This window comes from Hydrogenophaga sp., assembly GCF_030651625.1.
In the GTDB taxonomy this organism is placed as follows: Bacteria; Pseudomonadota; Gammaproteobacteria; order Burkholderiales; family Burkholderiaceae_C; genus Hydrogenophaga.
Genome location: NZ_JAUSCF010000018.1, coordinates 1 through 56672 on the forward strand (window position 1 = coordinate 1; position 56672 = coordinate 56672).

At 64.3% G+C, this 56672-nt stretch carries 53 protein-coding genes and 1 pseudogene (1 of these 54 running past the window's edge); 25 read left to right on the forward strand and 29 right to left on the reverse strand.

Annotation, left to right across the window (positions count from 1 at the left end; genetic code table 11):
• Positions 1–139: pseudogene (locus Q7V46_RS06675) on the forward strand (glutamate dehydrogenase); the annotation flags it as partial.
• 627 nt (positions 140–766) lie between these two features.
• Here the strand turns inward: Q7V46_RS06675 and Q7V46_RS06680 are convergent.
• Entirely contained in the window at positions 767–1171 is a 405-nt protein-coding gene (locus Q7V46_RS06680) for an HIT family protein (protein ID WP_304912745.1), read from the reverse strand.
• A gap of 96 nt (positions 1172–1267) precedes the next feature.
• On the opposite strand from Q7V46_RS06680, the gene Q7V46_RS06685 reads away from it, so the two are divergent.
• The 10 genes from Q7V46_RS06685 (at position 1268) to Q7V46_RS06730 (ending at position 12977) form a co-directional block, all read left to right on the forward strand.
• Complete coding sequence (locus Q7V46_RS06685; protein ID WP_304912746.1) at positions 1268–2137, forward strand: alpha/beta hydrolase; 870 nt, start codon at positions 1268–1270, stop codon at positions 2135–2137.
• 73 nt (positions 2138–2210) lie between these two features.
• Positions 2211–3473, forward strand: coding sequence for a Bcr/CflA family efflux MFS transporter (locus Q7V46_RS06690; protein ID WP_304912747.1), 1263 nt, complete (start codon positions 2211–2213; stop codon positions 3471–3473).
• Entirely contained in the window at positions 3470–4537 is a 1068-nt protein-coding gene (gene miaA / locus Q7V46_RS06695) for a tRNA (adenosine(37)-N6)-dimethylallyltransferase MiaA (RefSeq protein WP_370690294.1), read from the forward strand. The genes Q7V46_RS06690 and miaA overlap by 4 nt, the downstream gene beginning before the upstream one ends.
• A 129-nt stretch (positions 4538–4666) precedes the next feature.
• Complete coding sequence (locus Q7V46_RS06700) at positions 4667–5338, forward strand: ABC transporter ATP-binding protein (protein ID WP_304912748.1); 672 nt, start codon at positions 4667–4669, stop codon at positions 5336–5338.
• A 229-nt stretch (positions 5339–5567) separates the two neighbouring features.
• Positions 5568–7043 carry a glucose-6-phosphate dehydrogenase gene (gene zwf, locus Q7V46_RS06705; RefSeq protein ID WP_304912749.1) on the forward strand — a complete coding sequence of 492 codons (1476 nt, stop codon included), beginning with the start codon at positions 5568–5570 and terminating at the stop codon, positions 7041–7043.
• 186 nt (positions 7044–7229) lie between these two features.
• Entirely contained in the window at positions 7230–7931 is a 702-nt protein-coding gene (gene pgl / locus Q7V46_RS06710; RefSeq protein ID WP_304912750.1) for a 6-phosphogluconolactonase, read from the forward strand.
• 115 nt (positions 7932–8046) lie between these two features.
• Positions 8047–9882, forward strand: a complete 1836-nt coding sequence (edd, locus tag Q7V46_RS06715; protein ID WP_304912751.1) for a phosphogluconate dehydratase — start codon at positions 8047–8049, stop codon at positions 9880–9882.
• 57 nt (positions 9883–9939) lie between these two features.
• Complete coding sequence (eda, locus tag Q7V46_RS06720; RefSeq protein ID WP_304912752.1) at positions 9940–10578, forward strand: bifunctional 4-hydroxy-2-oxoglutarate aldolase/2-dehydro-3-deoxy-phosphogluconate aldolase; 639 nt, start codon at positions 9940–9942, stop codon at positions 10576–10578.
• A gap of 156 nt (positions 10579–10734) precedes the next feature.
• On the forward strand, positions 10735–12327 hold the full coding sequence (gene pgi, locus Q7V46_RS06725) for a glucose-6-phosphate isomerase (protein WP_304912753.1): 1593 nt from the start codon (positions 10735–10737) through the stop codon (positions 12325–12327).
• Between the two features lie 281 nt (positions 12328–12608).
• On the forward strand, positions 12609–12977 hold the full coding sequence (locus tag Q7V46_RS06730; RefSeq protein ID WP_304912754.1) for a methylglyoxal synthase: 369 nt from the start codon (positions 12609–12611) through the stop codon (positions 12975–12977).
• Between the two features lie 115 nt (positions 12978–13092).
• Here Q7V46_RS06730 and Q7V46_RS06735 read toward each other — a convergent pair whose 3' ends face one another.
• Complete coding sequence (locus tag Q7V46_RS06735; protein WP_304912755.1) at positions 13093–15045, reverse strand: GspE/PulE family protein; 1953 nt, start codon at positions 15043–15045, stop codon at positions 13093–13095.
• Between the two features lie 149 nt (positions 15046–15194).
• Here Q7V46_RS06735 and Q7V46_RS06740 point away from each other — a divergent pair, with 149 nt between their 5' ends.
• Positions 15195–17024 carry a gamma-glutamyltransferase family protein gene (locus tag Q7V46_RS06740; protein ID WP_304912756.1) on the forward strand — a complete coding sequence of 610 codons (1830 nt, stop codon included), beginning with the start codon at positions 15195–15197 and terminating at the stop codon, positions 17022–17024.
• Between the two features lie 562 nt (positions 17025–17586).
• Here Q7V46_RS06740 and Q7V46_RS06745 read toward each other — a convergent pair.
• Entirely contained in the window at positions 17587–19233 is a 1647-nt protein-coding gene (locus Q7V46_RS06745) for an acyl-CoA synthetase (protein WP_304912757.1), read from the reverse strand.
• Positions 19234–19298: 65 nt separating this feature from the next.
• Here Q7V46_RS06745 and dnaG point away from each other — a divergent pair, with 65 nt between their 5' ends.
• Both dnaG and rpoD read left to right on the forward strand, forming a co-directional pair.
• Complete coding sequence (gene dnaG, locus Q7V46_RS06750; protein WP_304912758.1) at positions 19299–21329, forward strand: DNA primase; 2031 nt, start codon at positions 19299–19301, stop codon at positions 21327–21329.
• Between the two features lie 290 nt (positions 21330–21619).
• Positions 21620–23956, forward strand: a complete 2337-nt coding sequence (gene rpoD / locus Q7V46_RS06755; protein ID WP_304912759.1) for an RNA polymerase sigma factor RpoD — start codon at positions 21620–21622, stop codon at positions 23954–23956.
• Positions 23957–24243: 287 nt separating this feature from the next.
• Here the strand turns inward: rpoD and Q7V46_RS06760 are convergent, their stop codons facing one another.
• Both Q7V46_RS06760 and Q7V46_RS06765 read right to left on the reverse strand, forming a co-directional pair.
• Positions 24244–25092 carry a class III extradiol dioxygenase family protein gene (locus tag Q7V46_RS06760; protein WP_304912760.1) on the reverse strand — a complete coding sequence of 283 codons (849 nt, stop codon included), beginning with the start codon at positions 25090–25092 and terminating at the stop codon, positions 24244–24246.
• Between the two features lie 145 nt (positions 25093–25237).
• A complete protein-coding gene (locus Q7V46_RS06765) occupies positions 25238–25582 on the reverse strand; it encodes a protocatechuate 4,5-dioxygenase subunit alpha (protein ID WP_304912761.1) in 345 nt (114 codons plus the stop codon).
• Positions 25583–25660: 78 nt separating this feature from the next.
• Between Q7V46_RS06765 and Q7V46_RS06770 the strand changes: the two genes are divergently transcribed.
• A complete protein-coding gene (locus tag Q7V46_RS06770; RefSeq protein WP_304912762.1) occupies positions 25661–26599 on the forward strand; it encodes a LysR family transcriptional regulator in 939 nt (312 codons plus the stop codon).
• 3 nt (positions 26600–26602) lie between these two features.
• On the opposite strand, the gene Q7V46_RS06775 is transcribed toward Q7V46_RS06770, so the two are convergent.
• The gene (locus tag Q7V46_RS06775; RefSeq protein WP_304912763.1) at positions 26603–27538 is read right to left on the reverse strand and encodes a helix-turn-helix domain-containing protein; all 936 of its coding nucleotides are present in this window, start codon (positions 27536–27538) and stop codon (positions 26603–26605) included.
• A 111-nt stretch (positions 27539–27649) separates the two neighbouring features.
• Here Q7V46_RS06775 and Q7V46_RS06780 point away from each other — a divergent pair, with 111 nt between their 5' ends.
• The 3 genes from Q7V46_RS06780 (at position 27650) to Q7V46_RS06790 (ending at position 30470) form a co-directional block, all read left to right on the forward strand.
• Entirely contained in the window at positions 27650–28837 is a 1188-nt protein-coding gene (locus Q7V46_RS06780; RefSeq protein ID WP_304912764.1) for a cytochrome P450, read from the forward strand.
• Positions 28838–28902: 65 nt separating this feature from the next.
• Positions 28903–29226, forward strand: coding sequence for a 2Fe-2S iron-sulfur cluster-binding protein (locus Q7V46_RS06785; protein ID WP_304912765.1), 324 nt, complete (start codon positions 28903–28905; stop codon positions 29224–29226).
• Positions 29223–30470 (forward strand): NAD(P)/FAD-dependent oxidoreductase, encoded by a 1248-nt coding sequence (locus Q7V46_RS06790; RefSeq protein ID WP_304912766.1) that lies wholly within the window; start codon positions 29223–29225, stop codon positions 30468–30470. Before Q7V46_RS06785 ends, Q7V46_RS06790 begins: the two co-directional genes overlap by 4 nt.
• A gap of 15 nt (positions 30471–30485) precedes the next feature.
• Here Q7V46_RS06790 and Q7V46_RS06795 read toward each other — a convergent pair whose 3' ends face one another.
• The 7 genes from Q7V46_RS06795 to Q7V46_RS06825 all read right to left on the reverse strand — a co-directional run bounded on the left by Q7V46_RS06795 (position 30486) and on the right by Q7V46_RS06825 (position 36787).
• Positions 30486–30911 (reverse strand): PPC domain-containing DNA-binding protein, encoded by a 426-nt coding sequence (locus Q7V46_RS06795; protein ID WP_304912767.1) that lies wholly within the window; start codon positions 30909–30911, stop codon positions 30486–30488.
• A gap of 57 nt (positions 30912–30968) precedes the next feature.
• The gene (gene arsA, locus Q7V46_RS06800; RefSeq protein ID WP_304912768.1) at positions 30969–32801 is read right to left on the reverse strand and encodes an arsenical pump-driving ATPase; all 1833 of its coding nucleotides are present in this window, start codon (positions 32799–32801) and stop codon (positions 30969–30971) included.
• A gap of 68 nt (positions 32802–32869) precedes the next feature.
• Positions 32870–34237 carry a HAMP domain-containing sensor histidine kinase gene (locus Q7V46_RS06805; RefSeq protein ID WP_304912769.1) on the reverse strand — a complete coding sequence of 456 codons (1368 nt, stop codon included), beginning with the start codon at positions 34235–34237 and terminating at the stop codon, positions 32870–32872.
• Between the two features lie 8 nt (positions 34238–34245).
• Positions 34246–34941 (reverse strand): response regulator transcription factor, encoded by a 696-nt coding sequence (locus tag Q7V46_RS06810; RefSeq protein ID WP_304912770.1) that lies wholly within the window; start codon positions 34939–34941, stop codon positions 34246–34248.
• Positions 34942–34950: 9 nt separating this feature from the next.
• Positions 34951–35262 carry a hypothetical protein gene (locus tag Q7V46_RS06815; protein ID WP_304912771.1) on the reverse strand — a complete coding sequence of 104 codons (312 nt, stop codon included), beginning with the start codon at positions 35260–35262 and terminating at the stop codon, positions 34951–34953.
• Positions 35263–35273: 11 nt separating this feature from the next.
• The gene (locus tag Q7V46_RS06820) at positions 35274–35747 is read right to left on the reverse strand and encodes a Spy/CpxP family protein refolding chaperone (protein WP_304912772.1); all 474 of its coding nucleotides are present in this window, start codon (positions 35745–35747) and stop codon (positions 35274–35276) included.
• A gap of 101 nt (positions 35748–35848) precedes the next feature.
• Positions 35849–36787 carry a LysR family transcriptional regulator gene (locus Q7V46_RS06825; protein ID WP_304912773.1) on the reverse strand — a complete coding sequence of 313 codons (939 nt, stop codon included), beginning with the start codon at positions 36785–36787 and terminating at the stop codon, positions 35849–35851.
• Between the two features lie 95 nt (positions 36788–36882).
• On the opposite strand from Q7V46_RS06825, the gene uraD reads away from it, so the two are divergent.
• The 4 genes from uraD to Q7V46_RS06845 are packed head-to-tail and all read left to right on the forward strand — an operon-like array spanning position 36883 to position 39314.
• Positions 36883–37470: a 2-oxo-4-hydroxy-4-carboxy-5-ureidoimidazoline decarboxylase gene (gene uraD / locus Q7V46_RS06830; protein WP_304912774.1), complete on the forward strand. Its 588-nt coding sequence runs from the start codon at positions 36883–36885 to the stop codon at positions 37468–37470.
• Positions 37467–38450 (forward strand): tripartite tricarboxylate transporter substrate binding protein, encoded by a 984-nt coding sequence (locus tag Q7V46_RS06835; protein WP_304912775.1) that lies wholly within the window; start codon positions 37467–37469, stop codon positions 38448–38450. Before uraD ends, Q7V46_RS06835 begins: the two co-directional genes overlap by 4 nt.
• Positions 38450–38818 carry a hydroxyisourate hydrolase gene (locus tag Q7V46_RS06840; RefSeq protein WP_304912776.1) on the forward strand — a complete coding sequence of 123 codons (369 nt, stop codon included), beginning with the start codon at positions 38450–38452 and terminating at the stop codon, positions 38816–38818. The genes Q7V46_RS06835 and Q7V46_RS06840 overlap by 1 nt, the downstream gene beginning before the upstream one ends.
• Positions 38819–38873: 55 nt before the next feature.
• The gene (locus Q7V46_RS06845; RefSeq protein WP_304912777.1) at positions 38874–39314 is read left to right on the forward strand and encodes a lysozyme inhibitor LprI family protein; all 441 of its coding nucleotides are present in this window, start codon (positions 38874–38876) and stop codon (positions 39312–39314) included.
• 30 nt (positions 39315–39344) lie between these two features.
• Here Q7V46_RS06845 and Q7V46_RS06850 read toward each other — a convergent pair whose 3' ends face one another.
• The 8 genes from Q7V46_RS06850 to Q7V46_RS06885 form a co-directional block, all read right to left on the reverse strand.
• Positions 39345–40349 carry an aldo/keto reductase gene (locus Q7V46_RS06850; protein WP_304912778.1) on the reverse strand — a complete coding sequence of 335 codons (1005 nt, stop codon included), beginning with the start codon at positions 40347–40349 and terminating at the stop codon, positions 39345–39347.
• A gap of 160 nt (positions 40350–40509) precedes the next feature.
• The gene (locus tag Q7V46_RS06855; protein WP_304912779.1) at positions 40510–41460 is read right to left on the reverse strand and encodes a Gfo/Idh/MocA family oxidoreductase; all 951 of its coding nucleotides are present in this window, start codon (positions 41458–41460) and stop codon (positions 40510–40512) included.
• 120 nt (positions 41461–41580) lie between these two features.
• Positions 41581–42435, reverse strand: a complete 855-nt coding sequence (locus Q7V46_RS06860) for a class III extradiol dioxygenase subunit beta (RefSeq protein ID WP_304912780.1) — start codon at positions 42433–42435, stop codon at positions 41581–41583.
• Between the two features lie 143 nt (positions 42436–42578).
• A complete protein-coding gene (gene ligA, locus Q7V46_RS06865; protein ID WP_304912781.1) occupies positions 42579–43004 on the reverse strand; it encodes a protocatechuate 4,5-dioxygenase subunit alpha in 426 nt (141 codons plus the stop codon).
• Positions 43005–43125: 121 nt separating this feature from the next.
• Positions 43126–44070 carry an amidohydrolase family protein gene (locus tag Q7V46_RS06870; RefSeq protein WP_304912782.1) on the reverse strand — a complete coding sequence of 315 codons (945 nt, stop codon included), beginning with the start codon at positions 44068–44070 and terminating at the stop codon, positions 43126–43128.
• Between the two features lie 104 nt (positions 44071–44174).
• Positions 44175–44858, reverse strand: a complete 684-nt coding sequence (ligK, locus tag Q7V46_RS06875) for a 4-carboxy-4-hydroxy-2-oxoadipate aldolase/oxaloacetate decarboxylase (protein WP_304912783.1) — start codon at positions 44856–44858, stop codon at positions 44175–44177.
• A gap of 107 nt (positions 44859–44965) precedes the next feature.
• Entirely contained in the window at positions 44966–46000 is a 1035-nt protein-coding gene (locus Q7V46_RS06880; protein WP_304912784.1) for an amidohydrolase family protein, read from the reverse strand.
• A gap of 29 nt (positions 46001–46029) precedes the next feature.
• Positions 46030–46743: a substrate-binding domain-containing protein gene (locus Q7V46_RS06885; RefSeq protein WP_370690296.1), complete on the reverse strand. Its 714-nt coding sequence runs from the start codon at positions 46741–46743 to the stop codon at positions 46030–46032.
• An 83-nt stretch (positions 46744–46826) separates the two neighbouring features.
• On the opposite strand from Q7V46_RS06885, the gene Q7V46_RS06890 reads away from it, so the two are divergent.
• Entirely contained in the window at positions 46827–47720 is an 894-nt protein-coding gene (locus tag Q7V46_RS06890; protein WP_304912786.1) for a LysR substrate-binding domain-containing protein, read from the forward strand.
• A 24-nt stretch (positions 47721–47744) separates the two neighbouring features.
• Here Q7V46_RS06890 and Q7V46_RS06895 read toward each other — a convergent pair whose 3' ends face one another.
• The 8 genes from Q7V46_RS06895 to Q7V46_RS06930 all read right to left on the reverse strand — a co-directional run bounded on the left by Q7V46_RS06895 (position 47745) and on the right by Q7V46_RS06930 (position 55295).
• Complete coding sequence (locus tag Q7V46_RS06895; RefSeq protein WP_304912787.1) at positions 47745–48698, reverse strand: AEC family transporter; 954 nt, start codon at positions 48696–48698, stop codon at positions 47745–47747.
• Positions 48699–48711: 13 nt separating this feature from the next.
• Positions 48712–49632: an NAD(P)-dependent oxidoreductase gene (locus Q7V46_RS06900; protein WP_304912788.1), complete on the reverse strand. Its 921-nt coding sequence runs from the start codon at positions 49630–49632 to the stop codon at positions 48712–48714.
• 22 nt (positions 49633–49654) lie between these two features.
• Positions 49655–50650, reverse strand: coding sequence for a Bug family tripartite tricarboxylate transporter substrate binding protein (locus Q7V46_RS06905; protein WP_370690295.1), 996 nt, complete (start codon positions 50648–50650; stop codon positions 49655–49657).
• A 93-nt stretch (positions 50651–50743) separates the two neighbouring features.
• The gene (locus tag Q7V46_RS06910) at positions 50744–52060 is read right to left on the reverse strand and encodes a TRAP transporter large permease (protein WP_304912789.1); all 1317 of its coding nucleotides are present in this window, start codon (positions 52058–52060) and stop codon (positions 50744–50746) included.
• Positions 52061–52159: 99 nt separating this feature from the next.
• Positions 52160–52708, reverse strand: coding sequence for a TRAP transporter small permease (locus Q7V46_RS06915; RefSeq protein ID WP_304912790.1), 549 nt, complete (start codon positions 52706–52708; stop codon positions 52160–52162).
• A gap of 276 nt (positions 52709–52984) precedes the next feature.
• On the reverse strand, positions 52985–54031 hold the full coding sequence (locus Q7V46_RS06920) for a TRAP transporter substrate-binding protein (protein ID WP_304912791.1): 1047 nt from the start codon (positions 54029–54031) through the stop codon (positions 52985–52987).
• A gap of 250 nt (positions 54032–54281) precedes the next feature.
• Positions 54282–55007 carry a hypothetical protein gene (locus Q7V46_RS06925; RefSeq protein ID WP_304912792.1) on the reverse strand — a complete coding sequence of 242 codons (726 nt, stop codon included), beginning with the start codon at positions 55005–55007 and terminating at the stop codon, positions 54282–54284.
• A 36-nt stretch (positions 55008–55043) separates the two neighbouring features.
• Positions 55044–55295: a hypothetical protein gene (locus Q7V46_RS06930; protein WP_304912793.1), complete on the reverse strand. Its 252-nt coding sequence runs from the start codon at positions 55293–55295 to the stop codon at positions 55044–55046.
• Between Q7V46_RS06930 and Q7V46_RS06935 the strand changes: the two genes are divergently transcribed.
• Positions 55294–55560 carry a hypothetical protein gene (locus Q7V46_RS06935; RefSeq protein WP_304912794.1) on the forward strand — a complete coding sequence of 89 codons (267 nt, stop codon included), beginning with the start codon at positions 55294–55296 and terminating at the stop codon, positions 55558–55560. The two genes, Q7V46_RS06930 and Q7V46_RS06935, sit on opposite strands and share 2 nt — an antisense overlap.
• Before the next feature lie 182 nt (positions 55561–55742).
• Positions 55743–56672: the 5' portion of a 5-methyltetrahydropteroyltriglutamate--homocysteine S-methyltransferase gene (locus Q7V46_RS06940; RefSeq protein WP_304912795.1), read on the forward strand. It continues 201 nt past the right edge of the window; only the first 930 of its 1131 coding nucleotides appear in the window; the start codon lies at positions 55743–55745; the stop codon falls past the right edge of the window.

Below are 56672 nucleotides of genomic sequence, written 5' to 3' on the forward strand. Positions count from 1 at the left end.
CAGCATCATGGTGGGCATCCATGAAGCCTGCCTGGTACACGGACGCCGAGCAGACGGCACGGTCAGCTATGTGGATGGCGCCAACATTGCAGGGTTTGTGAAAGTGGCGGATGCCATGCTGGCGCAAGGCATCATCTAGAGACCACCCCCCTGCGCCGCTTTGCGGCTTCCCCCCTCTCTGGCGCCTTCGGCTTGGAGGGGGGACGGCACCTTGGACCGGCGGAGCCGGGTCTTCGGTGCCCCTGGATGAAGCCATCTCGTTCGGTGCGGTTCTCACTCCGGGAGCGCTCTCGCAGCTGCTTGTCGCTCTCTTTCACCAGGCGCTGGAAGGAGCGAAGCCACGCTCACCAAGCGGCAGTCCGATCCCGACCCCGCTTTCCGGCGTCATGCGCTGGCGAGTAGCACAGGGCCGGGCGGATCAGGGCTGCGCAGGTCCGAAGGCCGCGAAGCGGCCAAGTTTGCGCAGACCCCGCCCGGCCCGAGCAACGCAGTGCGCCCGTAGCGCAGCGAAGGGACGGCGCATCCGGCTCACCTTTCTTTGGCCTACGTTTGGTGTTTGCGTAACTTTGCTGCGCAAAGTGAGCAAACCCCGCGCGGTACGCGCCTTTGGCGAAGCAAAGAAAGGTAGGTCGGCCGCCGGGCCGAGACCCGGCCAAACCAAGCTTCAGGAGAAAGCAGCAAATGAGCGCCACACACCCCTCGCCATTGGCAGTAAGGGGCACTGAGTCGATGCGGTTCACACTCCACTGCGCCGCACGCCCGCCAGTCAAATGTGGATGCGCTCAGCCAGCGCCTGCAATTCGCCCAAAGGCGGGTCCTTGCGAGGCCAGACAAGCCCGACGCCATCATCGGCATGCCTCGGCAGCACATGCACGTGCACATGGGGCACGGTCTGCCAGCCGTCGGGTTTGTTGGTCTGCAGCAAGGTCAGGCCGCTGGGCTGGAATTCGGCTTGCACCGCTTTGGCGATGCGGGTGGCCACGGCGAACAGGTGGGCGGCTTCGGCCTCTTCCAGCTCCATCACCGTTTCCACCTGGCGTTTGGTGGCCACCAGCACATGGCCGGGGTTGACCTGGCCGGCGTCCATGAAGGCGATCACCTGATCGTCTTCAAACACGATGGCGGCGGGGATTTCGCGCCGAAGGATGCGGGTAAAAACGCTGTCGGTCATCATCAAGCCTTCATGAATGCGGCAAACGGCCGCTGCGCTACGGAACCTGTCATTCTGAACTGAACTTTCACCCCTGCGCCCGCCTCCATCTCACCCATGAAACGACTGATTGCTGCCTTGCTGGCCACCCTTGCCCTGCTCGCGGGTTGCGCGACGCTGGACGAAAAGCAGCGGCAGTGGATTTTTCAGCCATCAGACCGCAGCTGGCACGGCGGCACGCTTGCGGCCGAAGGCATGACCGACGTCTGGATCGACTTCGTTTCGAAGGAATCCGGCCAACCCGTCCAGTTGCACGGGCTCTGGACGAAAAACGCCAACTTCGACGCCCGGCCGGATGCGCCGATCCTGCTGTACCTGCATGGCGCGCGTTTCAATGTGACCGGGTCGGCTTTCCGGGTGCGGCGCATGGAGGAGCTTGGCTTCTCGGTGCTGGCGATCGACTACCGGGGATTTGGCAAGAGCACCAACCAGTTGCCCTCGGAGTCCATGGCGGTGGAAGACGCACAGGCGGCCTGGGAATGGCTGGGGCAGCAGCATCCCGAGCGGCCTCGCTACATCTTCGGGCATTCCCTCGGCGGCGCCATCGCCATCGAGCTGGCGGCCCGGGTCGACGACGAGTCCGGCACGCTGGTGGAAGGCACCTTCACTTCGATTGCCGATGTGGTCGGCACCACCAAGTGGGGCTGGCTGCCGTTCTCGCTGCTGATCACCCAGCGCTTCGAGGCGGTGCGCCGCGTGCCCGACATTGGCTCCCCCTTCCTTGTCGTGCACGGCGGCAACGACCGGCTGATTCAGCCCGAACTGGGTCGGCGTCTGTATGAGGCCGCCAGCGGACCGAAGGCTTTTGTACTGGTCGAGGGGGGCTCCCACCACAACACGAACTCGGTGGGGCAGACGCAGTACCGGGAGGCGCTGGCCAGCCTGTTTGGTTGGCAGGACTTCAGCGATCACACCGCGTTGCGCTGAGGCCGCCACAGAGGCCCGGCGGGTGGCCCCCAGGGACGGGTATGCCGGGGCGGCATCTGCTACCCTCGACCGGATGTCCGTTGCCTCTCCATCGCCGATGTCGCCGGGCCTGATCGTGCTCGTGCTTTCGCTGCTGCTCGGTCTGCAGCCTGTCACCACCGACCTCTACCTCCCCGCCCTGCCCGCCCTCACGCAGGGCTTTGGCGCGCCCATGTCACAGGCCCAGTTGACGCTGACCGCGCTGCTGCTGGCTTTCGGCATGTCGCAAATGGTGTGGGGGCCTGTGTCTGACCGGTTCGGGCGTCGCCCCGTGCTGCTGGTGGGCATGTCGCTTTACGTGATCGCCTCGGTGGGCAGCACGTTTTCGGCTTCCATGGAACAACTGGTGCTGTGGCGCACGCTGCAGGGTGTGGCCATGGGCGCGGGCGTGATGTGTGCGCGCGCCATCGTGCGCGACCTGTACACCCCGGTGGAAGGCGCCCGCGTCATGTCCAAAGGGTTGACCGGCCTGGGCGTGATTGCCTGCGCCAGCGCACCAATGGGCGGGCTCATATCGGAGTACCTGGGCTGGCGCATGGCCTTGCTGGCCGTGGCGGTGTTCGGTGCCGGCACGCTGCTCGTGCTGGCCCTGCGCTTTGAAGAAACCCTGAAGCACAAGAACCCCCAGGCCTTGCAGCCGGTCACGCTGGTGCGCACCTGGTGGCAGATCGTGCAACATCCCACGTTCTGGGCTTACACGCTGCTGTCGACCGCGTCTTACACGGGCCTGTTCACCTTCCTGGCCGCATCGCCGTTCGTGTTCATCCAGGTGCTCGGCCTGTCGAAGCCGGCTTTCGGGATCGTGATGTTCAGCATGTCCCTGAGCTACATCGTGGGCACCTTCATCTGCCGCCGGTTGCTGCCGCTGCTTGGTGTACGGCGCACCGTGGCGCTGGCTGGCGTCTGCACGCTCACAGCCGGAACGCTCATGGGAGGGCTGGCCCTGGCAGGCATTCAGAACATGGTCGCCATCATGCTGCCGTTCTACCTGTTCATGCTGGCCCACGGGGTGCATCAGCCTTGTGGACAGAGCGGCGCGGTCGGCCCGTTCCCCCAGGCTGCGGGGGCTGCATCGGCGCTGAGCGGTTTCCTGATGATGGTCGCGGCCTTCTTCATGGGCGGCTGGCTGGGCCGTAGCCTGGCCAGTGTGGCAGAAGGCGGCGGCACAGTGCTGCCGCTGACCAACGGCCTGTGGTTCTGGAGCGTGATGATCGCGTTCTTTGCATGGACACTGGTGCAAAGGTACGGTGAGCCAAAGGCGCCTCCAGTTCGCCTCCATGCCGGCTCAACCCCATGACATCGAGCGACCCGCCTGATCCAGCGGTTTCTGCGAACCCGGCTCGGCGGGGCGCAGGTGCTGCCCCCTTGGCCGTGTCGCACCAGGCGAGGCCGGCATGCAGCGTGCTTGGACTCGCCGGCCCCACCGCCAGCGGCAAGAGCGCCGCCTCCATGGCCATTGCGCAGCGCTGGCCGGTGGAGATCATCAGCGTCGACTCGGCCCTGGTGTTTCGTGGCATGGACATCGGCACCGCCAAACCTTCCCCGCAGGAACGCGCACTCGTACCACACCACCTGATCGACATCACCGATCCGCTTCAGGCCTACAGCGCGGCCGACTTCGTGCGCGACACCACCCGGCTCGTTGGTGAGATCCAGGCACGCGGCCGCACCCCGTTGCTGGTGGGCGGCACCATGCTGTATTTCAAGGCACTGATGCACGGGCTGGACGACATGCCACGCGCCGATGCTGAGGTGCGGACCCGCATTGATGCGCGTGCCCAGGCGCTGGGCTGGCCTGCGTTGCATGCCGAACTGGCAAAGGTCGACCCGGCCACCGCTGCGCGGCTGTTTCCCAACGACTCACAACGCATCCAGCGCGCACTGGAAGTGTTCGAGGTCTCGGGCCAGCCCATTTCATCTTTCCAGACCGGGGGTGCGGCGCGGGCGGGCCCGATGCCACCGGCGCACCTGCTGTCGCTGGAGCCCGAAGACCGCGCCTGGCTGCACGCACGCATTGCACAGCGCTTTGACGCCATGCTGGCCAGTGGGTTTGTTGACGAGGTGCGCCGTTTGCGCGCACGCGGCGACCTGCACCCCGACCTGCCTTCCATGCGCTGCGTGGGCTATCGGCAGGTCTGGGAAGCGCTGGATGCTGCTGGCGATCAACTGTCCGATGCACAGCTTGCCGAGTTGCGCGATCGCGGCATTTTTGCGACGCGCCAGCTGGCCAAACGCCAGCTCACGTGGCTGCGCTCCATGCCCGAACGCCAGGTCATTCCCTGCGACGCGCCGGACGCGCTGGCGCGCGTGCTGCAATCGGTGCAGGCGCTGCTCGGTGCGCCGGCCCCGTCCTGCGGATAGGTCAATCCATACCATGCCGAAACGTTTCCTCCAACGTCTGCCACCTGCCTTCCGCTCCCCTTGCGCACTGGGCCACCTGGCGTGGTGGGTGGTGCTGCTCGTGGTGTTCCTGCTCTGGGGGCACAAGGCATGACACAACCCAGCCTGCTGGTGCAGAACCTGCACAAACGCTACGGCGACACCCCGGTTTTCAGCCGCGTCAACTTGCGGGTGGAGCCAGGCGAATTCATTGCCATCGTCGGCGAATCGGGTGTGGGCAAATCCAGCCTGCTCAACTGCCTGGCCGCGCTGGACGACTGGAGCGATGGCACGATCACCCACAACGGCCTCGACCTCGGTGGACTCACCGAAACCCAACGTGCCCACTGGCGACGCGAACAGCTCGGCTTCGTTTTCCAGGCGTTTCACGTGTTGCCGCACCTGGACGTGGCGCAGAACGTGGGTCTCCCATTGCTTCTGCTCACGCGACCGGACCCAGCGCGCGTGGCGCAGATGCTCGAGGCGGTGGGGCTCGGCGGACTCGGCGAACGTCTGCCGGCTCAGCTATCGGGCGGTCAGCTGCAGCGCGTGGCGATCGCCCGCGCCCTGGTGCATCGCCCCAGCCTGCTGCTGGCCGACGAGCCCACCGGCAACCTCGACCCCTCCACCGCCCGGCAGGTGATGAGCGTGCTGCAGCAACAGGCGCAGGACAGCGGCGCCGCGTTGATTCTGGTGACGCATTCGGAGGCTGCGGCTGCGCGGGCACATCGCGTGCTCCACCTCACGTCAGAAGGCCTTCTGGCGTCACAGACACCGGCCTGACCCGCGTCACGGCACCGCGCCAAGCCACTTCACCGGCATCTGGATCAGGACACGGACCGGTATTGACGCACTTCAGAGGGCCAGGATCCGATACAGCGACTGATCGGCAAAATTTCAGCAGCTCGAATGCGTGGGCCCTGCCGGTCAAGTCCAACAGGTCTTGCAAATTGAAACCCGCATGTAACTTGATTACATTAAACTTTCGATTTCCAGTAACTCATTCTGAGACATGACGCCCTCCACTGCCCCAGCGCCTTCCACCCTGCCCCTCGACCTGGTGATCTTCGGCGGAGCAGGCGATCTTTCCGTGCGCAAGCTGTTGCCCGCGTTGTACATGGCCCACCTGCACAACAACCTGCCGGCGCAGACGCGCATTCATGCACTGGGTCGGCAACCCTGGGACCGCACCGCCTTTCTGGCCTTCATCGAAGACAAGGTGCCTGGCTTCATCGACGCCACGGCGCGCACCGAGACCACCTGGCAAGGCTTTCTACAAAGACTGAACTACGTGAGCCTGGATGCCACGCGGGCCGGCGACTTCACCTCGCTGGGTGAAGCCCTGCAGGCGGGTTCTGACCGCGTTTACTACCTGGCTACGGCGCCCAGTCTGTTCACCACCATCTGCGAGCACCTGGCAGGCGCATCGCTCATTGATGTGCGCTCGCGCGTGGTGCTGGAGAAGCCGCTGGGCCATGACCTGGCCTCCGCAAAAGAAATCAACGACTCGGTCGGCCGCCATTTTCTTGAGTCACAAATCTTTCGCATCGACCACTACCTGGGAAAAGAAACGGTGCAGAACCTCATGGTGCTGCGCTTTGGCAATACCATTTTTGAGCCTCTGTGGCGCAGTCCCTATATCAAGAGTGTGCAGATCACGGTGGCCGAATCGGTGGGGGTGGGCAGCCGCGCAGGCTTTTACGACAGCACCGGCGCGCTGCGCGACATGGTGCAGAACCACCTGCTGCAACTGCTGTGCATCGTGGCCATGGAGCCCCCCGTGTCGCTGGACCCGGATGCGGTGCGCGATGAAAAGCTGAAGGTTCTGCGTTCGCTGCGCCCCATGACCGTGGCGCACGTGGCGCGTGACACGGTGCGCGGCCAGTACAGCGCCGGCGCCTCCGGTGGCGACAAGGCCCGGGGCTACCTGCAGGAAGACAACATCCCGCCAGACAGCACCACCGAAACCTTTGTGGCCCTGCGGGCCCACATCAACAACTGGCGCTGGGCCAATGTACCCATCCTCCTGCGCACCGGCAAACGCATGGCAGAGCGGCGCAGCGAGATCGTCATCGAGTTCGCCGATCTGCCCTACACCATCTTCCCGGACGCACCGCGTCAGCCGGTCAACCGCCTGATGATCCGCCTGCAGCCCGAAGAACATGTGCAGCTGCAGATGATGGCCAAGGAGCCCGGCAGCGGCATGCGGCTGCGTCCGGTGAATCTGAACCTGGACCTCGAGCTGGCCTTTTCCGAACGGCGTGCCGAAGCCTACGAGCGCCTGCTGATGGACGTGATCAAGGGCCGGCTCACACACTTCATGCGGCGCGACGAACTCGAAGCGGCCTGGACCTGGGTCGAACCGATTCTGGACGGATGGAAACAGCTCAATGAGAAGCCCAAGGCATACACGGCCGGCACCTGGGGTCCAGCCGCTTCATCGGCCTTGATGGCCAGAGAAGGCTCTGCGTGGGTGGAAGAGTCTTGAGCATGCTCCGACTGTGTCCCTCACCCCAACCCTCTCCCCAAAGGGGCGAGGGTGCAAGACAGGCCGGCGCGATGGGCGGTTGCTTGCTCCATCGCCACTCCGGCTGTTGCGCCCTCGCCCCTTTGGGGAGAGGGCTGGGGTGAGGGGCTGCCCGCTTGCCCGCACCTCAAAAAGCAGAAACCCCACATGAGCACCCCACAGTTGACTGAACACCCCAACGCCACCCCCCAAGCCATCGCAGCACACATCGCTGCTGCTCTGCGCTCTGCCATCGCCGCGCGCGGTCAGGCCAGCCTCGCGGTCTCGGGCGGCAAGTCCCCCATCCCCATGTTCGAAGCGCTGCGCGAACAAGACCTGGACTGGGCCAAGGTCAGCGTGATCCTGGTCGATGAGCGCGTTGTCCCGCGCGACCACGCCGACAGCAACACCGCCCTGGTTGCCCGCCACCTGCTGCAGGGCGCGGCGGCGGCGGCCCGCTTTATCCCCTTCTTCCGCGAACTGCCGGCGGCGCTGACAGAACAGGTGCTTGACGCCCTTGCCGCTCATGCCAACGAGCGCATCGCCCACCTGCCCTGGCCGCTGGACGTGGCGGTGCTCGGCATGGGCGAAGACGCGCACACCGCCTCGCTGTTTCCAGGCGCACCGGGCGTTGCCCACGCCCTGCAATCCTCCGAGCGGCTGGCCTGGGTCGCACCCAGAACCGCACCCCACGCACGCCTCACGCTCACCCTGCCCAGCCTGCTGGCCGCACGTGAACTGTTGCTCTCCATCGCTGGCGAGAACAAACTCGCCGTCTACCGCCGAGCCGCCCAAAAAGCGGACGAAGCACACCCGATCTCGCTGGTGATCAACCAGACCCAGACCCCCTTGAGCGTCTGGATGACATGACCACCCCGGTCAATTGCTCGCGGCGCGCAGCCGCACCCCCCACACGGGGGCAACACCTGCGGCCTGGCAAAGCCAGTTCCGCGGTATTTCTGAACAAACTCCCTGAGGGACCAAGATGTCACAGATCAACCCCGCCATCGAACGTGTGACCCGGCGCATCGAAGAACGCAGCGCCACCACCCGCGCCACGTACCTGGCCAGCGTAAAGGCACAACGCAAATCCGGCACGCAACGCAGCGGCATGGGCTGTGCCAACATGGCCCACACCACCGCCGCACTGCCCGCCAACGACAAGCTCAAGATCCATGCCGAACGTGCGCCGCACGTGGGCATAGTCACTGCGTACAACGACATGCTCTCGGCCCACCAACCCTACGAGCAATACCCTGAGCAACTGCGCCAGCACGCCCACGCACTGGGTGTCACCACACAGGTGGCCGGCGGCGTGCCCGCCATGTGCGACGGCGTGACCCAGGGTGCTGCGGGCATGGAGCTCTCGCTGTTCTCTCGCGACGTGATCGCGCTGTCCACGGCGGTGGCACTGTCGCACAACGTCTTCGACGCGGCACTGTTCCTCGGTATCTGCGACAAGATCGTGCCCGGCCTTTTCATGGGTGCGGCGCAGTTTGGTCATTTGAGCGCAGTGTTCGTGCCCGCCGGGCCCATGACCAGCGGCCTGTCGAACGACGCCAAGGCCAAGGTGCGCCAGCAGTACGCCCAGGGTCTGGTGGACCGCGATGCGCTGCTCGAATCCGAAGCCCAGGCCTACCACAGTCCCGGTACCTGCACCTTTTATGGCACCGCCAACAGCAACCAGATGCTGATGGAGATCATGGGTCTGCACCTGCCCGGCGCATCCTTCGTGAACCCGGGCACCCCGCTGCGTGACGCCCTCACCCAGGCCGCCATGCAGCGCGCCGTGACCAACACCGGGCGCCACGCTGGTTCGGCAGATGCCTCTGCGATCTGTCTCGCCGACATACTGAGCGTCAACACCATCGTCAACGGCATCATCGGCCTGTTGGCCACCGGCGGTTCCACCAATCACACCCTGCATCTGGTGGCCATGGCGCGCGCAGCGGGCGTGCTGATCGACTGGGACGACTTCGCCGAACTCTCGCATGTGGTGCCCCTTCTGGCCCGCGTCTACCCCAACGGCAGCGCCGACGTGAACCACTTCCACGCCGCCGGCGGCATGGGTTTCCTCATGCAGGAACTGCTGGACAATGGCCTGCTGCACGGCAACGTGATGACCGTGATGGGTGCCGGCCTCCAGGCCTACACCCATGAGCCCTGGCTGGATGGCGAAAAGCTGGCCTGGCGCCCGGTGCCTGCGCAGAGCGGCGACAACAGCGTGCTGCGTCCGGTGAGCGACCCCTTCAGTGTCGACGGCGGCCTGCGCCTGCTCAAGGGCAACCTTGGTCGCAGCGTGGTCAAGGTGTCGGCCGTGAAGCCCGAGCACCGGGTGGTTCGCGCCCAGGCCGTGGTGGTGAGCGACCAGCAGGACCTGCTGGCCCTGTTCAACGCCGGGCAACTGGACAAAGACCTGATCGCCGTGGTGCGCTACCAGGGACCGCGCGCCAACGGCATGCCAGAACTGCACAAGCTCACGCCACCGCTGGCCGTGCTGCAGGACAAAGGCTTCAGGGTGGCGCTGGTCACCGACGGCCGCATGTCTGGCGCCTCGGGCAAGGTGCCCGCCGCCATCCACCTGAGCCCGGAAGCGTTGGCCGACGGCCCGATTGCCAAGGTGCAGGACGGCGACTGGATCACACTGGATTGCGAGCGCGGCGTGCTGGAGCTGGAGGTGGACGCTGCCACCCTGGCCGCACGCAGCGTGACCCACCCCGATCTCACCCACAACGCCCATGGCACCGGCCGTGAGCTGTTTGGTCTGTTCCGCGCGCACGCGAGCACCGCGGAATCGGGTGCCTCGCCGCTGCTGGGCTGATCACTCCGCGCGCTTTCTCCACGCGAGTCCGTCTGCGATACAGAACACCAAAGCACCATGACCACCACCTGCTTCACCCGCCCCTCCTTCACTTCCCGCGTCGTGCCCGTCATCGTGCTGACCGACCCGGCCCATGCCGTGCCCTTGGCCAATGCCCTGCTCGAAGGCGGTATCGACGTGATGGAGATCACCTTGCGTTCCGGTGCCGCACTCGCGGCCATCGAAGCCGTGGCCAAGGCCGTGCCGCAAATGCACACCGGCGCTGGCACCGTGACCCGCGTCACCGAGGTGCAGCAGGTCATCGACGCTGGTGCCACCTTCGCCCTCTCGCCCGGCGCCTCCGACGCACTGGTCGAGACCGTCAAGACTGCCAGGCTGCCTTTCATCCCAGGCGTGATGACGCCCGGCGAAGTGATGCACCGGCGCGAGCAGGGCTTCAGCCTCATGAAGCTGTTCCCGGCCCAGCAGGCAGGTGGCCTGGGCATGCTCAAGGCACTGGGTGCACCCATTCCCGATGTGAAGTTCTGCCCAACCGGCGGCGTGAGCCCGGAGAACCTGAAGGACTTTCTGAAACTGCCCAACGTGGCCATGGCCGGCGGCAGCTGGCTCACCCCGGCCGACGCACTCGCCCGTGGCGACTGGGCGCTCATCACGCGACTGGCACGCGAAGCCACCGCACTGGCCAACGGTCTGTGACGCTTTTGAACCGGGTTCATACCCTTCACCTGGGACAATCTGCTCCGGACATGCATTTGCGCAGGCAGCGCCTGTGCAAAGATGGAAGCTTGTGAATTCAACTGCCCAACCCGCCCTCTGACCGGTACAGGGCGCAACCCAGCCCCACGCTCATTCATGACCGACCTGCACACCTCGCCGCTCAACCTTCCCGCCTGGTCCCAACTGGCCTTGCTGGCCAACGCCCCGCAACCTCACTTGCGCAAGGTGTTGCACACAGACAGTCTGCGCGCCCAACGCATGACCCACACAGTCGCCGGCATCACGCTGGACGCCAGCCGGCAGCGCGTGTCCCCGGCAATCGAAGCCGCCCTGGTCGACCTGGCCGAACAGGCGCAAGTGGGCGCCCAGCGCGACGCCATGTTCCGGGGCGATGCCATCAACCTCACCGAAGACCGCCCGGTGCTGCACGTGGCCTTGCGTGGCGACCCGATGCACACCGGCCCCTGGGGTAGCGAGGTGCAGACCGATGTCCAGCGCGAACTGGCCCGCGTGTGCGAGTTCGCCGAAGCCCTTTCAGCAGGCTCTGTGAAAGGTTATGCCGGCGACACCATCACCGACGTGGTCAACATCGGTATCGGCGGGTCCGACCTGGGGCCGCGCATGGCATCCGACGCGCTCGCGCATCTGGCCGACCCTGCAGTTCCAGGCATTCGTGTGCACTACGTTTCCAACCCCGACGCCTGGGCACTTTGGAGCGCGCTGCGCGGACTGGATGCCGGGCGAACCCTGCTGGTGGTGTCGAGCAAGACCTTCACCACACAGGAAACCCTTACCAACGCCGCCAGTGCCCAGCGCTGGCTCACCGACAGCGGCTGCCCTGCCGACCAGTTGAGCAAGCACCTGGTCGCCATCACGGCCAGCCCTGCGCAATCGGCCAGGCTCGGCTACCCTGCTGAGCGCACCTTCCTGTTCTGGGACTGGGTCGGCGGGCGCTACTCGGTCTGGTCGGCGCTTGGCCTGCCGCTGGCCATCGCCATCGGACCGCAGAATTTTCGCGATTTCCTCGCTGGCGCGCGCGAAATGGACGAACACTTCTGCACCGCCCCGCTGGCACAGAACCTGCCAGTGCAGATGGCCCTGCACGGTATCTGGAACCGCAATTTTTTACAGATGCCCACGCAACTGATCGTGCCCTACGCCTCACGGCTGGTGCGCTTCACCCCGTTTGTTCAGCAGATGGACATGGAGTCCAACGGCAAACGCACCCACATCGATGGCAGTGCGACCGGCATTGACACCGGTCCCATCGTCTGGGGCGGTCTGGGCATCGACGGGCAACATGCCTACTTCCAGCTCATTCACCAAGGCCGGCACGCCGTGCCGGTGGACTTCATCGGCGTGCAGAGCGAAGACACACCCCTGCCCCTGGCCGCCACTCATCACGGTGTGGTCAACCTCAACCTTCGTGCCCAGGCACAGGCCATGGCCGAAGGCCGCAGCCAGGAAGACACGCACCAGCTTTTGATCCAGAGCGGTTTGAGCGAAGCACAGGCCACGGCCATGGCCGGCCACCGCAGCTTTGAAGGCAACATTCCCAGCAGCATCCTCTGGCTCGACCGGCTCGATCCCCAGCGCCTGGGTGCACTGATGGCCCTGTACGAACACAAGGTGTTCACCCAGGCAGCGATCTGGCGCATCAACGCTTACGACCAGTGGGGCGTGGAACTGGGCAAGACCATGGCCAAAGCCATGGAAAAGACGGCATGACACAGAGTGCCAGCGAATCCACTGCCGGGCCGCCCCAAGGTGGGTTCAGCCCCCTCGGGGGGGCAGCGACCCGCGAAGCGGTGGAGCGTGGGGGTGAATGAACCTACCACTGCCGGGTCGCCCCAAGGTGGGTTCAGCCCCCTCGGGGGGCAGCGACCCGCGAAGCGGTGGAGCGTGGGGGTGAATGAACCTACCACTGCCGGGCCGCCCCAAGGTGGGTTCTGCCCCCTCGGGGGGCAGCGACCCGCGAAGCGGTGGAGCGTGGGGGCCAACAGGTGATCATGCGCATCGCCCTCGTCGCCCACGACAAAAAGAAGAACGACATGGTGGCCCTGGCCACCGAGTTTGCGCCGCTGCTGCGGCAGCACATCCTCATGGCCACCGGGACCACCGGCGGGCGTCTGCAGGAAACAGTCGGCCTGACCGTGGAGCGCCTGCTCAGCGGTCCGCTGGGTGGCGATCTGCAGATCGGTGCGCGGCTGTCGATGGGCGAGGTCGACGCGCTGATCTTCCTGCGCGATCCCATGACGGCGCAGCCCCACGAGCCCGACATCAATGCGCTGGTGCGGGCCTGCGACGTGCACAACGTGCCATGCGCGACCAACCTGGCGACGGCACGTCTGCTGCTTGTTGACCTGTCGAGGCGCTGAAGTCCTGGCACAGCGCCCTGCCGACCCCCACCGGCGTACAGAAGGAATCACAGACCCATCTGCGCGTTGAAGAGCGCGGAGCGTATGTGCCTGCGATTCTGAGGCGCTGGGGTGGTCACCGGTAGGCCGAGCGCGCCTGCTTCAGGTCGATGTGGCCCTGCACCACCTTTTCCAGTGCGTCGTGGCGCAGGCTGCGCATGCCCTCCGCCACAGCGGTGTCGAAGAGCTCCGAGGGGCGGGCGCGGGACTGGATCAGGCTCTTGATGGCTCTGCTGTTCTGCAAAATTTCATAGATGCCCATCCGTCCCTTGTACCCTTTGCCACTGCAATGTTCACAGCCCACGGCGTGTCGGGTTCGAAGATGGCCGTACCCACTCGCCCCGGCCGCTTCGAGCAGGCGCGTCTGGGCCTGCTCCCGACTCATCGCGCTGCCTTCCATGTACTCCTCCAGCAGCGACTCCCACGCCATTTCGTCCATCGGCTGATCGCTTGCACAGCGGGTGCACAGGGCGCGCACCAGGCGCTGCGCCACGATGCCCAGCAGGGAGTCGGCGAAGTTCATCGCGTCCATGCCCAGATCCAGCAAGCGCACCACGCTTTCGCAGGCGTTGTTGGTGTGAAGGGTGGACAGGACCAGATGGCCTGTCAATGAAGCCTCGATCGCAATGCGGGCGGTTTCGGCATCGCGCACCTCGCCGATCATGATGATGTCCGGATCTGCGCGCAGGAAGCCGCGCATGGCGCTGGCAAAGGTCAGCCCGATCTTGGGGTTCACCTGCACCTGTCGCAGACCGGGTTGCGTGATCTCGATCGGGTCTTCGGCCGTCCATATCTTGCGCTCGGCGGTGTTGACCTCGGCCAGCATGGAATGCAGGGTGGTGGTTTTTCCCGAGCCGGTGGGCCCTGCTGCGAGCACCAGGCCGAAGGTACGCTGCGAAAAGCCGGAGATCAGGTCCTGATCTCGCGACTGCAGGCCCAGCTTGGAGAGGGGCAATGGCTTGGCCGATTCGAGCAGCCTCAGGACCACGTCTTCGAGGCCATCGTGCGTGGGCATGACGGCCACACGAAGCTCGAGCGCCTTGCCACCGAACTCGGAAAAATCGATCTTTCCATCCTGGGGCCGACGGCGTTCGGCGATATCGAGCTTGGCCATGATCTTGATGCGGGAAACCAGCGGACCGCGGAGTTTCGCAGGCACCCAGAGATGGTGTTCCATATCGCCGTCGCGCCTGAATCGGATCGCGGTCCTGGCATCACCGGCATTGGTTTCGATGTGAATGTCCGAGGCGTGTGTCAGCTGGGCATCGCTGATCACCTGATTGACCAGCCGCACCATGCCGGCCGAATCGCTGGCCGATGCGAGTTGCTCTGCGTCAGCCGCGTTGCCCACTTCCACCATCGCCTGCACCACCAGTTCATCCAGCGAAACCGGGGCGGCGCGGCTCGCGGTGGTGACGGGGCTCAATTTGCCAGACCCCGACAACTCGAGGTCCAGGGCAGGCAACACCTGCAGACCATGCCCGCCATGCTGGTTGTGATCGAGAGCCTCCAGGCGGCGCTCGATCGCTTTGCGACTGGCCCAGACCAGCCCCACCGAATGACCGGTCAGGGAACACAGCTGGTGGTAGAGCTCATCGCTGGTGGGTGCCCAGGAGGCCACGAAAAACTGCTCGTTGGCCATGCCCAGAGGCACCACGCCATGCGCATGTGCGATCCGCAGCGGCAGAATGTCCAAAGCATGGCTGTCAAGCTCGAATCCAAGGACGTCGATCTCCACGAGCCCTGCCACCCGGGCGAGCGCGCGGTGCCAGTCCTCTTCCGTGAGCAGCAGGCGGTGCACCAGTTCCACCGAGCGCGATCGCAGCAGGGTGGGATCTTCCGCGATCAGTTCCTGGAGGGTTTTTTCGTCCATCAAACCCAGCAGCCGCAGCGCATCGCCCAAACTCAGGACCGGTGCGCGGCGCCGGCGCTCGATGGTCTGCATGAGCTGGGGCAGCGTGCGGACCTGCCTGCTCTCGGGCGTCACGCCATCGGTCGAGGGGTTTGTTTCAGGCAATGAAGATGACATCTGTGTTCCTATCTGCCAGGCTGAATATGTAATACCTTCTATTAACGATAGACGCCGTTGGGGCTTGTCACCCTGATCTTCGTCAAGCTTGTGTGTGCCTTAAAGCCACCCGTCTCGCCGGCCGCATTTTCATGAAATATTCAACACCCATGGCCATCCGCCTCGCTCTCCAATTTGCTCTCTGTGGTTTGCTTTCCGCTTGCGCCGGGTCGGCAGGCACCAAGCCTTTCATCTCCCAGCCCGCCACCGCAACACAGCCAGAAGGTGCATCGGCCATTTCGGCCAAGCCCGGCTGGGTCCACAAGCGCCAGGCGGTGGCCGCCGCCAACCCGCTGGCCGCCGAGGCGGGAGCCAACATATTGCGAACCGGAGGCAGCGCGGTCGACGCAGCCATCGCGGTTCAGATGGTGCTGACCCTTGTTGAGCCGCAGTCGAGCGGCATTGGCGGTGGGGCCTTTCTGCTGCACCACGACGGAAAGCGCGTGCAGGCCTTTGACGGCCGGGAAACAGCGCCGGCCGCTGCGACCGACACCCTGTTCCTGGATGACCAGGGCGAGCCACTGCCTTTTCCCGTGGCGGTGAACAGCGGTAGCGCCGTGGGCGTGCCCGGTGCCCTGGCCATGCTGGCCATGGTGCACCAGGAGCATGGGCGCCTGCCTTGGGACCGGTTGTTCGAACCAGCCATTTCACTGGCCGAACGGGGCTTCGCAGTCAGCCAGCGCCTGCACACGCTATTGAAAGATGACGCCACCTTGCGCAGGGATCCGGTGGCCAACGCCTACTTCTATAGGGCGGACGGCACACCCCACCCCGTGGGCCATGTGCTTCGCAACCCGGAGCTGGCGCACGTGTTGCGCCAGCTCGGAGCACACGGACCGGCGGCGCTGCACGAAGGTCCCGTGGCTCAGGCCATCGTGAACAAAGTGCAGCAGCACGCCAGCCTGCCGGGTCGCATGAGTCTGGACGATCTGCAGAGATACCGGCCCAAGACACGGGAGGCGCTGTGCCACGACCATGCAGCAGCCGAACGCACGTTGCGCATCTGCGGCTTCCCACCGCCGAGCAGCGGCGCCATAGCCGTGGGCCAGATTCTGGGGCTGCTCGCGCGCACCCCGTCTGCCAGAACGATGATGGCGGGTAACGCGCCACCGGCCGACTGGCTGCACCACTACGCCGAAGCCTCGCGCCTGGCGTTTGCCGACCGCGCTCAATACGTGGCCGACCCTGACTTCGTGGCCGCGCCCGGTGGACAGTGGATCAGCCTGCTGGGGCCGGCCTATCTGGACCAGCGCGCACGGCTGATCGGCGACAAGGCCGCCACGTCAGTCACTCACGGCCAGCCTGGCCCTGCCACAAGTGCCTGGGCGCCCATGCCGGCTCAGCCAGAGTACGGCACGAGCCACATCAGTATCGTGGATGCCCGAGGCAACGCGCTGTCCATGACCACCACGATAGAAGCGGCGTTCGGCGCCCGTCTCATGGTCACCACCGACCCGACACGCCCTGGCGGATTCCTGCTCAACAACCAGCTCACCGACTTCAGCTTCATGCCACGCAACGCCGAAGGCCGGCCCGTTGCCAACCGGGTCGAACCGGGCAAACGGCCACGCTCGTCCATGTCGCCCACACTGGTCTTCGACCGCGACAGTGGCGAATTGCTGGCGAGCACAGGCAGTCCCGGCGGCGCCTTCATCATCCATTTCACAGCCAAGACCCTGCACGGCATGTACCAGTGGGGCCTCACCCCCCAGGCCGCCATCGACCTGCCCAACTTCGGCACCCTGGGAGGACCTTTGATACTGGAGGCAGGTCGCTTCCCACAGGCCACCGTGCAGGCGCTGCAAAGGCGGGGCCACGAAGTGCGCGATATGCCCATGCCCAGCGGGCTGCAGGCGATTCAGCGAGCCGAAAGAAACGGCCAAAAGATCTGGCTGGGCGGCGCCGATCCACGCCGCGAAGGCATCGTTAGCGGAGAGTAGACAACACCCCCCTGCGCCGCTGACGCGGCTTCCCCCCTCTCTGGCGCGCCTGTGGCGCTTGGAGGGGGGACGGCTTCTTGGGCCGGCGAAGCCGTCCCTTGCTGCCCCTGGATCGAGGCATTTCGCGCCGGAGGCTCGGTACGCCCCCCTGCGCCGCTTCGCGGCTTCTCCCCTCTTTGGCGCGCCTTGGGCGCTGGGAGGGGGACGGCATCTTGGGCCGGCGAAGCCGTCCCTTGCTGCCCCCTGGATCGAGGCATTTCGCCCCGGAGGCTCGGTACGTCCCCCTGCGCCGCTGACGCGGCTTCCCCCCTCTCTGACGCGCCTTCGGCGCTGGGAGGGGGGACGGCATCTTGGGCCGGCGGAGCCGTCCCTTGCTGCCCCTGAATCGAGGCATCTCACTCCGGAGGCTCGGTACACCCCCCTGCGCCGCTTGGCGGCTTCCCCCCTCTCTGACGCGCCTTCGGCGCTGGGAGGGGGGACGGCATCTTGGGCCGGCGGAGCCGTCCCTTGCTGCCCCTGGATCGAGGCATCTCACTCCGGATTCGTTACGCTCTACGGCACGCTACACATCAATGGCATTGGCCGATCCGGCGCGCGCGCGCAACTCGAATTTCTGGATCTTGCCGGTGCTGGTCTTGGGCAATTCGCCAAACACCACCGTGCGCGGCACCTTGAAGCCGGCCAGATGCTGTTTGCAATGCGCCACGATGTCTTCTGCCGTCACGTTGGCGCCAGACTTCAGCTCCAGAAACGCACACGGTGTCTCGCCCCATTTGGCGTCGGCCTTGGCCACCACGGCAGCGGCCAGCACCGCAGGGTGGCGGTAGAGCACGTCCTCCACCTCGATGCTGGAGATGTTCTCGCCGCCCGAGATGATGATGTCCTTGCTGCGGTCCTTGATCTTGAAGTAGCCGTCGGCGTACTGCACCGCCAGGTCGCCACTGTGGAACCAGCCGCCCCTGAAGGCTTCTGTGGTGGCCTTCGGGTTCTTCAGGTAGCCCTTCATGGCGATGTTGCCCTTGAACATGATCTCGCCCATGGTCTCGCCGTCCTGCGGCACGGGCAGCAGGGTTTCAGGGTCCAGCACGCGCACGTCGCGCTCCATGTGGTATCGCACACCCTGGCGGGCGTTCAGTCGCGCGCGCTCGCCGATGTCCAACTCGTCCCAGGCGGTGTGCTTGGCGCACACGGTTGCCGGCCCATACACCTCGGTCAGACCGTACACATGGGTGAGGTCGAAGCCCATCTGCTCCATGCCTTCGATCATGGAAGCAGGCGGCGCAGCACCGGCCACCATGGCCTTTACACCGGCTGGAACACCCGCCTTCATGGCCGCGGGTGCGTTCACCAGCATGCCGTGCACGATGGGCGCGCCGCAGTAGTGGGTCACACCATGGTCGCGCATGGCGTCAAAAATGACTTGCGCCTCCACCCGCCGCAGGCACACGTTCACGCCCGCGCGGGCTGCCACCGTCCAGGGAAAGCACCAGCCGTTGCAGTGGAACATGGGCAGTGTCCACAGGTAAACCGCGTGCTTGGGCATGTCCCACTCCAGCACGTTCGAAATGGCGTTCAGGGCTGCGCCCCGGTGGTGGTAGACCACGCCCTTGGGATTGCCGGTGGTGCCGCTGGTGTAGTTCAACGCTATCGCGTCCCACTCGTCGCCCGGCAAGTCCCACGAGAAACCGGGGTCGCCGCCTGACAGCAGGTCTTCATAGGTGAGGCTGCCAATGCGTTCTGACGCACCCGTGAACAAGGCATCTTCCACATCAATCACCAGAAGCGGCGTGGTGGCTTTGCGCAACGCCAGCGCCTTCTTCACGCTCAGCGAAAACTCCGGGTCCACGATCACGGCCTTGGCCTCGCCATGGTCGAGCATGAAAGCGATGGTTTCAGGGTCGAGCCGGGTGTTGATGGCGTTGAGCACCGCACCGGCCATGGGCACACCAAAGTGGGCTTCCACCATGGGCGGTGTGTTTGGCAGCACCACGGCCACGGTGTCATTCTTGCCAATGCCGGCGCGCTGCAGGGCGCTGGCCAGGCGCCGGCACCGCGCGTAGGTGTCGCCCCAGGTCTGGCGCAACGAACCGTGCACCACCGCCAGCCGGTCGGGGTAGATCTCGGCCGTTCGCTCGATGAACGACAGGGGCGAGATGGGGGCGAAATTGGCCTCAACGCGCGGCAGATCCTGGTCAAAGATGCTGGTCATGGGGCTTGTCTCCTTGTAATTGGGGCCGTTCGGTGTGTTCTGAGCCCGTGCGAGAGAATACCCCCGTGGCGATCCCCCAGACCTTCATCCAGGAACTTCTCAACCGTGTTGACGTGGTTGACGTGGTGGGTCGCTACGTGCAACTCAAGAAAGGCGGCGCCAACCTGATGGGCCTGTGCCCGTTCCACGGCGAGAAGTCGCCTTCGTTCAGCGTCAGCCCCACCAAACAGTTCTATCACTGCTTCGGCTGCGGTGCCAACGGCAACGCCATCGGGTTTCTGATGGAACACGCTGGCATGAGCTTCATCGAAGCAGTGAAAGACCTGGCACAACAAACCGGGCTGCAAATCCCCGAAGACGAAGCTTCCCCCCAAGACCGCGAACGCGCCGCCCAACAACGACAGAAGCAGGTCACCCTGACGGGCGTACTGGAAAAAGCCGCGCAGGCCTACGCCAAGGAACTCAAGGTCACCCCACGCGCCGTGGCCTACCTGAAAGGGCGGGGCCTGTCGGGCCAGATCGCCAAGACCTTTGGCCTGGGCTATGCGCCCGAAGGCTGGCGCGCGCTGGCCAGCGTGTTCCCCGACTACGCCGAGCCGCTGCTGGTCGAGTCCGGGCTGGTGATCGAGCACGAGGACGAAAAAGGCGCCGATGGCCAGGCCAAGCGCTACGACCGCTTCCGCGACCGCATCATGTTCCCGATCCGCAACGTCAAGGGCGAGTGCATTGGCTTTGGCGGCCGCGTGCTCGACAAGGGCGAGCCCAAATACCTGAACTCGCCCGAAACGCCGGTGTTCAGCAAAGGGCGCGAGCTTTACGGCCTGTTTGAGGGCCGCACCGCCATCCGCGTGGCGGGCTACGCACTGGTCACCGAAGGCTACATGGACGTGGTGGCCCTGGCCCAGCTGGGCTTTGCCAACGCCGTGGCCTCCCTGGGCACCGCCTGTACCCCAGACCACGTGCAGAAGCTGTTTCGCTTCACCGACAGCGTGGTGTTCAGCTTTGACGGCGACAGCGCGGGCCGGCGCGCGGCGCGCAAGGCACTCGACGCTGCCCTGCCCCTGGCCACCGACACGCGCAGCGTGAAGTTCCTGTTTCTGCCACCGGAACACGACCCCGACAGCTTCATCCGCGCCAACGGCGAAGCCGCCTTCGCGAAATGCGTGAAGGAGGCCATGCCGCTGTCGCGATTCCTGGTTGAATCCGCCGGCGCCGAATGCGACCTGACCACCGCCGAAGGTCGCGCCCGCATGGCCAGCCAGGCGCGCCCGCTTTGGAGCGCCTTGCCGGATGGGGCGCTCAAGCGCCAGCTGATCGGCGATCTGGCAGAAGGCATCGGCCTGGGCGCGCCGGACTTGCTGCAGCTTTGGCAACAGGCCGGCGCTGGCGGCCGGTCGCGTCGGCCCCCGCCCAGTACACCAGCCCCCAGTCCGGGCGATCAGGGCCAGCACAGCGCCAATGCAGAGTCGTACCCGCCTTATGAAGACATCGGCTTCTCACGCAAGCCCTACGGTACCCAGGGCGGCCAATACGGCAATGGTGAATACGGCGGAGGCTACGACAGCGCCTATGGCAGTGGCTCGAGCGGCGGCAATTTCAAGAAAAAGCGTTTCGGCAAATACCGTCGGGAAGCCCCGCCCCCGCGCATGCTCGGCTCCCGCACCGCCGTGGCCAGCCGGGCCGACCGCGCCGTGGGCCTGTTGCTGGCCAACGCCCAGGCCTGGGACAGTCTGACCAACGACGACCACAGCCTGCTGGCCCATCTGAACGCGCCCCACGGCCCGGTGGTGGCCTGGCTGGAAGCCCAGTTCCACGAACACGGTCCTCAGGCGTGGGCCGCCCTGCGGGAGGCTTTGCGCGGTCACGAAAACGAGGTCTGGGCTTGCGCCCAGGTCGAACAGGTGCTGCTGGGCAGCGACGCCGACGCCGAACTCACCGAACTGGCCGGCATCATGCAATTGCTGCGCGAAGACGACCTCAAGGCCCAGGCGGAACAGCTTGCCCAGCGAGTGCAAGAGGGCGACACCTCCGCATACGAGGAATTCAAACGGGTGAACGAACGCATCAAGACACTGAAAAGCGGTCCGCTGGTATAATCCAGGGCTTTGCACGCAAGCGCGACAGCAGCACCTCCGGCACCGGCCCGGCCCCTTGACCCGGGGCTACATGGAACCTCTTCCTGGCCACCTCAGCGACCACAGCGGTCCTGACACACCCCGCAAGGACTGCACACCAAATGTTCGCCCCCACAGCTTGCAGCCCGCCCTTTCCGGCAAAAGGCGGGGCCATGTGCTTCACAAAATCACCGGGGTGACCGCGAAGCGCGGCTTTCTGGCGTTTTTTGTCTGTTCTGCCGGTTCCAGTTCGACATTTTTTTGAGGTCCTCATGCCCGCGAAGAAGTCCAGTACGCCCGTCGTGTCCAGCGCCAAAAAAACCGCCAGCAAGGCCAGCGCAGCCAAAGCCACCCCGGAAGCCCGCACCACGAAAGCTCCCGCTGTGACCAACAAACCCGCCACCAAAACCGTTGCCAAATCTCCTGCGCGCGGCAAAGCCGCTTCGGAAGAGCTCGACACCGAACTGACCGCCGAGACCGCCACCGCCAAGAAGAAGCCCGGTCGCCCTGCCAAAGCAGCCGCCGGTGACAAGCCCGCCGCCAAGCGCGGGCGCAAACCCAAAGCCGGCGCCAGCAAAGACGCCGACATGGACGATGCCGATCTGAGCGATATCGAAGACGATCTCACTGGCGAACCCGAAGCCGAAGCCGAGGTGGTGGACGCCAGCGCGCAGCCGACCGAAAAGGTCAAACCGCTGCGCATGAAGATCAGCAAAGCCAAAGAGCGTGCGCTGATGAAGGAATTCGGTCTGGACGAAACCGTCCTGTCCGAAGAAGAAGCCAAGACCCGCCGTGAACGCCTGAAAACCCTGATCAAGCTGGGCAAGACGCGCGGTTACCTCACCCACGGCGAGATCAACGACCACCTGCCCGACAAGCTGGTGGAAGCCGAGACGCTGGAAGTGGTGGTGTCATTGCTCAATGACATGGGTGTGGCCGTCTACGAGCAGACGCCCGATGCCGAAACCCTGCTGCTGAACAACACCGGCCCCACCGCCGCCACCGAAGAAGAAGCCGAAGAAGAAGCCGAAGCCGCTCTGTCCACGGTGGACAGCGAATTCGGCCGCACCACCGACCCGGTGCGCATGTACATGCGCGAAATGGGTACGGTGGAGCTGCTCACGCGTGAAGGCGAAATTGAGATCGCCAAGCGCATCGAAGGCGGCCTCAACGACATGATGGCCGCCATCAGCGAAAGCCCGGCCACCATCGCCGAGATCCTCGTCATGGCCGACGACATCCGCGACGGCAAGGTGGTCATCTCCACCGTGGTGGACGGTTTTGCAGACGCGGACGAGGCCGACGATTACGTGGCCGAAGAAGACTTCGACGACTACGACGAAGCCGACGACGACGACGGCAAGGGCGGCTCCAAGGCGCTCACCCGCAAGCTCGAAGAACTGAAGCGCGAAGCCCTCACGCGTTTCGACACCATGCGCACGCTGTTCGAGAAGCTGCACAAGACCTATGACAAGGAAGGCTACGGCACGCCCACGTACCACAAGACGCAGAAGGCCATCACCGAAACCCTGATGTCCATCCGATTCACCGCCAAGGCGATCGAGAAGCTGTGCAGCACCATGCGCAGCCAGGTCGACGACGTGCGCAAGAAGGAACGCGAACTGCGCCGAATCATCGTGGACAAGTGCGGCATGCCGCAGGAAAAGTTCATCGCCGACTTCCCCGCCAACCTGCTCAACCTGAAGTGGGTGGAGAAGCAGGCCGCTGCCGGCAAGCCCTGGAGCGTGGTGATGGAGCGCAACATCCCGCCGGTGCAGGAACTGCAAACCGGCCTGATGGAAATCCAGAACAGCGTGGTCGTTCCCCTGGCGCACCTGAAAGACATCCACAAGCGCATGAACTCGGGCGAGTCCACCTCGCGCGATGCCAAGAAGGAAATGATCGAGGCCAACCTGCGCCTGGTGATCTCGATTGCCAAGAAGTACACCAACCGCGGCCTGCAGTTCCTGGACCTGATCCAGGAAGGCAACATCGGCCTGATGAAAGCGGTGGACAAGTTCGAATACCGCCGCGGCTACAAATTCTCGACCTACGCCACGTGGTGGATCCGCCAGGCCATCACCCGCTCGATCGCCGACCAGGCGCGCACCATCCGCATCCCGGTGCACATGATCGAGACCATCAACAAGATGAACCGCATCAGCCGCCAGCACTTGCAGGAGTTCGGCTTCGAGCCCGATGCGTCCATCCTGGCCGAGAAGATGGAGATGCCCGAAGACAAGATCCGCAAGATCATGAAGATCGCGAAAGAGCCAATCTCGATGGAAACCCCCATCGGTGACGACGACGATTCGCATCTGGGCGATTTCATCGAAGACCAGGCGAACACCGCTCCCATCGAGGCCGCCATGCAGGCCGGCCTGCGCGAAGTGGTCAAGGACATCCTCGACAGCCTCACGCCCCGCGAGGCCAAGGTGCTGCGCATGCGCTTCGGCATCGAAATGTCCACCGACCACACGCTGGAAGAAGTGGGCAAGCAATTCGACGTGACCCGCGAGCGCATTCGCCAGATCGAGAGCAAGGCGGTGCGCAAGCTCAAGCACCCCAGCCGCTCGGACAAGCTGCGCAGCTTCATCGATTCGATTTGATTTTTTTCAGATTTCTGAATTGGAAACGGGAGCCTTCGGGCTCCCGTTTTTTTTCGCCTGTTGGTGTGGTGTGGGACGGGATCGCCGGGTACTTGACTACGCTCATGTCCCCCGGCGGCCTGCGGCCACCTCCTCCTTTACTTCGCTGCGCCAAGCACCCGACACTCCCGTCCCGCGAACGTGCAGGTACGCACAGAAAAATACGGTCGCGCACCCACACAGCTCCTGGCACCCGCACGCACGCATGAACGAAAAAAGGGAGCCAAAGGCTCCCTCCCCAAAAAACGTCAGACCGTCTCCAACGCCAACACCCCAGTCGCCGTGTTCGAAATCGGAATGTGGTAATTGCTGTGCACCTTGCGCACACCCGAACCACCAGCCGTGAGCGCCGCACGCATGGCAAGCCACATCAGCAGCTCCACACCCTGCGTGCCCGCATTCTCCACCAGTTCCAGGTCGCTGAACTGCGTGGCCCATTCGGGGTTGGTTTCCATGCTGTCGAGGAACTGCAAGTCGAACGCCTTGTTGATGAAACCCGCGCGCTCACCTTCCAGCTGGTGTGACAGGCCACCCGTGGCCATCACTGCCACGCGCTTGTCGCTGGCCCAACTCTGGATCGCTTCACCCACCGCCTTGCCCAGTTTGTACACGCGCTTGGCCGTCGGCAGAGGGAACTGCACCGTGTTAATGTCGATCGGCACGATCTGCACCGGCGCCACTTCATCATTGGGCCAGAACAGCTTCAGCGGCAAAGTGCAGGCGTGGTCCACCAGCATTTCCTGGCAGGTCACGATGTCGAACTCCTTGGCAATCAGCTGGTTGATGATGTGCCAAGACAGCTCCGGGCAGCCCGCCACAGGCGCACTCGTGGGAATGCCCCAGCCTTCGTCGGCATTGCTGTAGCTGGCCGCTGCACCCACCGCGAAGGTCGGCATCTTGTCGAGAAAGAAGTTCAGGCCGTGGTCGTTGTAGAACACCACCACCACGTCGGGCTTGACCTTGCCCAGCCACTGGTGAATGGGCGGAAAGCCGTCAAAGAAGGGCTTCCAGTAGGGCTCGTTCTGCTTTCCCTTGTGAATGGCGCCGCCGATGGCGGGGATGTGCGATGTGGCCAGGCCACCGATGAGTAGTGCCATATCTATGTTCCTTTCAAATCAGTTGTCCATGCCGCTGCGCAGCAGATGGAGTGAAGCAGCGCCATCCAGGGCAGCCGTGGAACTGGCTGTGCCAGGCCACAGGTTGCGCCCCCTCGGGGGGGAAGACGCGAAGCGGCGCAGGGGGTCAGCACTGTGTGTTCGCAGCCACCAATTTGGCTTTGAACTGTTCCTTCGACATGCCGGTCTGCTGGGCACCGATGTCCTGCATGTCCAGGCCAAAGATGCCGGCGAACTTGGCGAGGTAGTAGGCGTTGCCGCCCGCGTCCAGCAAGGCCAGGACCTGCTTGGAGCGGATCGCGTCGGCCTGCTGCTGGTTGAGTTCGTATTTCGTCATGTACGCTTCAGGGTCGGCGACAAAGGCCTCGCGGTTGGCCTGATCGTTGAACGAGAAACACATCTTGTTCAGTGCGTAGCCCTTTTGGGCCATGCCGCCGTCAAAGGGCGTGGTACCGGGAATCGTCTTGCTCACATGTGCCTCCTGCGTAGGGTGGATTGACCTGCGTCAAGCAGCAGTATCCCCAGATCATTGCCAAAGATAAACAGATGAATGATCATCAAACGCATGAATGCTTTCGATTGGTCAGACCTCGATGCCAGGCTGCTGCAACTGCTGATTGCGGTGGTTGAGGCCGGCAGCGTCACCGGTGCGGCGCAGTCGCTGGGGGTCACGCAATCGGCTGTCAGCCACCAGCTCGACAAGCTGCGCGCCATCACCGACGACACGCTGTTCGTCAAGAGCGGGCGCGGCATCGTGGCCACGGCGCGCGCGCAAGCGCTGGCCAATGAAGCCCGCGAACTGCTCGGTCAGTTGGAGCGCTTCGCCCGTTCAGGCGATTTCGATCCTGCGCGCTGGCACACCACCTTCACCATCGCCGCCAACGACCTGCAGCGCGACACGCTGCTGCCAGCGCTGGCGCTCAGGCTCAATGAGCAGGCCCCGGGCGTGGTCCTGCGGGTGATTCCGTCCAATGTGCCCACACTCGACATGTTGCGGCACGACCAGTGCCAGCTGGTGATCAGCCCGCGACCGCCCGAGGGCAGCGACATTTTTCAGAGGCGCCTGTTCGAAGACCGCTATCGCGTGTACTACGACGCCCACGTACGAGAAGCCCCGCGCACGAAGGCCGAGTACCTGGCCGCCGACCACGTCACCGTGCTGTACGAACCCCAGCGTGCGCTGGACGTGGACAACGAGCTGGCCAGGCGCGGCGTACAACGCCGCTTCACCGTGCTGGTGCCGGGTTTTGCAGGCCTGCCGCCTTTCATCCGCGGATCCCGGCGCCTGGCCACGGCGCCCGGGCTGCTGCAGATGCATCTGATGCAAGGACTGGCCAGCGCCAAGGTGCCACTGCCCTGCCCCACCTTGCCCATGTTCATGATCTGGCACCGCCGCCACCAGGACGACGCAGCCCACCGCTGGCTGCGCGAACAGCTGGTTGCGCTGGCGCCGGAGGCAACAACACAGGCGCCACAAGCCTCGCCTTGAACATCACGCAGTTGGCCCCCGCTGCGCCTCGCGCCAGCGCTGCGGGCTCAGGCCCGTGCGGCGTTTGAAGAAGCGCGAGAAGTAAGCAGGGTCTTCAAAACCCAGTTCCAGTGCCAGACTGGCCGCGGGCGCTGCGATGTAAATGAGTCGGCGGCATGCTTCACGTGTGAGGCGTTCGTGCACCAGCTCCAGCGCGCTGCGCCCGCTGCCCGCACGCACCAGGCGATTGAGCCGCTGCGTGGAAAGCCCGAGGTGCGAGGCATACCGCTCCAAAGGCCAGTGCTCCAGAAAGTGCTGTTCCACCAGCAACAGAAAGCGGGTGAAAAGCGCCTGATGCGGAGGGGCTTCGCTGCCTTCGCGTTGACCTTGCGCGCTGGCGCGGGCCAGCCGCCAGACCACGGCACGCGCAAGCCACTGCACCACCGGCGCATCGGCCGAACCCGGCAAATTGAACTCGGCCGCCAGTTCGCCAAGTTGCACGCTCAGTCGCTGCGCCTCGCCATCATCGGTTGAAAAATGCAAGACGCCAGGCGCCGAGAAGAGTGACCGGAAAGCGTCACCCACAGCCTGAAAGTCCCCCTCGACAAGAAAACGCACGCTGAGCGTGAGCACAAGGCCGTCGGTTTCCGGTGCAAATACAAAGCCATGCACCACGCCCGGCGGCACCACGATGGCGGCCGGCCCTGTCACCGAAGCACGCCATTCGTCCAGCACCACCTCGGCCGAACCCCTTTGCAGCCAAAGAATCTGGTACAGCCCCTGATGTACGTGGGGCTGAATCTCCCAGTGATGGAGCCGACTGCGCGACTGCACGTCTTCAATGTGCAAGATGTCCTGGCCGGGCGTGGCTACCTCGCCATAAAGCGCAAAGCGCGGGATGGCCACAGCTTGACCGCGCGGGGACCGGACACGTGGCAGGGCATCGTTCGTTTGGGGCATTTCAGCTTACCTTGATCGAAAAGTACAAGAATTATCCCTGCTTAGTGCAGTGCCAATGCAGGCCACAAAGCCTACAGTTCAGTTCGCATTCCACCCCACAGGAGACAGAAGATGCCGCAGCACCGCTTCCATTTCGACCCGTATTCGCCGGCCATCGATGCCGACCCCTTCCCCTACTACAAGCACCTTCGCGACGAAGCCCCCTGCTTCTGGAGCGAGGAAGCCCAGATGTGGATCCTCTCGCGCTACGCAGACATCGTCTCCGCCGGGCAAGATTGGCAAACCTACTCCAGCGCCAGCGGCAACCTCATGACCGAGCTGCCCGGCCGCGCGGGTGCCACGCTCGGCAGTTCCGACCCACCGAAGCACGACCGCCTGCGTGGCCTGATCCAGCACGCCTTCATGAAGCGCAACCTGCTGGCACTGGAAGAGCCCATCCGCGACGTGGCCAGGCTGGTGTTCGGCCAGTTGAAAGATGCGAAGCAGTTCGACTTCAAGGATGTGTCTTCACAGTTCACGGTGAAGGTGCTCATGGCAGCGCTCGGCCTGCCCATGGGTGAAGATGCGCTGGTGCCCGAACACGAAGTGCGCGAGAACGCCGTTCTCATGGTGCAGAGTGACGCCCGCACGCGTGCCAAAGGTCCGGAGCACATCGCCGCCTACAACTGGATGCAAGCGTACGCCGGGAAGGTGATTGCCATGCGCCGTGCCGAGCCTTGCAACGACCTGATCAGCAACTTCGCGCTGGCCGAAATCGACGGCGACCGGCTGGACGACCGGGAAGTGCTGCTGACCACCACCACGCTGATCATGGCGGGCGTGGAGTCTCTCGGCGGCTTCATGATGATGATGGCGTACAACCTCGCCACGTTCGAAGAGGCCCGCCGCGCCGTTGTCGCCAACCCCGAGCTGCTGCCCGACGCGGTCGAAGAAAGCCTGCGTTTCAACACCTCGGCCCAGCGTTTCCGCCGCCGCCTGATGAAAGACGTGACCCTGCACGGCCAGACCATGAAGGAAGGCGACTTCGTCTGTCTGGCCTATGGCAGTGGTAACCGCGACGAGCGCCAGTACCCCAACCCCGACGTGTACGACATCGGCCGCAAGCCGCGCGGCCACCTGGGTTTTGGCGGCGGCGTGCACGCCTGCCTGGGTACGGCGATTGCCCGCCTGGCGGTGAAGATCGCTTTCGAAGAATTCCACAAGATCGTGCCCAACTACAAACGCGTGGCTGACCAATTGCCGTGGATGCCCTCTTCCACCTTCCGCAGCCCTCTGGTGCTTGAACTCAAAGCCATTTGATACCCTCACCCGACAACCGCGCTGCCTGCCACCGGGTGGCGGTTTTTTTGCATTCCGGAGACACCATGGCAAACATCACCTTCATCGAGTCCAACGGCCAGACCACCACCCTCAACCTCGCCGACGGCTGGAGCCTGATGCAGGGCGCCACCGCCAATGGTGTGGACGGCATCGTGGGCGAATGCGGCGGCTCCTGCGCCTGCGCCACCTGCCACTGCTATGTGGATGAGCTGCTGGCCAGTGTGCTGCCCCCGCCTTCGCAGGGCGAGCTGGACATGCTGGAAAACGTGGTGGCCGAACGCCGCCCCAACAGCCGCCTGGCCTGCCAGATCAAGGCCGGGCCCGCGCTGGAAGGCGGCGTGGTGTACCTGCCGGAGTGCCAGGAATGAGCGCAGAAGCGGCCACCGCCGGCATCGTCATCGTCGGCGCGGGCCAGGCCGGCGTGATGACCGCCGAAACCCTGCGCAGCGGTGGCTTTGAGGGTGCCATTACTTTACTGGGCGACGAACCGCACGGCCCCTACCACCGCCCGCCGCTCTCCAAGGCCTGGTTGGCCGGCGAGATCGAAGCGGCCCAGTTGGTGATGCGCGCGCCCGAAATGCTGGCGCGCAAGCACATCGATCTGCGCACAGGTGTGACCGTCAAAGCCATCGATCGCAACGTCAGGACCGTGATCCTCGGCGACGGCAGCGTCTTGCGCTACACCGGCCTGGTGCTTGCCACCGGCAGCACACCGCGCAACCTGCCTCTGCCCGGCGGCAGCGCGCCCGGCGTGCTGGCCCTGCGCACGCGCGACGACGCCAGCGCCATCGCCGATCGCATGGTCACATGCATCGAAAAGCAGCGCCCGGTGGTCGTGATCGGCGGTGGCTTCATCGGCCTGGAAGTGGCGGCCACCGCACGCAAGAAGGGCTTGGCAGTCACCGTGCTCGAAGCCGCGCCGCGCCTGCTCGGCCGGGTGCTCGCACCCGAGCTGAGCGACTGGTACGCCAGCTTGCACCGCAGCCACGGCGTTCAATTGGTGTTGGGTGCGCAGGTCGCAGCCATTGAAGCCGACGCGAACGGGGTGACCGGCGTGAAGCTCGCCGACGGCAGCGTCGTGCCCGCAGGCCTGGTGGTGGTGGGCATCGGCGTCACCGCCAACGACCAGCTCGCCCAAGCCGCCGGTCTCGCATGCGACCGCGGCATCGTGGTCGACGCATGCTGCCGCACCAGCGACCCTTCCATCGTGGCCGCGGGCGATTGCACCGCCCGCCGCCTGGCCGACGGTAGCTTGCTGCGGCTCGAATCGGTGCAGAACGCCACCGAACAGGGCAAGAGCGCCGCCGCCGCACTGCTCGGCCAAGAGCGCCCCTTCACCGCCACGCCCTGGTTCTGGAGCGACCAGTACGACAAGAAGCTGCAAATGGCTGGCCTGTCCATGGGAGCAGACGCCTGGGCCGTGCGCGGCGACATGGCAGCCGGCGCATTCACCGTCTACCACTTCAAGGGCGATCATCTCATCGCCGCCGACAGCGTCAACGCCAGCAAAGACCACCTGCTGGTGCGCAAGCTGCTGGATGCGGGCGTCTCGCCCGCGCTGGAGCAGGCCGGTGATGTGGGTTTTGATCTGGCGAGTTTGCTGGTGAAGTAAACGGCTGCGTGAGGTTCAGCCCCCGCGCACCTTCACCACCAACTCCGGATAGCCGGTGGCGGGATCCGGCTCACGCTTGAACGCCCATTCGGGCAACAGCGCCAGCAGCACCTCAGCCGTGGTGCGCACCCGGCAACCCGGCGCCACATGGCCGCCAAACACTTCGCCAATGGCGTTTGACACCGCCATGTGCAGATGCGAATGCCCCTGCCCGGCATCACCTTGAGCCCCCACCCCCACCGTGCCCGACAGACTCAGGATTTCCGAGTCACCGCGAATGAGCAGGGACTCGTCGGCCCCGGCAAGACGGATGTTTGCATCAACCAGGCTGCCGATGCCTGAGAGCACGAACGCAGCCTGGCAACCTTGTTCACGCACGGCGGCTTCGAGTGCTTCGCGCAGATCCTGGCCAGGCTTGAGGCGGATGGGGAGGGTTTTCACACGGTAATTGATCGAAGCTGGATGATTTCGTGAGTGACGGATTCAACATTGATTCAATCAGCAGGCTGCGATTTGTTTTCCTTGAGGTCCCGCCAGCACACCCAACGCCTCCACCCCCACGGGTGACTCTGGCAGCCATGGCAACACAAACGTCCGCTTCGCCAACCCGCCCGCAATGCGCTCGGTCTGCCGGATTTCGCCTTGCAGCCGCGCCTGCAGCAGCGGGTCTGTGGTGCCGGTGGCTGCAATGCTCTTGTTGATGACCCAGGCCCAGGGTTCGATTCTGGCGCGGCGCAGGTCGTCCTGCAGCGCGGCGGCCTGGGTGACCGGGGTGGTCTCGGGCAGGGTGACGATGATCACTCGGGTCATCGTGCTGTCTTGCAGGCGCATGAGCGGGGTGACGATGTGCAGGCCTTTGGCGCTTTGCTGACCTTCGTACTGCTGCACCATCTGGCGGTGGTAGGCGCCGGTGGCGTCCATGAGCAGCAGGCTGTGGCCGGTGGGTGCGGTGTCCAGCACCACGAACGAGCTGCGCGCTTCATTGACCACGCGGCTGAAGGCATGGAACACGGCCACTTCTTCGGTGCAGGGCGATTGCAGGTCTTCGAGCAGCAGGGCCTTGCCTTGCTCGTCCAGATCCTTGCCCTTGCTGGACATGATCTTGTTGATGTAGGCGGTGGTTTCTGCCTTGGGGTCGATGCGGCCCACTTTCAGGCCTTCCAGGCTGCCGTTCAGGGTCTCGGCCACGTGGGCGGCCGGGTCGGTGGTGGTGAGGTGCACGCTGTGGCCGCGATGCACCAGGCCCACGGCGAGTGCGGCGGCGATGGTGGTTTTTCCGACGCCACCTTTGCCCATGACCATGATGAGGCCGTGGCCGATGGCGGCGAGTTCGTCGGCCAGGCGGCTGAGGGGTTCTGCGGGCAATGGCTCGGACCTGGCCAGAGTTCGAGTGGGCTCCTCGGCAAGCTCTGGGTCAGCCGATGAGGCCGTTGTGCCGCCGAGCAGCGCGCGCAGCGCGGGCAGGCCTACCGTGTCAAAGGCGCGCAGTGGCACTTCGTCGCGCGGCAGACGGGCGAGTGCATCGGGCATGGTGGCCAGGGCTTCGCGACCCAGGGCTTCAATGGCGTTGGCGACCGCGTCGCCAGGGTGGGTGGCGTGGAACACGCCGTTGATGGCGAGGCGCTGGTTGGCCAGACCCAAGGCACTGAGTTCTTCGGCGGTGCGCGCGGCTTCCTGCATGGGGCGCGGATCGGGCCGGGTGACGAGCACCACGGTGGTCAGTGCGGGGTCGCTCAGGGCCTTCAAAGCGGCGTTGAAGCGCGCTTCCTGCATCTTCAGGCCGGAATGTGGGCCCAGGCATGAGGCACCGCGGTCATTGCCTGCGAGGAAGCCGGTCCATGCCTTGGGCAGGCTCAGCAGACGCAGGGTGTGGCCAGTGGGTGCGGTGTCGAAGACCACGTGGTCGTATTGCGAACCTTCGCCCTCCCCCGCCAGCAACGCGGCGAACTCGTCGAACGCGGCGATTTCGGTGGTGCAGGCGCCCGAGAGTTGTTCCCGCACGGTCTGGCGCTCCTCGTTAGTGGCGCTGGCTTCAAGTTGGGCGAGCACGCGCTGTCGGTAGGCCTCGGCGGCGGCATCGGGGTCGATGTTGATGACCGAGAGGCCGGGCACACCGGGCACATCCACCGGATGGTTGGACAGCGCGATGCCCAGCATGTCGTCGAGGTTGGATGCTGCGTCCGTGCTCACCAGCAACACGCGCTTCCCGGCATCGGCAATGGCGATGGCGGTCGCGGTGGACAGCGAGGTCTTGCCCACGCCGCCCTTGCCGGTGAAAAACAGGAAGCGGGTGGGCGCGGTGGCAAAGCCGCGTAAGTGAGATGTGGTCATGGCAGCAGCATGACACGGTGGACACTGGCGCGGGCTGACCCGCATCAAGCCAGCGACGAAAGGAGCCCTCAGCCTGGCGGCAGCGTGACCGTCACCGCCAGCCCTGGCCTGGCATTGCGCACCGCGAACGTGCCGCCGTGTGCCTGCGCCACCAGACGGCACAGATACAGACCCAGCCCCACACCGCCGGCAGCGCGGGTGCGCGCGGTGTCTGGGCGAAAGAAGGCCTGTGCCAACTGGGACAGTTGGTCGTCGGGCACGCCGGGGCCGTGGTCGCGCACTTCCAGCTCCACGCCCTGCCCTTTCACACCATGGGGGCGCAAATGCAACTCCACGGGCATGGGAGCCCCGGCGCTGTGGCGCAAGGCGTTATCCAGCAGGTTGCGCAACAGCAGACGCACACGGGTACGGTCCAGCGCGACGGTGGGCACATCCGGCGCCGCATGCACGGTGATGCTGCTGGCCGCAGGCTGGCTGGTGGCGAGTTCTTCGATGACCTCTCTGGCCAGTTCTGCAGGTTCGGTGGGTTCGCGGTGCAGGGCCTGGTGACGCCCCGCCAGCCGCTCGCTTTCCAGCAGGTCGCTGATGAGTCGGGCCATCTCGGCCAGGTCGCGCAGCAGGGCCTGGCGCTGGGCCAGTACCTCGGGGGTTTCGGGCAGCAGTTCGGTATTGAGCCGCGCGCGCGTGAGCGGGCTGCGCAGTTCGTGGCTGATGGCCAAAAGCAGGGCACGCTGGGCTTCAAGCATCTGGTGGATGTCGTGGCTCATGGTGTTGATGGTGGCGGCCAGTTCGCCCAGTTCATCAGGCCGCTGCGGATGTTTCACCGGGATGGGTACACCGAATTCGCCGGAACCGAAACGCAAGGCCCCCTGGCGAATGTCGTCGAGCGGTCGCAGCAAACGGCGCACATACAGGAAGGCCAGCAAGGTGAGCACCAGCAACACGGTGAGTGTGTAGCCAATCACCTTCGGCCGCTTCTTGAAGGTGTCTTCGTCAATACCGAAAGTGATGCGGTGGCCGTCGGCCGTCTGGCGCACCAGCAGCGGCTCCCAGTCGGGTTCGTCGTTCCAGCCTCTCCGCTCGCGTTCGCTGCGCCGTTGCTGGCGCCAGTCGGGTTTTTCCTGCTCCGGGTGGGAACGCCAATTGACAGCCGGGCCGGCAATGTCGACCGTGACAGGTAGGCGCGCAATGACAGCCTGCGCCCGATCGATCTGCGGCGGGCCGCCTGCAGGGGCCACATCGGTCGCCAGGCGGTCCACATAGTCCATCAGCAAGGGGCGAGCAGCTTCGCGCCAGCCCACGGAAAACGCTTTTTGCGCACCACTGATGAAGGTGAACGCCACCCCCATGGCTAGCAGAAAAAACACCAGCATCAGGCGCAGCTTGAGCGAGCAGCGCAGCGCATGCAGGGCGCGGCGGTACCAGGGCGACTTCATCGCGGGCTTCACTGGTGAAGCCGGCGCAGTGCCAGCGAGTAGCCTGCGTTGCGCAGCGTCTTGATGCAGTCCAGCGGCTCCAGCTTCTTGCGCAGACGGCTCACCACGATGTCGACCGCGCGGGTGTAAAGCTCGGCCTCGTGACCGCGCAACTGGTTGAGGATGTCGTCTCGGCTGAACACACGGCCAGCCTCGCGTGCCAGCAGGTGCAGCAGGTCGAACTCCGTGCTGGTCAGGTCCAGTGCCTGGCCCTGGCGCAGCACGCTGCGCTGGGTGGGGTCGATGGTGAGACCTTCAAAAGCCATCACCCCGGGTGCCTGTACGGACGCGGGGCCATTGTGGCCGTTGCGACGACGCAGCACGGTCTGGATGTGGGCCACCAGTTCGCGCGGCTCGAAGGGTTTGGGCAGGTAGGCGTCCGCCCCCAGCTCCAGGCCCACCACACGGTCCATCACGTCGCCGCGCGCGGTGAGCATGACGATGGGGATGTCACTTTCCTTGCGGATGGTGCGGCAGAGTTCAAAGCCGTCCATCTCGGGCAGCATCACGTCCAGAATGGCGGCGTCGAACCCGCCGCTGCGCAGCCGGGCCAGTCCCTCGCTGGGGCGCAGCGCGTGGCTCAGCGCCAGCTCAAAGCGCTGAAAGTAGGTGGCCAGCGGTGGCCCCAGTTGTTCGTCATCGTCAATCAGCAGAACGCGGTGCATGCGGCATTCTCACATCACCCGGCTCGCCGCCCCGCCACTGATCGCACGGTGACGCAGGATCAGCCGGCGCACACGTCGCTGGGCGACCAGGTCCATGGCGTCGTAGCGGTCGGCGGTGGCGAGCAGTTCGGGCAGCACGGGTACTGCAGCGCCAGGGGCCTGGCGCGACAGGCGCGACCACAGCCACAGCGCGTGTTCACGGTCGAAGCGCGGGCCCCACACCATGGCCAGCACTTCTTCGTGCGGGTTGGGTATCTGCGCAAGCAGGGCCGGGCCGTGCTCGCGCAGCGGGCGCGCGATGGGCAACAGGGCGGGCGACATGGCGCGCTGCCTCAACCGCGCTTCCACCAGCCGCGGCGCTTCTCCATCTTTTCGCGCACCTGGGCTTGCTGGGTGGGGGTCAGGCTGTCGTAGAAGTCGGCCATGGCGGCGATCATGCGAGGGCCACCGGCCTGCACGGTCTGGGTCTTCTGGTCGAGCAAGGTCTGTGCGCGGCTGCGGTCGAACTTCTCGCCTGCGATGAGGGCCTTCATCTCGCTGCGCGGGTCAGCGCTGTCACCGCGCAGGGCCTTGCGCTGCGCCAGCATCTCGTCGGCCAGCACACCCAGCTTCTGCTTCTGTGCTTCGTTGAGTTCAAGCTTTTCGCTGACCTTTTCGATGGCCTTCCCACGCATCTCGGTGACGCGCTCTTCGCTCCAGCCGCTACCGTGCCGGTGTTCGCCGCGCGAGCCACAGGCGGTGAGCCCACCGACTATGAGGGTGGCGCCGAGGGCGCCATAGAGGGTGCGTTTGATCCAGGTTTTCATGACGGTTTCCTTGTTTGACGAGGGGTTGAACATGACCGTCATGGTGCCGGGCGGCGCTGTGCGCGTCGTCTCGCCGCCGTTTCGCTTTGTATCGTTTTTTTTCAGTGCCTGACCGACCGCACCCTGGCCAGGTACGCCTGGACATGCGCGCCCAGTCGCTCGGCCACCACGCGCCCGATACGTGACAGCGGCCGATTGGCACTGATCACCACGGCCACCGTCTGGGCCTGCGCACTCTTGTCGCGCAGCGGTATGAAGCGCAGGCTGCCGTCCAGGATTTCCGGGCCGGCATCGAGTTCGGAGGTCAGCGCCACATGGCTGCCGCTGCGCACCAGCGACTTCACCAATTGCAGCGAATTGGTCACCAGCGGTGGTCGGGCCTCTTCGAGCAACCAGTTGTGGCTGCGCTCCAGGTATCGCCGGATCGCCAGTGCGCGGCTTTGCGCGGCCAGCGGCCATGCAGCCACGTCTTTGAAGGTGGCGTGCTTCTGCACGGCCAGCGGGTGTCCAGGTGCCACCACGCAGCCCAGCGGCAGATCGGCGGTGCTGACGATGTGCAGATCGCGGCTGGGCTTGATGTTGAACGCAACCGCCAAGTCCACGTCGCCGTCCTGCAGGTGGCGCAGCGCGTCATCGGTATTGACCACTTCCACATCCAGCACCACACCCGGGTACTCGGTGGCCACGGTGTGCACGAACTCCGGCATCAGCCCGTTGGCGTGGCTGTCCATCACGGCCAGGCGCAGTTGTCCATGGCTCACACCCTGCAGGTGCTGGATGTCTGACAGCGTGCGGTTCAGGTCGGCCCGCCAGCGCAGCGACAGCGCCAGCAGCAACTCGCCCGCAGCGGTGAGCCGCATCCCACGCGGCTGGCGTTCGAACAAGGGCACGCCCAGGCTTTCTTCCAGTAACAGGATCTGCCGGTCGATGGCCGAGGCGGAAATGGACACCTCGCGCGCGGCGGCCTGCACCGAACCGAGCTGTGCCACGGCGGTGAGATAGCGCAAGGCCTTGGGGTGCAGGGGACTCTGTGCAGACATGGAGACTCCGGTGCTGCGTTCTAAAAAAGAGGGATATCAATCGCAAATTATGCGATGGACAGCAACACAAGAGAAGCCACAAACTGCGCTCCAAGATGACATTCCAACCCACTCTCCCTCTGCGTCTGGCCACGCTCAACACCCTGGACCAGGACGCTTTCTGCGCCCTGCTCGGCGGCATGGTGGAACATTCGCCATGGGTGGCCCGCCAAGCCTGGGGAGATCGCCCTTTTGCCTCCCTGGAAGAGCTGTACGACGCGCTGGCCCGCGCCATCCGCCTGGCGGCGCGTTCGCAGCAAGTGGCCTTGCTGCGGGTGCACCCGGAGCTGGCCGGCAGCGAGGCTACGGCCGGCGCCATGACGGCCGACTCCAACAGCGAGCAGGGCCGACTCGGCCTGCTCACCCTGCACCCCGACGACCTTGCCCGCCTGACCGACCTGAACCGGCGCTACCGCGAACGCTTCGGCTTTCCCTACGTGGCGGCCATGCGATTGCATGGCTCACTGGCCGATGTGTTCCGCAGCTTTGAGCAACGCCTGCACAACGACCCGGAAACCGAACTTGCCGTGTCGCTGCTGCAGGTGTGTGAAGTGATGCGCGGGCGCCTGGCACGCACCGTGCTCGCCGACGCCGGCGCCCACTCCCTTTGCCTCGTTTCCACCCCCACCAGGAGCCTTTCATGAAATCCAGCAAGCGCCAATTCCTGCTGAACGCCGCCGCGATCAGCCTGCTGTGTGCGGCCACCACCAGTGTGCAGGCCCAGACCTGGCCGCAACGGCCGATCCGCATGGTGGTGACCTTCGCGCCAGGTGGCTCGTCGGACATCGTGGCGCGCCTGATCCAGCCGGGCCTGCAGGAGAAACTGGGCCAGCCGGTGATCGTGGAAAACAAGCCCGGTGGCGGCAGCACCATTGGTGGCTACGAGGTGGCCAAAGCTGCGCCAGACGGCTACACGCTGCTGTTGTCGAACACCGCACCCATCAGCATCTCGCCTTTCATGCTCGACAAACCCACCTACGACCCCATCAAGAGCTTCACGCACATCGCCTACATCGGCTCGGTGCCCAATGTGTTTGTGCTGCACCCATCGGTGCCGGCGCGCACCCTGCCTGAACTGGTAACGTGGATCAAAGGTCAGAGCAAGCCGGTCAACTACGGATCGGGCGGCGTGGGCTCCATCGGCCACATTGTGGGCGAGCTGTTCAAGCAGCAACAAGGGCTGAACATGGAGCATGTGCCCTATCGGGGTTCGGGCCCCATGCACAGCGACCTGCTGGGTGGCACACTGCAGTTCGCGGTGGACACACTGACGCAGAACGTGCCCTACATGAAAGACAAGCGACTCAACGGCCTGGCGGTGACCTCGCGCGCCCGAATGCCGCTGGCGCCCGATGTGCCCACGGTGGGCGAAGCAGGCTTTCCCACGCTGCTGGCCGAGAACTTCCTGGGCGTGTCTGCCCCTGCCGGTGTGCCGCAGGAAGTGATCGACAAGGTGCACAAGGCGGTGAGCGAGGTCATCATGCAGCCCAGCATCCTCAAACGCTTTGAAGAAATGGGCATTGCCGTGGACAAGATGAGCCAGCCGGAATTCGCCGCATTCGTGGACAAACAAGTGGCCGACTGGGGGCCAGCGGTGAAGGCCACTGGCGCGAAGCTGAACTGATGGCAGGCGGCATTTCCATCCATTGTGTGGACGTGGCCAACGGCCAGTTGGCGGTGGGCTTGCGCGTGGAGCTTCGGCGGCTCTCGCCCCAAGGTGAACCCTTGTTGCCCCTGCTGGCTGAAGGACGCATCGCCGACAACGGCCTGCTGCAACACCCGGTGCTGATGAGCGAGGCCATCATTGCAGGTGGCTACGAGGTGATGTTCGACGTGGGCGGCTACTACCGGGCGCGCGGGGATGTGGTGCCAGCGCCAGCTTTTCTGGAACGAGTGCCGTACCGCTTTCACATCGCCGACACGGCGCAGCATTACCACCTGCCGTTCAAGTTCACCGCCTGGGGCTTCTCGCTGTTTCGTGGCGGGGCGTGAACCTGGGCATGGGCACAATGGGCGCTTTCGCACCCTTCGGTGCTGGGAGCTTCGCATGACATGCCACGTTTTCTTGTCTCGGCGCATCTGGGTGTTTTGCTTGGGCATATGCTCCAGTTTTGCACTGGCCACAGCGCAGACCCCAGCCCGAGAAGCGGTGGATTGCTCGGCGGAGGCGACGACACAGATGCAGCTCAACACCTGTGCCCAGCAGGACTTCGAGGCCGCCAGTGCTGCCTACAGCGCCAGCTACCGCCAACTCTCACAAAGTGTGGGCAACAAGCAGCGCCAGTTGTTGCGCGAAGTGCAGACCGAATGGATGCAGTTCCGCACGAAGGCTTGCGAGTTTGAGAAGAATGCGGTGGCCGGTGGCAGCGCAGCGCCCATGGTGTTTTCGCAGTGCCAGGCGCGCATAACGCGTGAACGCACGGCGGAGCTGCAGCGCCACCTCAACTGCGAAGAAGGTGACATCAGTTGTGTGAGACCTGCGAAGTAGATTGAACTTCGCAGCACCTCACACAGGGGCTCAAGCAAACACTTCTGTGTCCACTTCCCGATTCGACTGCTCGCTGTAGCGGTTGCCCTTGACCGTTTGCTGGTTGATTAGCGCGTCCAGCTTCGCCAGCGTGGCGGCATCCAGCTTCACATCACTCGCGCCCAGGTTGTCCTTCAGGTGGTCTTCACGGGCGGTACCGGGAATGGGCAGGATGTGTTCGCCCTGGTGGAGCAGCCAGGCAATGGCAAGCTGGGCCGGGGTGCAACCCACCTCATCGGCAATGGCCATGTAGGGCGGCAGCAGCTTCAGGTTGGCCGCATGGTTCTCGGCTGAAAAGCGCGGCATGCTGCGGCGGATGTCTTTGGGGTCGAGCGCGCTCACGTCGATGGGGCCGCACAGGAAGCCACGCGCCACCGGACTGAAGGCCACGAAAGCCACACCCAGTTCGCGGCAAGCATCCAGCACGGCGATCTCGGGGTTGCGCGTCCACAGCGAATATTCGGTCTGCACGGCGGTGATGGGATGCACCGCATGCGCCTTGCGCACGGTGGCGGCTGAGACCTCGCTCAGGCCAATGGTCTGAATCTTGCCCGCGCGCACCAGATCAGAAAGCGCGCCCACGCTGTCTTCGATCGGCACCTGCTTGTCCCAGCGGTGCAGGTAGTACAGGTCGATCACATCGGTACGGAGGCGCTTCAAGGCGGCTTCGCAGGTGGCGCGCAGCGTTTCAGGTCGACCATCGATCACACGCACCAGCTTGCCGTCGCCCGCCACATCCACGCCCTGCATGCCGCATTTGCTGGCCAGCGTGAACTGCGAGCGGTGCCTGGACAACACCTTGCCAATCACGGTCTCACTGGTGCCAAAGCCATAGAGCGCCGCGGTGTCGAAGTGGGTCACACCCTGGTCCAGCGCAGCCAGCAACAGGCGTTCAGCCTGGGCCTCGGACACGGGGGCGCCATAGGCATGGCAGATGTTCATGCAGCCCAGGCCGATGGCGGAGACGTTGAAAGGGCCGAGTTGGCGTTGTTGCATGTGTTGAACTCCTGAAAAGGGAAACGGCCCCAGCCGTGAGGATGGAACCGTCGATGGTATGTCCGGCGCGAAGCAGGGTGCGCCCGGCAACGCAGAAACCCGGGTCGACCACGTCGCTGGCTGCTGCCCGATGAGGTCCGTAGCGCTGCAGGCGCTGGACTCAGCCGTTCAGTTGCTGCTCCAGGTTGTGCAGCACCTGGTAGCAGTTGAACACCTGGGCCACGCTGGAGTTGGGCTCGCGCCCTTCCTTGATCGCGGCGAAGAACTCGCGGTCTTGCAGCTCGATGCCGTTCATGCTGACCGCCACCTTGGACACGTCGATCTTTTCTTCCTTGCCGTTGAACAGGTCGTCGTAACGCGCGATGTAGGTGGCCGTGTCGCCGATGTAGCGGAAGAAGGTGCCCAGGGGGCCGTCGTTGTTGAAGCTCAGGCTGAGCGTGCAGATGGCGCCGCTGGCGGCCTTGAGCTGGATGCTCATGTCCATGGCGATGCCCAGCACGTGGTGGATGGGGCCCTGGATGGCGTTGGCCTGCACGATCGGGCTGCCGCACTGGTAGGCGAACAGGTCGACCGTGTGGGCGGCGTGGTGCCACAGCAGGTGATCGGTCCAGCTGCGTGGCTGGCCCAACGCGTTGGTGTTGGTGCGGCGGAAGAAGTAGGTCTGCACATCCATTTGCTGGATGTTGAACTTGCCCGCCGTGATCTCGTTGTGGACGTACTGGTGGCTGGGGTTGAAGCGGCGGGTGTGGCCGCACATGGCCACCAGGCCGGTCTGCTTCTGCAGCGCCACCACTTCTTCAGCACCCTTGAGGCTGTCGGCCAGGGGAATCTCCACCTGCACGTGCTTGCCCGCCTTCAGGCAGGCCAGGGTCTGTTCGGCATGCATCTGCGTGGGGGTGCAGAGGATCACGGCGTCCAGCTCTTTCAGCGCCAGGCTGTCAGCCAGGTCGGTGGTGACGTGCTGGATGCCGTACTTGTCGGCCACTTCCTTCGTCTTGTCGAGGTCGCGGCTGATGAGCGAGATCACCTCCACGCCGTCGATGTTCTTGATGCCGTCCAGGTGCTTGATGCCGAAGGCGCCAGCGCCGGCGAGGGCGACTTTGATGGTCATGTTCAGTTCTCCTGTTTGTGAGGTGATGAGTGCCCTCCCCTTTTGGGAGAGAGTTTGGGCAAGGGATAGGCGCGCAGAGAGCCCTCACCCCGGCCCTCTCCCAGAGGGAGAGGGAGGAAGTCAGGTGTTCTCGAGAATCAGATGCCCCACCGCGGTGTTGCTCGCAGGCACATGGTAGAAGCGCTGCACCACCTTCGGCTTGGCACCGCCGGCCACGTCGGCCATGGCGCCGCGCGCAATCAGCCACATGACCAGCTCGATGCCTTCGCTGCCCGCTTCGCGCACGTAGTCGATGTGCGGAATACTGGCGGCGGCTTCGGGGTCGTTGATGAGCTTGTCGAGGAAAGCGTTGTCGAAATCCTTGTTGATGAGGCCGGCGCGCGGTCCCTGCAGCTGGTGGCTCATGCCGCCGGTGCCCCAGATCTGCACGTTGAGGTCTTCGTCAAAACTCTCCACTGCCTTGCGAATGGCCTGACCCAGGTTGTAGCAGCGGCGGCCGCTGGGCACGGGATACTGCACCACGTTGACGGCGAACGGGATCACCGGGCAGGGCCAGGCTTCGGGCTGACCGCACATCAGGCTCAGCGGCACGGTCAGGCCATGGTCCACGTCCATCTTGTTGACGATGGTGAGGTCGAAGTCCTGCTGGATCACGCTTTGCGCAATGTGCGAGGCCAGCTCAGGGTGACCGATGACCTTGGGGACCGGGCGCGGTCCCCAGCCTTCGTCGGCCGGCTGGTATTCGGCCGCAGTACCAATCGCGAAGGTGGGAATCATCTCCAGGCTGAAGGCGGTAGCGTGATCGTTGTAGACCAGAAAGATGACGTCGGGCTTGTTGTCCTTCAACCACTGCTTGCCAAACTCGTAGCCCTGGAAAACGGGTTGCCAGTAGGGCTCTTGCGTTTTGCCGAGGTCGAGCGCGGCGCCGATGGCCGGGACGTGCGAGGTGTAGACGGATGCGGTGATGCGTGCCATTCAGATACTCCATTCCATGCGGTATGCCGGGTTCAGAACCGCCAGCACTGGGTGATACGGGGCCAGGATGCCGTGGGTCCGGGTTTCCCGGCCCACAGGCATCGCCCACTTGAGGGGGTCGCGCGAAGCGCGGCGGGGGTGGGTCATCGTTTGCCCTGGGGCTGGCGGTGCGCCTGCGCGTCGCCGTCTTCGCCCACCACGCGGTTGCCCTGGGCCGAACGGCCACCGGCGATCATCATGTTGCGGTACTCCTCTTCGCTCATGCCGGTCATGGAGCCGGCCATCTGCTGGAAGCTCTTGCCGTCGGTGGCCCCTATCTTGGCCAGGAAGTAGATGTTGCCGCCCAGGCTGATGCACCAGTTCAGATCCCGCGCCAGCACGGCCTGCTTCTGCTCTTCGGTCATGGCCCACTGGTCCAGGTAGGCGCGCTCGTCGGCCTTGAATTTTTCGCGGTTCTCGGCCTTCATGAGGCTCATGCAGAACTGGTTGAGCCAGTAGCCTTTGCGGCTTTGCTCTGCGTCGAAGATGGTCGTGCCGGGCACGTCCTTGTAGGGTTTGTCGAGTGCCATGGGTTCTCCTGATATCCGTTCGGGCGACGCAATCCCATTCGCCCTGAGCCTGTTGAAGGGCTCACCCGGATGCAGGCAAGGGCTTCGACAGGCTCAGCCCGAACGGGCATAGGGGTTCACATCATGCCGGGAGGATTGTCTCCTCGGGCCAATAAAGCTTCATCGGGTTGTCCACCAGCAGTTTTTTCTGCAGTTCAGCCGTTGTCGCGATGTGCGGAATGAAATCGACCAGCAGGCCGTCGTCGGGCATGTGGTCTTTCAGGTTGGGGTGTGGCCAGTCGGTGCCCCAGAGCACCCGGTCGGGGAATTCTTCCACGACCTTGCGCGCGAACGGCACCACGTCCTGGTAGGCGGCCTGCTCGCCGCTCAGCGCCTTGGGGCCAGCCACAGACAGGCGTTCCGGGCAGCTCACCTTGCTCCACACGTTCGGGTGCTGGCGCATGAACTTCAGAAACAGCTCGAATTCGGGGCCGTCCACCGGCTTGCTCACATCAGGCCGACCCATGTGGTCAACCACGACGGTGGTGGGCAGCGCGGTAAAGAAGTCCCACAGCTCGGGCAGGTCCACCGCTTCGAAGTAGATCACCACGTGCCATCCCAGCTTCTGGATGCGCGCAGCAATTTCCATCAGCTCGTCCTTGGGTGTGAAGTCCACCAGGCGCTTGACGAAGTTGAAACGCACGCCGCGCACACCCGCATCGTGGAGGGCTTGCAGTTCACCATCAGAGATGCTGCGCCTGACCGTGGCCACGCCGCGCGCCTTGCCCTCGCTGTTCACCAGCGCATCGACCATGGCGCGGTTGTCAGCACCGTGGCAGGTGGCCTGCACCACCACATTGCGTGCGAAGCCCAAATGGTCGCGCAGCGCGTACAGCTGCTGCTTGCTCGCATCGCAGGGCGTGTACTTGCGCTCAGGCGCATAGGGGAATTCCGCGCCGGGGCCGAACACGTGGCAGTGGGCATCCACGCTGCCGGCTGGTACCTGGAAGCGCGGCTTGCTGGGGCCCTCAAACCAGTCAAGCCAGCCCTGTGTCTTGGTGAAGTCGCCCGATGTCGGTTTGGTCATTTTCTCGTCCCTATGCGTGAGGTGTATCAGTCCAGAAACACCGCGGAACCGGCTTTGCCGGGCCGCTGGTGTTGCACCGCGGGTCGCGCGCAGCGCGGCGGGGGTCAGTCTATGTATTTCAGTCCGGCGGCAGCCAGCGGTTCGCGCATCTTGTACATGTCCAGCCCCAGTACGCCGCTGGCCAGTTTGGCGCGCTTTTCGCCTTCAAAGCTCTCGCGCTTCTGCGCGGCCTCCAGCGTGGCAGCAGCGCGTGCAGCGGGCACACAGACCACCCCGTCGTCGTCGGCCACGATCACGTCACCTGGCGTGACCAGCATGCCGGCACAGACGATGGGGATGTTCACCGACCCGAGTGTGGCCTTGATGGTGCCCTTGCTGCTGATGGCCTTGCTCCAGACGGGGAAGCCCATCTTTTGCAGTTCCTTCACGTCGCGCACACCGGCGTCGATGATCAGTGCGCGTGCGCCGCGTGCCTGGAAACTGGTGGCCAGCAGGTCACCGAAATAACCGTCGGTGCACTCGGCCGTGACCGCCGCCACCACGATGTCACCGGGCTGGATCTGCTCTGCGGCCACATGCATCATCCAGTTGTCACCGGGTTGCAGCAACACGGTGACCGCTGTGCCACTGACCTGCACGCCTGGGTAGATGGGGCGCATGTAGGGCTTGAGCAGGCCCACGCGACCCATGGCTTCGTGCACGGTGGCAGAGCCCAGGGCGGCGAGGCCGTCTGCGGCTGCGCGGTCTGCGCGGGTGATGTTGCGATAAACAACGCCTAGTTCATACATGTTCGGTCTCCTGTGTTGGGCGCCCTCCCCAATCTGGGGATGGTTGGGGTGGGGGCGGCCCCCATCTCAGCCTTCCCCCAGAGGGGGAAGGATCGGATTCATTTCACTTAAAGATTCTCGGCCTTCAATCGCGAGTCAAGGCGCGAGAACACCCGCCGCACATTGCCTTCGTAGATCTGGTGCTTGTCTTCCGCGCTCAGGATCGTGGATGCCTCGATGTAGCGCTTGGTGTCGTCGTAGTAGTGGCCTGTGGTGGGGTCAATGCCGCGCACAGCGCCAATCATCTCGGAGGCGAACAGCACGTTCTTCACCGGGATCACGGTGTTGAGCAGGTCGATGCCGGGCTGGTGGTACACGCAGGTATCGAAGTACACGTTGTTCATGAGGTGCTCGCTCAGCAACGGCTTCTTCATTTCCTGCGCAAGGCCACGGAAGCGGCCCCAGTGGTAGGGCACGGCGCCGCCGCCGTGGGGAATCAGGAATTTCAGTGTGGGAAAGTCCTTGAACAGGTCGCCCTGAATCAGCTGCATGAAGGCCGTGGTGTCGGCGTTGAGGTAATGCGCGCCGGTGGTGTGGAAGCAGGCGTTGCAGCTCGTGCTCACGTGGATCATGGCCGGCAGGTCGTGCTCCACCATTTTTTCGTAGATGGGGTACCAGTGTTTGTCGGTCAGCGGCGGGCTGGTCCAGTGGCCGCCGGACGGGTCGGGGTTCAGGTTGATGCCCACGGCTCCGTACTCGTTCACGCACTTTTCCAGCTCGGGGATGCAGGTGGCCGGGTCCACGCCGGGGCTCTGCGGCAGCATGGCCACAGGTACAAAGTGATCGGGGAACAGCGTGGAGACGCGATGGCAGAGTTCGTTGCAGATCGCGGCCCAGGTGCTGGACACATTGAAGTCGCCGATGTGGTGCGCCATGAAGCTGGCGCGTGGGCTGAACAGCGTGATGTCGCTGCCGCGCTCTTTCATCAGGCGCAACTGGTTGGTCTCGATGGACTCGCGCAATTCGTCGTCGCTGATCTTCAGGTCGGCGACCTTGGGCATCGCAGCCGGATCCTTGATGCCGGCGATCTGCGCGTTGCGCCAGTTCTCCAGCGCCTTGGGGGCGGTGGTGTAGTGGCCGTGGCAATCGATGATGAGGCTCATGTGGTCTCCTGGAGCAGTTGGTATCGGGATCAGGCCGGGTCCATGCCCTGGCGCTTTTTGGCCTCGGCCGCCTCAGGCGACGCCATGAAGGCGATGAAATCGCGCGCCACATCGGGCTGGCTGGCCATGGTGCAGACGGCGGCAGAAAAGGTGGTGGTGATCTGGATGGCATCGGGCAATGGCCCCAGCAAGGTGATGCCTTCCACGTGCAGCAACTCGCTGAGCTGCTGGAAGCCCAGTTCCACCTCGCCCCGCGCCACCAGCGTGCCCACAGGCACACCGGGTGGTGCCTGCACGATGCGCTCGCGCAGCACGTCCGCCACGCCCCAGCGCTCAAACAATCCGGCCAGGGCGACGCCGCTCGGGCCGGTGGAAAAGCTCAAGTTGCGCGCGGCCAGCACGGCCTGTCGCACCGCCGCTTCGGAACCGATGTCGGGGGTGGGAGCGCCCGCCCGCACAGCCAGCGCGACACCGGAGCGCACCAGGTCCACCCGGCTTCCCGGCAGCACTTTCCCGGCGGCTTCCAGTTTGTCGATGGCGTCCGACGCCAGAACCACCAGGTCGAACGGCTCGTCAGCCATCACGCGCCGCGCCGCGTCCACGCCACCCACCGATTCGATCGTCACAGTTGGTGCGACGGCACGTTGCATGTAGGCAGCGATCAGGTCGGCCAGGACCAGGCGCGTGGCCATGGAAGAAATGCCGCGCAAGGCGGGCACAGCAGTATCAGACATGTTCTGCATTGTGCTCACGGCAAAAAATCCAACAAGCGGTATACCGTACTATTAGCCATTCCGTTTTGGCATATCTCTGCACACTCCCGTCCATGGATCTCAAGCAACTGGCGTATTTCGTTCGCGTAGCCGAACTTGGCAGCTTCACCAAGGCGTCGCAGGCGCTGGACGTGGCGCAGCCGGCCCTCTCGCGCCAGGTGCGCCTGCTGGAAGTGGAGCTGCGGCAGAACCTGCTGATTCGCAACGGACGCGGCGCCACGCCCACCGAAGCGGGGCGACTGTTGCTGGAGCACGGGCGCGGCATCCTGCACCAGGTGGAACGCGCCCGAGAAGAGCTTGGCCGCGTGCGGGGCTCCCTGGCCGGGCGCGTGGCCATCGGCTTGCCACCCAGCCTGGCGCGGGTGGTCACCGTGCCGCTGACGCGAGCTTTCCGCCAGCAACTGCCCGAAGCCAGCCTGTCCATCAGCGAAGGCCTCTCAGCGACCATGCAGGAGTGGCTGGCGACCGGTCGGCTGGACATCGCGGTGCTCTACAACGCCCTTCCCGCGCCGGAAATCGACATCACGCCGCTGCGCGACGAAGACCTGTTCCTGGTGCAGAAGCGCCCTGCCGGTCTGGCTGAAGAACCACCCGCGCCACCCATTCCTTTGGCCGAGGTGGCCCTGCTGCCACTGGTGATCCCCAGCAGACCCAACGCGATTCGCATGCACGTGGAAACCGAAATGGCCAACATCGGCTGCCGACCGCTGGTGGCCTTGGAAATCGATGGAGTCGGGGCCATCCTGGATCTTGTGGAAGACGGGGCCGGCGCCGCCCTGCTCTCCAGCAATGCCGTGGCCAGTTCGATCCGCCCGTCGGCCTACCTGACCCGACCGGTCTGCGACCCTCCGCTGCGCACGCGGCTGTGCCTGGCCACCAGCTCCATGCGTCCCGCCACGCTCACCCAGCAGGCCACGCTGAACCTCATCAGGAAAATCCTGGGCTGAGGCCTCCCCGCCACGCGCCGGGGGTCAGCCCTTCACCATCCAGAGGATGGCGCTGAGGGTGAAGAACGAAGCGGCCGTGGTGACCAGCAGGGCCGCGGCCGTGAAGCCTTCCAGGCCGTGCCGTTGGGCAAGCAGGGGGTAGATGCCCAGCATGGGCATGGCGGCCGACAGAACGGCCGCGGACCGCAGATCGCCGGTGACGGATGGCAGGCCGAGGACGGACAGCAACATGACGGCACCGAACACCGCCAGTGGGTGCAGCACCAGCTTGCCCACCGCGATCATCGCCACCTGCCTGCGAAGACCCTCGATCTGCAAACCCACCAGGGTGCCCCCGATGATGAACAGGGCCAGGCCGCCACTGGCTGCGGAGAACAGGCTGATGGTGCGCGACAGCACGTCGGGCAGTCGCAGCCCCAGCAAAGCCACCAGAAAGCCGGCACAGATGGCCACGATCATCGGGTTGCGGATCTGCCGCGCGGCGGTCTGCTTCAGCACCTGCGCCACCGACTGCCTCTGCCCCTGGTGGGCGCCCGCGTCGGCCAGGGCAAACAGCAAGGGCAGCTTGATGAGGTTTTCCACGATCAGGTTCAGCGCCAGGATGACGCCCGCCAGTGGCCCGAAGGCCAGCAGCATGACGGGGTAGCCCACGTAGCCGCTGTTCGAGCACGTCATTCCCATGGCCACGTAGGCGCTTTCGCTCAGGGGCTTGCCTTGCACCCGGCGCGCGTACCACAGCGCACCGGACATGAGCGCGAGTGAACCGGCGGTAAACGCCAGCAGATAACCCGGATGGATGACCTCGGTCAGCGGACGTGAAGCCAGCGCGCTGAACAGCAGCGCCGGCAGGGCGATCTGGATCACGAAACGGCCGAGGACCCGCATGTCCGCGCCGCTGAACAGACCCCAGCGCACGCTGGCAAAGCCGGCTGCGATGCAGAGATAGATCGGGCCGGTGATGGTGAAGATGTCGAGCAAGGGTGGGCCTGGCTCAGGTGGCTGGGTCGCCAGGTGGCCGGGACAGCAAGCGGTCCGCATACGCCTGCCAGGGCGAAAGCGACTCAGCCTTGTGGCTCAGGTCGGCAAACAAACCGTCTCGCGCCTTTCCAGCCATCCAGTCGTGTTTGTCGGCGATGGCCGTTGCCATGAAGGGATCAAAGCCCGCCTCACGCACGGTGTTCGCCACCTCGCGCATTTCTTCTGCACGGCGCTTGCCGTGTTGCGCCACCCGGCTGAAGAAGTAACTGCCCTGGCGCTGCCAGTCAATGCCGGGGAAAGTTTCCTGCAGCGTGGCGATCATCGCGTCCTCCACGCCGTGGTGGCGAGCGGTGGCGTAGCTCTCCAGCACCAGGGCCTCCAGCCCCTTGATCATCACGCTCCGGCACATCTTGGTGGCCGAGGCCACGCCCAGCTTTTCACTCGCGATCTTCGCGTCCATGCCCAGCGCCTTCAGCGCGGGCTGCAAGGCCTCTGCATGCGCGCCGCCCAGCAGCATGGGCACACGGATGCCGTAGGGCGGCACCGATGTCATCACCCCGGCCTCCACATAGCGTGCACCAGCCGAATCGATCTGCGCGGCGGCCTGCTGCTTGGTGCCCGGCGAAGCAGAATTCAGATCCAGAAAGAACGCGCCGGGCCGGATGTGGGCCCCCACGGCCTGCGCCACCGCCAGCGTGTTCGACGCGGTCACCGCCGACACCACCAGGGTGGCCTCTGCGCACAAGGCAGCCAGACCGTCACATGCCTCCACGTTGTTCGCAACCGCCAAAGCCACCATGGTTTCACGCATTTCGGGCTGGTCGAACTTCAGATCCCAGGCGCCCACCCAGGGCACACCCGCTGCCTTGAACCCGGCACTGAAAATGCGCCCCACCTCACCAAACCCGACAAAACCCACACGCATGTTGTCCATCTTTGATCCTCACCACAAGGTTTCACTGCTTCGGTATGCCGACACGCTCGATCACGGCGCTCCAGCGCTGGATGTCGGCCAGGAGCAGCTCCGACGCCTGTTCCGGCGTGGACGCCTTGGCCTCCACATTGAGCGTGCGCAGTCGCTGTTGCACCTCGGCATCGGCCAATGAGGCCACGATTTCGCGGTGCAACCGGCGGATCACAGCCGCCGGCGTGCCAGCAGGTGCGGCCAGGGCGTTCCAGGACGAGGCCACCAGACCGGTCACACCCGCTTCGGTGGCCGTGGGCACACGGGGCTGCAAGATGGAACGGGTTTCGCCGGTCACGGCCAGTGGCCTCAAGGTGCCGGCATGGATCTGCGGCAGCACCGGCCCGAGCATTTCCACCGCCACATCGACCTGACGACCGCGCAACGCCGCCACCAATGCCGGCGTGCCATTGAAAGGCACCACATGCACATCGATGCCGGCTGCGCTCTTGAACAGCTCGGCGGTGAGGTTCTGCGTGCTGCCCACGTTGATGCTGCCCACATTGAGCTTGCCAGGGTGCGCCTTGGCAAATGCAATCACCTCGGCCAGCGTGGTGAAAGGCGCTTCAATGCCCGACACCACGGCAATGTCGAAAAAGCCCAGTGTGGAAATCGGCTTGAAATCGTTCACCGTGTCGAAGGGCAGCGACTTGAACAGGCCGGCCGTGACAGCGGTGCCGTTGGACATCAGGAACAGAGTGTGACCATCGGGCGCTGCGCGAGCCACGGCTTCGGCGGCCGCCACACCACCAGCGCCGGGCCGGTTTTCAATCACCACCGGCTGGCCCAGTTGCTGTGCGAGCTTCTGACCCACGGCGCGCGCCGTGAGGTCACCCACACCCCCTGGCCCGAAAGGCACCACGATGCGCACACTCTTGGTGGGAAAGGCGGGCTGCGCTGTGGCCACGGTGGGCGCCATGCATGTGATGCCGAAACCCATTGCCGCAGCTGCCAGAAGTTTTCGTCGACGAATGAACGGTGATGGCATGGTGCCCTCCTTTGTCTCAGTACTTGAACTCTTCAAGTTTCCAGCAAAAAGGGCCTGCTTGTGCAGGCCCTTCGTTCGCGCATGTAAGCACCATCAAAGACGCAGCACGAACACGGTGATCGAGGGAAAAGCCACCAGAATGGCGGTGCGGATCACGTCGCTCAGCACGAACGGCATCACACCGCGGTAGGTGGCCATGATGGGCACGTCCTTGGCCATGGAGTTGATCACGAACAGGTTCATGCCCACCGGAGGTGTGATCAGCCCCACCTCCACCACGATCAGCACCAGAATGCCGAACCAGATGGCGAATTCCTCCGGCGACAGCCCGAAGTCCAGCACCGTGACGATGGGGAAGAACACGGGAATGGTCAGCAAGATCATGGACAGCGAATCCATGAAGCATCCCAGTATCACGTAGATGACCAGGATCGCCACCAGCACCACCCAGGGGTTCAGCCCCGCACCGCTCACCATGGAGGCGGCCTCCTGCGGCAGTTGCGACAGCGCCAGAAAAGTGTTGTAGACACCTGCGCCCAACACGATCATGAAGATCATGCCGGTGGCGGTCGCCGTGCCCAGAATGGCACCCAGCAGCGTCTTGCGGTTCAGACCGCCAGCGGCCCAGGCGGCCATGCCAGTGCCGAACGCGCCCACCGCAGCGCCTTCGGTGGGCGTGAACAGGCCGCTGTAGATACCGCCCACCACAGCCACGAAGATCACCAGCACCGGCCAGACCTTGGCGGTGGCAACCCACCGGTCCTTCATGGGCATGGGCGGCAAGGTGCCCATTTCCTTGGGGCGCACACGCGCATAGATCGCAATCACGATCATGTAGCCAATGGCTGCCAGGATGCCAGGCACGAAGGCGGCCAGGAACAGCTTGGCGATGTTCTGCTCAGTCAGGATGGCATAGATCACCAGCACCACCGAGGGTGGGATCAGGATGCCCAGCGTGCCACCTGCGGCCAGTGCGGCGGTGGAAATGCCCCCGGCATAGCCAGCGCGCTTGAGTTCAGGCAGGGCCACCTGACCCATGGTGGCCGCCGTGGCCAGCGAGGAACCGCAGATGGCGCCGAAGCCGGCACAGGCACCCACCGCAGCCATGGCCACGCCACCCTTTCGGTGCCCGATCCAGGCTTCTGCCGCCTTGAACAACGCCTGCGAAAGCCCGCCCAGCGCCGCAAACTGCCCCATCAGCAGGAACAGCGGAATGACAGAGAGCGAGTAGTTGGAGAAGGTGCTGTAGGTGACCTGCTTGAGCTGGTTCAGGATGGGCGTTGGGCTGCCGTAGACGATGCCGGCGCCCACCAGACCGCAGATCAGCATGGAAAGGCCGATCGGGATGCGGATGAAGATCATCAGCAGCAGGATCGGGAAGGACCAGGCGGCAAGTTCGATACCGGACATTTCAGGCTTTCAGGCAGACCAGCCGGGAGGCGGTCGATGCGCCCACGGAGGGCAGCGAATCAAGGGACAGAAGGCGGCGAGTGGATGGGCGCAGGGGTCTCAATGGCTGGCCCCATCGACCGTGAACCCCGCCGGCACCGATCCGATGCCGAACTGGGTCAGCGTCTTGGCGATGTAGCACAGGCAGCCGATCGCTGCACCCACCATGCACACCGCGTAGGCCCACCAGATGGGCATCTGCAGGATGAAGGTGGTTTCCATGTACTCGCGCTTTTCCACCATGCCTTCCCACAACTTCCAGGACAGCATCAGCCAGACCGCCAGCATGAGCACATCGCTGATGGTGTCGATCACGCGGCGCGCAACATTGGGCAGGTGCATGTAGAGCAAGTCCACAGTGGCGTGCCCGCCTTTGAGGTAACACCAGGGCAAAAAGAAGAACACGGCCAGCGCCGTACCGACTTCAACCAGTTCGAAATCACCCGGCACAGGCCCCAGGCCCACACCGATCAGGGCTCGCCCAGTGACGCTGACCACGATCATGATCGTCAATGCGCACAACATCAGGCCGCCGATCAGGGCAGTCCAGTTCGCGATCCGGTATATCCAGCCAATCATCATCAGTTCCTTGAGGGGGAAGTCCGGCACAACGGACCCTTGAAGGCGTTGTCCATGCGCGCGCGCGACAGACTCGGGACATTGTGACCCATGGCGCCAGGGACTCCAGCGCGCGTCGAGCATTCGGACCGACCAGAATATACCGCAGTGTTTCGGATCATTGAATGAGTTTACCTATTCGTAATACCTTGTGGTCCTTGCCACTTCCCCGCCGATGCCCAGAATCGACTTTGATCACTCTATCGCGATCCGGTGCCCGAAAAAATGGCCGTCCATGGTCATGGACGGCCATCTGGCAAAGCCCGATCAGCGTGAATGTTTCGCAATCAGCGCGCGTGCTTCGGCAGCCAGTTTGGCGCCGTCGATGTTCTTGCCTTTCATCTCCTCGATCCAGTCGGTTTCCACTGTGGCAGCCGTGCGGCGCCAGCGTTGGGTTTCGGCTACGTCAAGGGCCACGATGTTGTTGCCCGCCTTGACGGCAATCTCGCGGCCTGCCTTGTCGCCTTCATCCATCGCACGGCCGAACATGGCGGCGGTTTCGATGCCGGAATTGTTGTCGATGACTTTCTTCAAATCGTCGGGCAGGCGGTCGTAGGCGTTGCGGTTCATCGAAAAGGCAAACGTCTGCGTATACAGCCCGGTGGTCCCCGCAAAGGTGGTGTGATTCTTCACCAGCTCGGACACTTTCAAGGCAGGCGTCACTTCCCATGGAATGGTGGTGCCGTCAATCACGCCTTTGGAAAGGGCCTCGGTCACCGCAGGCACGGGCATGCCCACCGGGGTGGCACCCAGCTTGGTCAGCATGTTGTTGATGATGCGCGAGCCGCCGCGAATCTTCATGCCACGAAGGCTCTCCAGACCCGTGACCGGATTCTTGGTGTGGAAGAGGCCGGGTCCGTGGGTGTGCACCGCGATCAGCTTGACGCTGCGAAATTCGTCCGCTGCATGTTGTTCCACATACTCCTGGAAAGCCTTGGAAGAAGCCTCGGCCGAACCGCTCATGAACGGCAGCTCGAAAACTTCGGCCTTGTTGAATCGGCCCGGGGTGTAGCCCAGCACCGTCCAGGTGATATCGACCACGCCGTCACGTGCCTGGTCAAACAGTTGCGGTGGCGCGCCGCCCAGCTGCATGGCATGGAACAGCTGGATCTTGATGCGCCCACCGGACTCTGCCTCGACCTTCTGAGCCCATGGCACCAGCGCACGCGCCGGAATGGTGGCCTGGGGAGGCAGCATCTGGTGCATCCGAAGTGTGACCGGCTGCTGCGCAAACGCAGTGCCTGCCATCGAGCCGGCCGCTGCAGCGGCCATGGCCAGCATGGTCGCACGCCGAGTGAAAGTGGGTGATTTCATCAATTTGTCTCCTGTAGATTGGTGTGTCATAGAGGCTGTCAATGTGGATCTACCCAGCTCAAGGCAGTTTCAAAACAATGGCTCCACAATGTGCGATGTTCCCGCTTTATATGCCATAGGACATTGGGACTTTCAGCTATGCCGGTTTGATATGGGCGTATGCGCTGGGCAAGCCGTATGTGTCTCCGCCACGTCGAACCATAGAAATCGGCCCGAGTCAACGAACAGCGGTCGATTCTGCTGCCTGCTTTTAAGGCAGTCGGACGATGCGTCGACCATTGAAGGCCTGTTGCACCGCCGCCGGCGTCAAAGCCAGGGTCTTGTACAGAACCAACACGACGACCAGGGTCGCCACGGGGGCTCCACCATAAAAAATGCCGTAAGGCCAGTAGAGGTCCGATCCGAAGGCAGACTGCCACGCTCCCCAGAACACCAACATGATGCAAGCATGGGAGAGAAACATCAAATAAATCATGGGCTCCAGCCGCGCCAGATGGTCGCCCACGGCAAAACGGCTCAGTACATGGGAGGCCCACAAGAATGCGCTGCTCACCCCCAAGCGCATCAGCGTATCCCTTGCGGTGTCGCTGTGCTCTGCAGCAAACGCCGGCACCAGCCACACCAGCGCCACGGGAACAGAAATGCTCGCCAGCAGCTTCCCGAGGACGGCCAACCGGGGAGTGAACAAGCTTCCTTGTAGTGCAAGACAAATCCCGGTGCAGAAGAAGATCAGGATGTAAGGGCGCAGGATCACAGGAGAAAAGCCCACCGTCAGCCCAAAGAGCCACACCGCTGTCAATCCGACAAAGCCTGTTCGCCTCAGAAGCATCTGCAGCACCGGCAGAAGCAGCGAACACACGAAGATGTCGCGCAAGAAATTCAACGCGGTGGTGGCTGATCCGTAGTTGTACGCGGTCAACCTGTCCAACAAAAGGCCGATCTGACCCCATTCGAAACGCGGCAGATCGCGAAGCACCGATGTTTGTGCACCGCTGACTTGCCATATCACCACCTACAACAGAATGATGATGGCGTTCCAGCCGATGAGCGGAACGACCAGTGTCTGCCAGCGCTCACCCACGTAAATCGCCCAGCTCCTTCTCTGCCCGTAGGCCATCACGGCCAGGTAGCCTCCCAGCACGCTCAACGCAGGCACGCTGGCCCTTCCCAGGATTTCTGAAAGCAAATTCTCCAGATATGAGAGGTTGGGGGGAAGCTCACCGACATGGTCATTCAGTCCAGGATTGACGTGCACATAGCTCATGAAAAAGATGCACATCACCCGGCATATCTTGATTGCCCTGGAATCATCAGAAGTCATTTGGCGCAATTTCCCCTGGCGTGTTGTCACGCAAAAAACGCCGTCCAGATCGGACAGCCCGTCTTCCATGCCCGACGCGGGAAAGAGACTTGGTGAAGCGAAAATTCGTCGACTTGGTGACAGGCAAGTCGATCAAACATGGAGACCCGCGCTGACATCAGCGGACCGATCAGTAAAACATGCAGCCGCGTTGAAAACGCAGGAATAGTATTAAAGTGTTAACTGCGTGCGCGGGTGTAATAACGAGCACCCTCGGTTCGATGGCTGACGCGACCGAGGGCCATGGGCGATCTGCCCGGGAAACGCCACAATGCAAACCACGCCTACGCAATGGAACCCCGAATCTGGGGGTCCAGACACGGACGCCCACTTACTTTGTCAAGGACGCTCATGACGCTTCGCACCCAACCCCCTTTCCGGGCCGACCATGTCGGCAGCTTCCTGCGCCCGGCCTATCTGCTGGAGGCCCGCGACCAGTTCTTCAACAAAAAAACCCTGAGTGCCGATCAGCTGCGCGCCGTCGAAGACCGGGCGATCACCGAAATCGTGAAGTTCCAGTCGGATGTGGGACTTCAATCGATCACCGACGGTGAGTTTCGACGCACCTATTTCCACATCGACTTTCTGGAACAGCTGGGCGGCGTGAAAACCGACATACCCGTGACCATCGTTCGACCCGACGGCACCGAGGAACTGGCGCCTCCCGTCATCCGGGTGATCGACAAGGTTCGCCACGCGAAGAACATCCAGCTGGCCGACTTCCAGTTCCTGAAGAGCCAGGTGGAAGCGCTCGGCCGGCCAGGCGTGGTGCCGAAGGTGACCATCCCCTCGCCCACCATGTTGCACTTCCGGGGTGGGCGTGCCGGCATCAGCAAAGAGGCGTATCCCGAACTGGACCCGGTGTTCTACGACGACGTGGCCAAGGCCTATGGCGAAGAGCTGCAGAGCCTGGCCGACGCGGGCTGCACCTACGTGCAGATGGACGACACCAACATGGCCTACCTTTGCGACGACCGCATGCGCGAAGCCGCCCGCAGCCGTGGCGATGATCCCAACGAACTGCCACACCGCTATGCGAGCTTCATCAACAAGGTGGTGGCGCACAAACCCGCCGGCATGACCCTGGCCATGCACCTGTGCCGCGGCAATTTCAAGAGCACCCATGCAGCTGCCGGCAACTACGAGCCTGTGGCCGAAGCGCTGTTGTCGGAAATGAACCTGGACGCCTACTTCATGGAATACGACGACGACCGCAGCGGCGACTTCCGCCCGCTGCGCTTCCTGAAACCCGGCAAGACCGTGGTGCTGGGTCTGGTGACC

Bases quoted from the DNA above. Each gene is read 5' to 3' on its own strand.
- Q7V46_RS06910 (WP_304912789.1), bottom strand. From the start codon at position 52,060: ATGTCCGGTATCGAACTTGCCGCCTGGTCCTTCCCGATCCTGCTGCTG.
- Q7V46_RS06730 (WP_304912754.1), top strand. From the start codon at position 12,609: ATGCGCATCGCCCTCGTCGCCCACGACAAAAAGAAGAACGACATGGTG.
- ligK (WP_304912783.1), bottom strand. From the start codon at position 44,858: ATGTATGAACTAGGCGTTGTTTATCGCAACATCACCCGCGCAGACCGC.
- eda (WP_304912752.1), top strand. From the start codon at position 9,940: ATGACCACCACCTGCTTCACCCGCCCCTCCTTCACTTCCCGCGTCGTG.
- pgl (WP_304912750.1), top strand. From the start codon at position 7,230: ATGAGCACCCCACAGTTGACTGAACACCCCAACGCCACCCCCCAAGCC.
- Q7V46_RS06860 (WP_304912780.1), bottom strand. From the start codon at position 42,435: ATGGCACGCATCACCGCATCCGTCTACACCTCGCACGTCCCGGCCATC.
- uraD (WP_304912774.1), top strand. From the start codon at position 36,883: ATGACATTCCAACCCACTCTCCCTCTGCGTCTGGCCACGCTCAACACC.
- Q7V46_RS06775 (WP_304912763.1), bottom strand. From the start codon at position 27,538: ATGCCCCAAACGAACGATGCCCTGCCACGTGTCCGGTCCCCGCGCGGT.
- rpoD (WP_304912759.1), top strand. From the start codon at position 21,620: ATGCCCGCGAAGAAGTCCAGTACGCCCGTCGTGTCCAGCGCCAAAAAA.
- Q7V46_RS06760 (WP_304912760.1), bottom strand. From the start codon at position 25,092: ATGGCACTACTCATCGGTGGCCTGGCCACATCGCACATCCCCGCCATC.
- Q7V46_RS06785 (WP_304912765.1), top strand. From the start codon at position 28,903: ATGGCAAACATCACCTTCATCGAGTCCAACGGCCAGACCACCACCCTC.
- edd (WP_304912751.1), top strand. From the start codon at position 8,047: ATGTCACAGATCAACCCCGCCATCGAACGTGTGACCCGGCGCATCGAA.
- Q7V46_RS06855 (WP_304912779.1), bottom strand. From the start codon at position 41,460: ATGACCATCAAAGTCGCCCTCGCCGGCGCTGGCGCCTTCGGCATCAAG.
- Q7V46_RS06840 (WP_304912776.1), top strand. From the start codon at position 38,450: ATGGCAGGCGGCATTTCCATCCATTGTGTGGACGTGGCCAACGGCCAG.
- Q7V46_RS06820 (WP_304912772.1), bottom strand. From the start codon at position 35,747: ATGAAAACCTGGATCAAACGCACCCTCTATGGCGCCCTCGGCGCCACC.
- pgi (WP_304912753.1), top strand. From the start codon at position 10,735: ATGACCGACCTGCACACCTCGCCGCTCAACCTTCCCGCCTGGTCCCAA.
- zwf (WP_304912749.1), top strand. From the start codon at position 5,568: ATGACGCCCTCCACTGCCCCAGCGCCTTCCACCCTGCCCCTCGACCTG.
- Q7V46_RS06885 (WP_370690296.1), bottom strand. From the start codon at position 46,743: ATGCAGAACATGTCTGATACTGCTGTGCCCGCCTTGCGCGGCATTTCT.
- Q7V46_RS06930 (WP_304912793.1), bottom strand. From the start codon at position 55,295: ATGAGCTATGTGCACGTCAATCCTGGACTGAATGACCATGTCGGTGAG.
- ligA (WP_304912781.1), bottom strand. From the start codon at position 43,004: ATGGCACTCGACAAACCCTACAAGGACGTGCCCGGCACGACCATCTTC.
- Q7V46_RS06745 (WP_304912757.1), bottom strand. From the start codon at position 19,233: ATGACCAGCATCTTTGACCAGGATCTGCCGCGCGTTGAGGCCAATTTC.
- Q7V46_RS06690 (WP_304912747.1), top strand. From the start codon at position 2,211: ATGTCCGTTGCCTCTCCATCGCCGATGTCGCCGGGCCTGATCGTGCTC.
- arsA (WP_304912768.1), bottom strand. From the start codon at position 32,801: ATGACCACATCTCACTTACGCGGCTTTGCCACCGCGCCCACCCGCTTC.
- Q7V46_RS06920 (WP_304912791.1), bottom strand. From the start codon at position 54,031: ATGAAATCACCCACTTTCACTCGGCGTGCGACCATGCTGGCCATGGCC.
- Q7V46_RS06900 (WP_304912788.1), bottom strand. From the start codon at position 49,632: ATGGACAACATGCGTGTGGGTTTTGTCGGGTTTGGTGAGGTGGGGCGC.
- Q7V46_RS06880 (WP_304912784.1), bottom strand. From the start codon at position 46,000: ATGAGCCTCATCATCGATTGCCACGGCCACTACACCACCGCCCCCAAG.
- Q7V46_RS06845 (WP_304912777.1), top strand. From the start codon at position 38,874: ATGACATGCCACGTTTTCTTGTCTCGGCGCATCTGGGTGTTTTGCTTG.
- Q7V46_RS06870 (WP_304912782.1), bottom strand. From the start codon at position 44,070: ATGACCAAACCGACATCGGGCGACTTCACCAAGACACAGGGCTGGCTT.
- Q7V46_RS06680 (WP_304912745.1), bottom strand. From the start codon at position 1,171: ATGACCGACAGCGTTTTTACCCGCATCCTTCGGCGCGAAATCCCCGCC.
- Q7V46_RS06890 (WP_304912786.1), top strand. From the start codon at position 46,827: ATGGATCTCAAGCAACTGGCGTATTTCGTTCGCGTAGCCGAACTTGGC.
- Q7V46_RS06735 (WP_304912755.1), bottom strand. From the start codon at position 15,045: ATGTCATCTTCATTGCCTGAAACAAACCCCTCGACCGATGGCGTGACG.
- miaA (WP_370690294.1), top strand. From the start codon at position 3,470: ATGACATCGAGCGACCCGCCTGATCCAGCGGTTTCTGCGAACCCGGCT.
- Q7V46_RS06780 (WP_304912764.1), top strand. From the start codon at position 27,650: ATGCCGCAGCACCGCTTCCATTTCGACCCGTATTCGCCGGCCATCGAT.
- Q7V46_RS06805 (WP_304912769.1), bottom strand. From the start codon at position 34,237: ATGAAGTCGCCCTGGTACCGCCGCGCCCTGCATGCGCTGCGCTGCTCG.
- Q7V46_RS06835 (WP_304912775.1), top strand. From the start codon at position 37,467: ATGAAATCCAGCAAGCGCCAATTCCTGCTGAACGCCGCCGCGATCAGC.
- Q7V46_RS06815 (WP_304912771.1), bottom strand. From the start codon at position 35,262: ATGTCGCCCGCCCTGTTGCCCATCGCGCGCCCGCTGCGCGAGCACGGC.
- Q7V46_RS06685 (WP_304912746.1), top strand. From the start codon at position 1,268: ATGAAACGACTGATTGCTGCCTTGCTGGCCACCCTTGCCCTGCTCGCG.
- Q7V46_RS06700 (WP_304912748.1), top strand. From the start codon at position 4,667: ATGACACAACCCAGCCTGCTGGTGCAGAACCTGCACAAACGCTACGGC.
- Q7V46_RS06770 (WP_304912762.1), top strand. From the start codon at position 25,661: ATGATCATCAAACGCATGAATGCTTTCGATTGGTCAGACCTCGATGCC.
- Q7V46_RS06810 (WP_304912770.1), bottom strand. From the start codon at position 34,941: ATGCACCGCGTTCTGCTGATTGACGATGACGAACAACTGGGGCCACCG.
- Q7V46_RS06790 (WP_304912766.1), top strand. From the start codon at position 29,223: ATGAGCGCAGAAGCGGCCACCGCCGGCATCGTCATCGTCGGCGCGGGC.
- Q7V46_RS06825 (WP_304912773.1), bottom strand. From the start codon at position 36,787: ATGTCTGCACAGAGTCCCCTGCACCCCAAGGCCTTGCGCTATCTCACC.
- Q7V46_RS06905 (WP_370690295.1), bottom strand. From the start codon at position 50,650: ATGCCATCACCGTTCATTCGTCGACGAAAACTTCTGGCAGCTGCGGCA.
- Q7V46_RS06740 (WP_304912756.1), top strand. From the start codon at position 15,195: ATGGCCATCCGCCTCGCTCTCCAATTTGCTCTCTGTGGTTTGCTTTCC.
- Q7V46_RS06850 (WP_304912778.1), bottom strand. From the start codon at position 40,349: ATGCAACAACGCCAACTCGGCCCTTTCAACGTCTCCGCCATCGGCCTG.
- Q7V46_RS06935 (WP_304912794.1), top strand. From the start codon at position 55,294: ATGAAAAAGATGCACATCACCCGGCATATCTTGATTGCCCTGGAATCA.